57 protein-coding genes (1 of these 57 only partly in view) are annotated in these 56,556 nt (G+C 65.7%); 38 read left to right on the top strand and 19 right to left on the bottom strand.

Going from position 1 to position 56,556, the window contains the following annotated elements:
- Window positions 1-763, bottom strand: partial view of an acyl-CoA dehydrogenase family protein gene (locus AU188_RS03560; protein WP_059162350.1) — the 5' portion only. It extends 398 nt beyond the left edge of the window; the window shows 763 of its 1,161 coding nt (coding positions 1-763); its start codon is at window positions 761-763; its stop codon lies off the left edge, out of view.
- 100 nt (window positions 764-863) lie between these two features.
- On the opposite strand from AU188_RS03560, the gene AU188_RS03555 reads away from it, so the two are divergent.
- A complete protein-coding gene (locus AU188_RS03555) occupies window positions 864-1,871 on the top strand; it encodes an acyl-CoA dehydrogenase family protein (RefSeq protein ID WP_059162349.1) in 1,008 nt (335 codons plus the stop codon).
- A 91-nt stretch (window positions 1,872-1,962) separates the two neighbouring features.
- Here AU188_RS03555 and AU188_RS03550 read toward each other — a convergent pair whose 3' ends face one another.
- Window positions 1,963-2,871 (bottom strand): enoyl-CoA hydratase, encoded by a 909-nt coding sequence (locus tag AU188_RS03550; protein WP_059162469.1) that lies wholly within the window; start codon window positions 2,869-2,871, stop codon window positions 1,963-1,965.
- 95 nt (window positions 2,872-2,966) lie between these two features.
- On the opposite strand from AU188_RS03550, the gene AU188_RS03545 reads away from it, so the two are divergent.
- From AU188_RS03545 to AU188_RS03505, 9 genes are all read left to right on the top strand, one after another.
- Window positions 2,967-4,091: an NAD(P)H-dependent amine dehydrogenase family protein gene (locus AU188_RS03545; RefSeq protein WP_059162348.1), complete on the top strand. Its 1,125-nt coding sequence runs from the start codon at window positions 2,967-2,969 to the stop codon at window positions 4,089-4,091.
- Window positions 4,088-4,774 carry a nitroreductase family protein gene (locus AU188_RS03540; protein WP_059162347.1) on the top strand — a complete coding sequence of 229 codons (687 nt, stop codon included), beginning with the start codon at window positions 4,088-4,090 and terminating at the stop codon, window positions 4,772-4,774. Before AU188_RS03545 ends, AU188_RS03540 begins: the two co-directional genes overlap by 4 nt.
- Before the next feature lie 297 nt (window positions 4,775-5,071).
- Window positions 5,072-5,560 carry a hypothetical protein gene (locus tag AU188_RS03535; RefSeq protein ID WP_172799386.1) on the top strand — a complete coding sequence of 163 codons (489 nt, stop codon included), beginning with the start codon at window positions 5,072-5,074 and terminating at the stop codon, window positions 5,558-5,560.
- 2 nt (window positions 5,561-5,562) lie between these two features.
- Window positions 5,563-6,792 carry an NRAMP family divalent metal transporter gene (locus AU188_RS03530; RefSeq protein WP_059162468.1) on the top strand — a complete coding sequence of 410 codons (1,230 nt, stop codon included), beginning with the start codon at window positions 5,563-5,565 and terminating at the stop codon, window positions 6,790-6,792.
- An 11-nt stretch (window positions 6,793-6,803) separates the two neighbouring features.
- Window positions 6,804-7,193 carry a hypothetical protein gene (locus AU188_RS03525; protein ID WP_156426565.1) on the top strand — a complete coding sequence of 130 codons (390 nt, stop codon included), beginning with the start codon at window positions 6,804-6,806 and terminating at the stop codon, window positions 7,191-7,193.
- Window positions 7,194-7,944: 751 nt separating this feature from the next.
- Window positions 7,945-8,874, top strand: coding sequence for a metal-dependent hydrolase (locus AU188_RS03520; protein ID WP_059162344.1), 930 nt, complete (start codon window positions 7,945-7,947; stop codon window positions 8,872-8,874).
- Window positions 8,875-8,913: 39 nt separating this feature from the next.
- On the top strand, window positions 8,914-9,102 hold the full coding sequence (locus AU188_RS03515; RefSeq protein WP_059162343.1) for a ferredoxin: 189 nt from the start codon (window positions 8,914-8,916) through the stop codon (window positions 9,100-9,102).
- Window positions 9,103-9,106: 4 nt separating this feature from the next.
- The gene (locus tag AU188_RS03510; protein WP_082686467.1) at window positions 9,107-10,339 is read left to right on the top strand and encodes an NAD(P)/FAD-dependent oxidoreductase; all 1,233 of its coding nucleotides are present in this window, start codon (window positions 9,107-9,109) and stop codon (window positions 10,337-10,339) included.
- Window positions 10,340-10,437: 98 nt separating this feature from the next.
- Window positions 10,438-10,704 carry a YdeI/OmpD-associated family protein gene (locus AU188_RS03505; RefSeq protein WP_059162342.1) on the top strand — a complete coding sequence of 89 codons (267 nt, stop codon included), beginning with the start codon at window positions 10,438-10,440 and terminating at the stop codon, window positions 10,702-10,704.
- On the opposite strand, the gene AU188_RS03500 is transcribed toward AU188_RS03505, so the two are convergent.
- The 3 genes from AU188_RS03500 to AU188_RS25200 all read right to left on the bottom strand — a co-directional run bounded on the left by AU188_RS03500 (window position 10,705) and on the right by AU188_RS25200 (window position 13,629).
- Window positions 10,705-11,907, bottom strand: coding sequence for an NAD(P)/FAD-dependent oxidoreductase (locus tag AU188_RS03500; protein ID WP_059162341.1), 1,203 nt, complete (start codon window positions 11,905-11,907; stop codon window positions 10,705-10,707).
- A gap of 123 nt (window positions 11,908-12,030) precedes the next feature.
- A complete protein-coding gene (locus tag AU188_RS03495) occupies window positions 12,031-13,002 on the bottom strand; it encodes an enoyl-CoA hydratase/isomerase family protein (RefSeq protein ID WP_059162466.1) in 972 nt (323 codons plus the stop codon).
- 150 nt (window positions 13,003-13,152) lie between these two features.
- Window positions 13,153-13,629: a hypothetical protein gene (locus AU188_RS25200; RefSeq protein WP_156426564.1), complete on the bottom strand. Its 477-nt coding sequence runs from the start codon at window positions 13,627-13,629 to the stop codon at window positions 13,153-13,155.
- Window positions 13,630-13,804: 175 nt separating this feature from the next.
- Here AU188_RS25200 and AU188_RS03490 point away from each other — a divergent pair, with 175 nt between their 5' ends.
- Window positions 13,805-14,725, top strand: coding sequence for a hypothetical protein (locus AU188_RS03490; protein ID WP_172799385.1), 921 nt, complete (start codon window positions 13,805-13,807; stop codon window positions 14,723-14,725).
- On the opposite strand, the gene AU188_RS03485 is transcribed toward AU188_RS03490, so the two are convergent.
- On the bottom strand, window positions 14,722-15,636 hold the full coding sequence (locus AU188_RS03485) for an NAD(P)H-dependent flavin oxidoreductase (RefSeq protein WP_059162339.1): 915 nt from the start codon (window positions 15,634-15,636) through the stop codon (window positions 14,722-14,724). The two genes, AU188_RS03490 and AU188_RS03485, sit on opposite strands and share 4 nt — an antisense overlap.
- A gap of 118 nt (window positions 15,637-15,754) precedes the next feature.
- Between AU188_RS03485 and AU188_RS03480 the strand changes: the two genes are divergently transcribed.
- Genes AU188_RS03480 through AU188_RS03470 form a run of 3 tightly spaced genes read left to right on the top strand, consistent with a single transcriptional unit; the run spans window position 15,755 to window position 18,555 of the window.
- Window positions 15,755-16,831, top strand: coding sequence for a Rieske 2Fe-2S domain-containing protein (locus AU188_RS03480; RefSeq protein ID WP_059162338.1), 1,077 nt, complete (start codon window positions 15,755-15,757; stop codon window positions 16,829-16,831).
- Complete coding sequence (locus AU188_RS03475; RefSeq protein WP_059162337.1) at window positions 16,828-17,919, top strand: NAD(P)H-dependent amine dehydrogenase family protein; 1,092 nt, start codon at window positions 16,828-16,830, stop codon at window positions 17,917-17,919. The genes AU188_RS03480 and AU188_RS03475 overlap by 4 nt, the downstream gene beginning before the upstream one ends.
- A gap of 3 nt (window positions 17,920-17,922) precedes the next feature.
- Entirely contained in the window at window positions 17,923-18,555 is a 633-nt protein-coding gene (locus AU188_RS03470; RefSeq protein WP_059162336.1) for a TetR/AcrR family transcriptional regulator, read from the top strand.
- A 22-nt stretch (window positions 18,556-18,577) separates the two neighbouring features.
- On the opposite strand, the gene AU188_RS03465 is transcribed toward AU188_RS03470, so the two are convergent.
- The 3 genes from AU188_RS03465 to AU188_RS03455 form a co-directional block, all read right to left on the bottom strand.
- Window positions 18,578-19,450: a universal stress protein gene (locus tag AU188_RS03465; RefSeq protein WP_059162465.1), complete on the bottom strand. Its 873-nt coding sequence runs from the start codon at window positions 19,448-19,450 to the stop codon at window positions 18,578-18,580.
- Between the two features lie 139 nt (window positions 19,451-19,589).
- Window positions 19,590-20,714 carry an acyl-CoA dehydrogenase family protein gene (locus tag AU188_RS03460; RefSeq protein WP_059162335.1) on the bottom strand — a complete coding sequence of 375 codons (1,125 nt, stop codon included), beginning with the start codon at window positions 20,712-20,714 and terminating at the stop codon, window positions 19,590-19,592.
- 12 nt (window positions 20,715-20,726) lie between these two features.
- Window positions 20,727-21,959 carry an acyl-CoA dehydrogenase family protein gene (locus AU188_RS03455; protein ID WP_059162334.1) on the bottom strand — a complete coding sequence of 411 codons (1,233 nt, stop codon included), beginning with the start codon at window positions 21,957-21,959 and terminating at the stop codon, window positions 20,727-20,729.
- Between the two features lie 181 nt (window positions 21,960-22,140).
- Here AU188_RS03455 and purU point away from each other — a divergent pair, with 181 nt between their 5' ends.
- Both purU and AU188_RS03445 read left to right on the top strand, forming a co-directional pair.
- Complete coding sequence (gene purU, locus AU188_RS03450; RefSeq protein WP_082686466.1) at window positions 22,141-23,037, top strand: formyltetrahydrofolate deformylase; 897 nt, start codon at window positions 22,141-22,143, stop codon at window positions 23,035-23,037.
- A gap of 20 nt (window positions 23,038-23,057) precedes the next feature.
- The gene (locus AU188_RS03445) at window positions 23,058-23,510 is read left to right on the top strand and encodes a MaoC family dehydratase (RefSeq protein WP_059162332.1); all 453 of its coding nucleotides are present in this window, start codon (window positions 23,058-23,060) and stop codon (window positions 23,508-23,510) included.
- Between the two features lie 113 nt (window positions 23,511-23,623).
- On the opposite strand, the gene AU188_RS03440 is transcribed toward AU188_RS03445, so the two are convergent.
- Window positions 23,624-24,448, bottom strand: a complete 825-nt coding sequence (locus AU188_RS03440) for a mycofactocin-coupled SDR family oxidoreductase (protein WP_059162331.1) — start codon at window positions 24,446-24,448, stop codon at window positions 23,624-23,626.
- Window positions 24,445-25,617 carry an acyl-CoA dehydrogenase family protein gene (locus tag AU188_RS03435; RefSeq protein WP_059162330.1) on the bottom strand — a complete coding sequence of 391 codons (1,173 nt, stop codon included), beginning with the start codon at window positions 25,615-25,617 and terminating at the stop codon, window positions 24,445-24,447. Before AU188_RS03435 ends, AU188_RS03440 begins: the two co-directional genes overlap by 4 nt.
- 185 nt (window positions 25,618-25,802) lie before the next feature.
- Here AU188_RS03435 and fabG point away from each other — a divergent pair, with 185 nt between their 5' ends.
- From fabG to AU188_RS03415, 4 genes are read left to right on the top strand one after another with little or no spacing between them, the layout of a single operon-like run.
- The gene (gene fabG, locus AU188_RS03430) at window positions 25,803-26,552 is read left to right on the top strand and encodes a 3-oxoacyl-ACP reductase FabG (RefSeq protein ID WP_059162329.1); all 750 of its coding nucleotides are present in this window, start codon (window positions 25,803-25,805) and stop codon (window positions 26,550-26,552) included.
- A complete protein-coding gene (locus tag AU188_RS03425) occupies window positions 26,552-27,766 on the top strand; it encodes an acetyl-CoA C-acetyltransferase (RefSeq protein ID WP_059162328.1) in 1,215 nt (404 codons plus the stop codon). The genes fabG and AU188_RS03425 overlap by 1 nt, the downstream gene beginning before the upstream one ends.
- Window positions 27,763-28,956 carry an acyl-CoA dehydrogenase family protein gene (locus AU188_RS03420; RefSeq protein ID WP_059162327.1) on the top strand — a complete coding sequence of 398 codons (1,194 nt, stop codon included), beginning with the start codon at window positions 27,763-27,765 and terminating at the stop codon, window positions 28,954-28,956. The genes AU188_RS03425 and AU188_RS03420 overlap by 4 nt, the downstream gene beginning before the upstream one ends.
- A gap of 2 nt (window positions 28,957-28,958) precedes the next feature.
- Window positions 28,959-29,627, top strand: a complete 669-nt coding sequence (locus tag AU188_RS03415; RefSeq protein ID WP_059162464.1) for a GntR family transcriptional regulator — start codon at window positions 28,959-28,961, stop codon at window positions 29,625-29,627.
- A 118-nt stretch (window positions 29,628-29,745) separates the two neighbouring features.
- Here the strand turns inward: AU188_RS03415 and AU188_RS03410 are convergent, their stop codons facing one another.
- From AU188_RS03410 to AU188_RS03385, 6 genes are read right to left on the bottom strand one after another with little or no spacing between them, the layout of a single operon-like run.
- A complete protein-coding gene (locus tag AU188_RS03410; protein WP_059162326.1) occupies window positions 29,746-31,233 on the bottom strand; it encodes a class I adenylate-forming enzyme family protein in 1,488 nt (495 codons plus the stop codon).
- Window positions 31,226-32,734: a class I adenylate-forming enzyme family protein gene (locus AU188_RS03405; RefSeq protein ID WP_059162325.1), complete on the bottom strand. Its 1,509-nt coding sequence runs from the start codon at window positions 32,732-32,734 to the stop codon at window positions 31,226-31,228. The genes AU188_RS03410 and AU188_RS03405 overlap by 8 nt, the downstream gene beginning before the upstream one ends.
- Complete coding sequence (locus tag AU188_RS03400) at window positions 32,727-34,166, bottom strand: class I adenylate-forming enzyme family protein (RefSeq protein ID WP_059162324.1); 1,440 nt, start codon at window positions 34,164-34,166, stop codon at window positions 32,727-32,729. Before AU188_RS03400 ends, AU188_RS03405 begins: the two co-directional genes overlap by 8 nt.
- On the bottom strand, window positions 34,166-34,960 hold the full coding sequence (locus tag AU188_RS03395; protein ID WP_059162463.1) for an enoyl-CoA hydratase/isomerase family protein: 795 nt from the start codon (window positions 34,958-34,960) through the stop codon (window positions 34,166-34,168). The genes AU188_RS03400 and AU188_RS03395 overlap by 1 nt, the downstream gene beginning before the upstream one ends.
- Window positions 34,957-35,766: an enoyl-CoA hydratase/isomerase family protein gene (locus tag AU188_RS03390; RefSeq protein ID WP_059162323.1), complete on the bottom strand. Its 810-nt coding sequence runs from the start codon at window positions 35,764-35,766 to the stop codon at window positions 34,957-34,959. The genes AU188_RS03395 and AU188_RS03390 overlap by 4 nt, the downstream gene beginning before the upstream one ends.
- Window positions 35,767-35,781: 15 nt before the next feature.
- Entirely contained in the window at window positions 35,782-36,588 is an 807-nt protein-coding gene (locus tag AU188_RS03385) for an enoyl-CoA hydratase/isomerase family protein (protein ID WP_059162322.1), read from the bottom strand.
- A gap of 95 nt (window positions 36,589-36,683) precedes the next feature.
- Between AU188_RS03385 and AU188_RS03380 the strand changes: the two genes are divergently transcribed.
- The 4 genes from AU188_RS03380 to AU188_RS03365 all read left to right on the top strand — a co-directional run bounded on the left by AU188_RS03380 (window position 36,684) and on the right by AU188_RS03365 (window position 40,251).
- Entirely contained in the window at window positions 36,684-37,334 is a 651-nt protein-coding gene (locus AU188_RS03380; protein WP_059162321.1) for a hotdog family protein, read from the top strand.
- Entirely contained in the window at window positions 37,331-38,125 is a 795-nt protein-coding gene (locus AU188_RS03375; RefSeq protein WP_059162320.1) for a FadR/GntR family transcriptional regulator, read from the top strand. Before AU188_RS03380 ends, AU188_RS03375 begins: the two co-directional genes overlap by 4 nt.
- Before the next feature lie 9 nt (window positions 38,126-38,134).
- Complete coding sequence (locus tag AU188_RS03370; protein ID WP_059162319.1) at window positions 38,135-39,010, top strand: enoyl-CoA hydratase/isomerase family protein; 876 nt, start codon at window positions 38,135-38,137, stop codon at window positions 39,008-39,010.
- A gap of 65 nt (window positions 39,011-39,075) precedes the next feature.
- The gene (locus AU188_RS03365; RefSeq protein WP_059162462.1) at window positions 39,076-40,251 is read left to right on the top strand and encodes a thiolase family protein; all 1,176 of its coding nucleotides are present in this window, start codon (window positions 39,076-39,078) and stop codon (window positions 40,249-40,251) included.
- A gap of 86 nt (window positions 40,252-40,337) precedes the next feature.
- Here AU188_RS03365 and AU188_RS03360 read toward each other — a convergent pair whose 3' ends face one another.
- Window positions 40,338-41,093, bottom strand: coding sequence for a TetR/AcrR family transcriptional regulator (locus AU188_RS03360; protein WP_502687582.1), 756 nt, complete (start codon window positions 41,091-41,093; stop codon window positions 40,338-40,340).
- A gap of 139 nt (window positions 41,094-41,232) precedes the next feature.
- Here AU188_RS03360 and AU188_RS03355 point away from each other — a divergent pair, with 139 nt between their 5' ends.
- The 10 genes from AU188_RS03355 (at window position 41,233) to AU188_RS03310 (ending at window position 51,490) form a co-directional block, all read left to right on the top strand.
- Window positions 41,233-42,030 (top strand): SDR family NAD(P)-dependent oxidoreductase, encoded by a 798-nt coding sequence (locus AU188_RS03355; RefSeq protein ID WP_059162318.1) that lies wholly within the window; start codon window positions 41,233-41,235, stop codon window positions 42,028-42,030.
- A gap of 16 nt (window positions 42,031-42,046) precedes the next feature.
- Entirely contained in the window at window positions 42,047-43,054 is a 1,008-nt protein-coding gene (locus AU188_RS03350) for a dihydrodipicolinate synthase family protein (RefSeq protein WP_059162317.1), read from the top strand.
- A gap of 85 nt (window positions 43,055-43,139) precedes the next feature.
- A complete protein-coding gene (locus tag AU188_RS03345; RefSeq protein WP_059162316.1) occupies window positions 43,140-43,994 on the top strand; it encodes an enoyl-CoA hydratase in 855 nt (284 codons plus the stop codon).
- Window positions 43,991-45,211, top strand: coding sequence for an amidohydrolase family protein (locus tag AU188_RS03340; protein ID WP_059162315.1), 1,221 nt, complete (start codon window positions 43,991-43,993; stop codon window positions 45,209-45,211). The genes AU188_RS03345 and AU188_RS03340 overlap by 4 nt, the downstream gene beginning before the upstream one ends.
- Before the next feature lies 1 nt (window position 45,212).
- Entirely contained in the window at window positions 45,213-46,829 is a 1,617-nt protein-coding gene (locus AU188_RS03335; protein ID WP_059162314.1) for an acyl-CoA synthetase, read from the top strand.
- A complete protein-coding gene (locus AU188_RS03330; protein ID WP_059162313.1) occupies window positions 46,826-47,683 on the top strand; it encodes an amidohydrolase family protein in 858 nt (285 codons plus the stop codon). Before AU188_RS03335 ends, AU188_RS03330 begins: the two co-directional genes overlap by 4 nt.
- Entirely contained in the window at window positions 47,683-48,738 is a 1,056-nt protein-coding gene (locus tag AU188_RS03325; RefSeq protein WP_059162312.1) for an acyl-CoA dehydrogenase family protein, read from the top strand. Before AU188_RS03330 ends, AU188_RS03325 begins: the two co-directional genes overlap by 1 nt.
- Window positions 48,739-49,938, top strand: a complete 1,200-nt coding sequence (locus AU188_RS03320; RefSeq protein ID WP_059162311.1) for an acyl-CoA dehydrogenase family protein — start codon at window positions 48,739-48,741, stop codon at window positions 49,936-49,938.
- Between the two features lie 86 nt (window positions 49,939-50,024).
- Window positions 50,025-51,005 (top strand): NAD-dependent epimerase/dehydratase family protein, encoded by a 981-nt coding sequence (locus AU188_RS03315; protein WP_059162310.1) that lies wholly within the window; start codon window positions 50,025-50,027, stop codon window positions 51,003-51,005.
- Window positions 51,002-51,490, top strand: coding sequence for a nuclear transport factor 2 family protein (locus AU188_RS03310; RefSeq protein ID WP_059162309.1), 489 nt, complete (start codon window positions 51,002-51,004; stop codon window positions 51,488-51,490). The genes AU188_RS03315 and AU188_RS03310 overlap by 4 nt, the downstream gene beginning before the upstream one ends.
- Window positions 51,491-51,525: 35 nt before the next feature.
- On the opposite strand, the gene AU188_RS03305 is transcribed toward AU188_RS03310, so the two are convergent.
- A complete protein-coding gene (locus AU188_RS03305) occupies window positions 51,526-52,230 on the bottom strand; it encodes a TetR/AcrR family transcriptional regulator (RefSeq protein WP_216636162.1) in 705 nt (234 codons plus the stop codon).
- Between the two features lie 365 nt (window positions 52,231-52,595).
- On the opposite strand from AU188_RS03305, the gene AU188_RS03300 reads away from it, so the two are divergent.
- The 4 genes from AU188_RS03300 to AU188_RS03285 are packed head-to-tail and all read left to right on the top strand — an operon-like array spanning window position 52,596 to window position 56,456.
- A complete protein-coding gene (locus AU188_RS03300) occupies window positions 52,596-53,309 on the top strand; it encodes an MlaE family ABC transporter permease (protein ID WP_502687583.1) in 714 nt (237 codons plus the stop codon).
- Between the two features lies 1 nt (window position 53,310).
- Window positions 53,311-54,180 carry an MlaE family ABC transporter permease gene (locus AU188_RS03295; protein ID WP_059162307.1) on the top strand — a complete coding sequence of 290 codons (870 nt, stop codon included), beginning with the start codon at window positions 53,311-53,313 and terminating at the stop codon, window positions 54,178-54,180.
- Between the two features lie 6 nt (window positions 54,181-54,186).
- Entirely contained in the window at window positions 54,187-55,419 is a 1,233-nt protein-coding gene (locus AU188_RS03290; RefSeq protein WP_059162306.1) for an MCE family protein, read from the top strand.
- The gene (locus AU188_RS03285) at window positions 55,416-56,456 is read left to right on the top strand and encodes a virulence factor Mce family protein (protein ID WP_059162305.1); all 1,041 of its coding nucleotides are present in this window, start codon (window positions 55,416-55,418) and stop codon (window positions 56,454-56,456) included. Before AU188_RS03290 ends, AU188_RS03285 begins: the two co-directional genes overlap by 4 nt.
- The last annotated feature ends 100 nt before the right edge of the window (window positions 56,457-56,556 follow it).

Raw genomic sequence — 56,556 nt, 5'->3', positions numbered from 1 at the left:
GATGCAGTAGCCGAGCGATATGTGGTCCCCAACCGGACGCGTGCTCGTCCTGCAGCGACAGGCCCACCACCTGCCAACCGGCGTCGACATCGCCTATCCGCCATTCGTCGCCGATGCGCACATCGCTGTAGAACGTGATGTTCGTACGCTCGCCGGACAGGGTCCGCACCGCCTGCGCTTCGAACCCATCGGAGTCCGTGGGCACGAGAAACATCGTGAGCCCCTTGTGCTTCGGCTTGTCGGGACTCGTACGGGCCAGGAGGAAAACATAGTCGGCAATGTGGCCGTTGGTGGTGAACATCTTGGAGCCGTTGATGACCCACCCGTCACCGTCCCGCACGGCCCTCGTGGCGGCCGCGGCGACATCCGATCCGCATTCCGGTTCGGTGAAGCCGAGCGCAATCGTGATGTCGCCGGCCAGGGCGCCCGGCAGGATGCGCTCCTTCATCGGAGGTGCGCCGATCTCCCGGATGATCGATGCCACCATGCGGGTGGTCTCGGCCAGGTACACGGGCGCATCCGTCCGCATGAGTTCCTCGTTGAGCGCCTGCTCTTCCCACGAGTTGCGATCTTGTCCGCCGGACTCGGCGGGCCAACTCGGAGCGAAGTAACCCTTCTCGACGAGACCTTTGGTGAAGTCGTCGTCGTGCGCGACGCCGCTGCGGTATATACGTTCCTCGAAGTCTGGAGTCAGCACGTCCTCGAGATGCCTGCGCACGCCCTCCCGGAAGTTCTCCGTCGCGGTGTCGGACTGAAAGTGCATGAGCGGGAACCAATCTGTCTCGACGACCGTGCGGTGGCTGTTCGCGGTAATGCTACTCTCAAAACTGAGAGTCGACATATTCGCATGTGAGGTGCATCCCGTGGACCTGAGCCTGTCGGGCGAACAGCGACAGCTGCTCGATTCCTTCGCGTCGATGTACGCGCGTGAGTCGACATCCGAACGGGTGCGGGCCGCCGAGCCCCTGGGATTCGATCCGAAGTTGTGGGCGGCGCTGGTGGAGACCGGCGCCGTCGAGATGGCCGTCGGCGAGTTCGCCGGCGGCTGGGGAGCTTCCGAACTGGAACTGGCCCTGATCGCCGAGCAGTACGGCCGGGCGGTCGCATCGGCCCCGGTCATCGAGGCGCAGGTCGCCGCGAGGCTGCTGGCCGCCTGCGGTGTGGGCGAGCTGGCGCGGGACGCGATGGTGGGCGACAAGCTCGTCAGCTTCGCCCCACGGGTCTGCGACGGCGAGGTGTTGGGGCTCGTCCCCGGCGGGGCCGTGGCCGATGCGGTCGTGGCGCTGGTCGGAGGCCGTCTCGTCATGGTTGCGACCCGCCACCGCAATCGCGTCGAGAACCTCGGGTCGTTACCGCTGGCGGACGTGGTGATTCGCGATGCCACGGTTCTCGCAGATGGTGAGGCCGCTCGGCGGCTGTTCTCCGGCGCCATCGACCTGTGGCTCACCCTGACCGCCGCGGCGCTCGTGGGTGCCGCCGCGAAGGCCGTCGAAATGGGCGTCGACTACGCCAAACAGCGGCACGCGTTCGGCACCCCGATCGGCGCCTTCCAGGCTGTGTCACATCCGCTGGCGGACAGCGCCACGGCGGTCGACGGTGCGCGGCTGCTGGCCTTCGAGGCGGCGTGCGCCTTCGCCGACGAACCGCACCGCGTCACCGAACTGGCCGCTATGGCATTCGCATTCGCCTATGAGACTGCGCGCGATGCCACGCGTCGCAGTCTGCACATCCACGGTGGCTACGGCTTCGGGATGGAAGGTGACATCCAGCTGTACTACCGGCGGGTCCGAGGGTGGGCCATGGTGTACGGCGAGCCGGCAGTCGCGCTGGACCGCGTCGCGGATGCCCGCTACGGAGCGGTCACCGGCTGAACCGGCCGTCCTTCAGTGAGTGTGGGGGAATGCGCGCCTGCGCGGCCGAATGAGTGACGGTAGCCGACGTTCGGCGATGGGGTGGTGGTTGTCACGCCTCGGCACGCACCTGGTCTTTGACCGACAGCACGATCGGGGGAGCGGTTCGCCAGTTCGGCACGCCCTGATCCTCGCCGGCGGTGGCGCGCTTGTCGTCGCGCACCCCGACCCAGTGCGAGTGGTTCAGCTGGTGCAGCGTGAAGCAGGCCTGCAGCGCATTGTAGAAGCCCATGTTGTCCACGGACTGGTTGACCGATTCCTTGATCAGCAAGGCCGCCATCGTCGGGACGGTCGCGATGCGCCGCGCCATGTCGAGTGTGCGGTCGGCCAACTCGTCGCGCTTGAAGATCTTGCTCACCATGCCCAGGCGGTAGGCCTCCTCGATGTCGATGGCGTCGCCGGTCAGCATCAGCTCTTTGGTGCGTCGCGGGCCGAACTCCCACGGATGCCCGAAATACTCCATGCCGCACATGCCCAGCCGGGTCCCGACCACGTCGGCGAAGCGCACCTCCTCGCTGCCCACGATCAGGTCGCACGCCCAGATCAGCATCAGGCCCGCCGAGAACACATCGCCATGCACCTGAGCGATCGTGATCTTGCGCAGGTTGCGCCAGCGCAGGTTGTTCTGGAAGAAGTAGTGCCATTCCTGCAGCATGATCTTCTCCGCACCTTCGCGGGTGCCGCCGTTGATGGCCGCGGTCGGATGCTGGCCGGGTCCGGGGGTGAACTCTGCGCGGGCCTGTTTTGAGCCGATGTCGTGGCCGGAGGAGAACATCGGCCCCTCGCCGGCGAGGATGACGACGCGAACGGTGTCGTCGGCTTCGGCCCTGGCGAAGGCCTCGTCGAGTTCGACCAGCATTCCTCGGTTCTGGGCGTTGCGTTGCTCCGGGCGGTTCAGTGAGATCCGCACGATCTGGCCGTCGTCGAACGTCTCCCACTTCAAGAACTGGTAATCGGTCATCGGCTCCTCCATCGTCGTGCACTGTGGTAATGGTGTTATCGGTGAGTGAGAAGGTATGTTCTCACACTTCGGAGCTCTGCCTGGGAAGGGTGTGCATGACAGACGGTCAACATGACCCGAGGGTCATCCTCTGGGGTCCGGGTCAAGTCGGGGTGGGTGCGTTACGAGCGCTGATCGCGCACCCCGGACTCGACCTGGTGGGCGTCGTCGTGCACGCCGCGGCGAAGGAGGGCAAGGACGCGGGCGCACTCTGCGGGATGCCCGACACCGGCGTCGTGGCGAGCCGGGACATCGAGGCTGCATTGGCGCTCGACGCCGATGTGGTCGCGTACTTCGCTTCCGGCGACTACCGCTATCGCGAAGCGGCGCACGACATCGCACGGTGCCTGCGCGCCGGGAAGAACGTGGTCTGCACCTCGCTGGTGCCGATGTGCTATCCGCCCGCGGCCGACAAGGAGACGGCCGACCTCATTGCGTCGGCGTGCGAGGAAGGCGGCACCAGCTTCTTCAACAGCGGCGTCGACCCCGGCTGGGCGAACGACGTCATCGCGCTGACGATGACCGGATTCAGCAGCCGCGTCGACACCATCACCATGCTCGAGATCCTCGACTACGGTCCGATCAATCAACCCGACATCATGTTCGACTTCATGGGTTTCGGGCATCCGCCGGACCATCCCGCCCCGCTTTTCGACACCGAGCGGCTCGCGGCGTTGTGGGCGCCGACCGTGCATCTGGTGGCCGACGGCGTCGGCCTGCCGCTCGATCGCGTTGAGACGACCATCGAGAAGTGGCTGGCCACTGAGCGTTACGAGGTCGCGTCGGGATGGATCGAACCGGGCACCATGGGCGGGATGCGGTTCAAACTGGCGGGCATGGTGGAGAGCGAGGAACGCGTCGTACTCGAGCACATCACCAGGATGGGCGAAGGTTCGGCACCGGACTGGCCGCGACATCCGTCCCCACACGGGGGATACCGCGTCATCGTCGACGGTCTGCCCACCTACACGGTCGACATTGAGATGCACGGTCGCGGAAACAACATGCGAGGCTTGACTTATGCGACGGTGATGCGCGAACTGAATGCCATCCCCGCCGTGCTTGCCGCACCACCCGGGGTGCTGTCAACACTCGACCTGCCATTGGTCACCGGACCGGTGCGCGGCGGAACGTGGCAAGGCATGCTTCCGCGAACCGCCGACAAAGTAGCGCCGGCATGACGACATCCGACATCTGGACAGTGATGGCGAGCGCGTCGGCAGTACGCAGATACCGGCAGGACCCGGTGGACGACGCGGTGCTGCAGCGCTGTTTGACCGCGGCGACGTGGGCGCCTTCTGGCGCGAATCAGCAACCCTGGCGGTTCGTCGTCCTGAGATCACCCGAAACACGCGCGGCAGTATCCAAAGGCGCACGCCGGGCATGGGAGGCGATGGTCGCCTTCTACAAGCTCGAAGTCCCGTCCGAAGATGCTGCGGACCCCAAGTCGCGGGGCTTGCGAGCTGTATGGGAACACACACATGTCGGCGGCGACGCTCCGGTGTGCATCCTGTTCTGCATCAAGCCACAACGGGGGACGGGCGACCTTCAGCAGGGCGCCTCCATCTTTCCCGCGGTCCAGAATTTCTTACTTGCCGCCCGAGCGGTCGGCCTCGGTGCGGCAGTCACGTTGTGGCACGAGTCCTGTGAGTCGGAACTACGCGCGCTGGTCGGCATTCCCGAAGACTGGCGGATCGCCACGCTGGTAACCGCCGGGTGGCCGCGCGGGAGCCATCACAAAGTACGGCGAAAGCCGGTTGAAGATGTCGTTGTGGTGGACCAATGGGATCGCCACTGGGCGCCCGACATGAGAGTGCGTGCCGCGTCCACCAGCGTTGACGAGGCGGGTGCGCAGCGCTCATAACCGGGCGCCGGCTCCGTCCGTACCGGTAACTCCAGTGCCTGCTGCGCCTCGATCGCGGGGTTCACGGCCGACAACGTCGAAGGCGAATGCGGCGAGCACGGCGCGGATTCCAAGCGAGAGCACCGCCGCCGCGGCGCACCGCAGGTTTGCGGCTACGGCGGAGGGGTAGCCGACTTGCGACGTTTTGCCGCACGTGGAGCGCCGCAGTTTGCTGCGGCGATCTGCGTCGCTGTTGAAGCTTCCGGTGCCAAGGAGACGGATTCTGTTGCCGCGTCGCCAACGCTCACCCTCGCCGCTATGACGCTTGCTGATCACGACAAGCGGGGTGCCCGGTTGGCGGTAGGAGTCACCTGTGTGTTGCTCGTTTTGCTCCTGGCCGTGTGGTACGGCGTCTGGCCGCCACGGTCGCTTTCGAGCTACCGGCAGCAGGCGGCCTCCACCGTGCAAAGCTGGCGATCCCAGCTTGACTCCACCCGGTTGTGGGTCGGAGCAGTGGAGCAGGGGCGTGTCACGAAGACAGCGGCCGCCGTGGCGTTCCGCGAAGCTGAAGCAGATTCGGCCGCCACCCTCGACCGCTTCCGGTCCTATGAACCGCCCGAGCCGGTGTCAGAGGCGCTGGGCCTGCGGACCCGAGTGATGGCCGTGGGTCAGCAAGCGCTGTCGCTGCTGGGAAACCTTCGAATTAACGCGAATGCCGGCCGATGGAACGAAGTGACCCTCGCCGCACCGGCGATGGAAGACATCAGCGGTGCGTTGCAACGATTACAGACGGAATTGTCGACGTGAAGATGTCGCGCTTGTTCGGCTTCACGCTCGGGACACTCTCCGCCATCGGCGGTTTCATCGATATCGGTGACCTCGTCGCCGACGCCCAGGTCGGCGCCCGGTTCGGGTTGCGTTTGGCGTGGGTGACAGTCCTCGCAGTAATCGGCATCGCCTGTTTCTCCGAAATGTCAGCTCGGATTGCGATCGCTACCCGCCGCCCCGCGTTCTCGTTGATGCGTTCCCGGCTCGGACCGCGATACGCGCTAGGTGGGTTGATCGGGTCTTTTCTGGTCACCGCACTTCTCGTGATGGCCGAACTCAGCGGTGTGGCATTGGCACTCCAACTTGCCAGCGGCCTGCACTACCTTCTGTGGGTTCCTGTGGCCGCTGCCGGCGTCGCGGTCCTGATCTGGACCGTTTCTTTCCACGGCATGGAACGGGTCTACGGGCTGTTGGGACTGACGATGCTGGTGTACGTGGTCGCGGTGTGGCAGCTCGGTCCGGACTGGTCGGCCCTCCTGCAGTCGGCGGCGACCCCGTCCCCGGTGGCCGGCGAAACCTGGCCGGTTTACTTCTTCTTCGCCGTCTTGCTCATTGGTGCCCAGATGACACCTTACGAGATGTTCTTCTTCTCCTCCGGTGCGATCGAGAACCGTTGGCGCAGAGCAGATTTGCCGGAAATGCGATTCAACGTTCTGATGGGCTTCCCGCTCGGGGGACTGCTGGCAGTCGCGATACAGGCGGTTGCATTCCTGGTGTTCTTCCCGGCCGGTATCCACGTCGAACATCTGTCGCAGACCATCCTGCCCGTGGCCATCGCGATGGGCAAGGTGGGTCTGATCATCGCCCTGGTCGGAGTGTTCGCCGCCACGTTCGGCGCGACGCTGGAGACGCTGTTCGCGACCGGTTACGACATCGCCCAGTACTTCGGATGGTCGTACGGGAAGACTCAACCGCCAGTCCGGTCGGCTCGATTCACCACCACCATGCTGGTTCTGCTGTTGACCGCTGTGGCGCTCGCGTTGACGAGCATCAACCCGATCACGGTGACCATCTATGCCGTCACCTTCAGCGCGATCCTTCTGCCATTCGCGTTTCTACCGGTCTTTCTCGTCGGCAACGACCGCGCCGTGATGGGAGAACTGGCCAACGGCAGGATCTCCAACACCATCGGAGCCGTCACGCTCGTCGTCAGCACAGTCGTGGCGATTGCCGCCTTCCCATTACTCGTCCTCACCCGAGCCGGATCGTGAAAGGACACTTCGTGACCACCGATGAAAACCCTTATGTCAGTATGCGCTTCGATTTTCTCGATCTGCAGGTCATCGACCGTGACGGAATTCCCGTGGGACGGGTCGATGACCTCGCGTTGGAGGTTCGTCACGACGGCGCGTACGTCACTCACCTGCTCACCGGACAGCGCGCGCTGGGTGCGCGGATGACCGGTGTCTTGGGCACCGTGCTGAGGACCATCGCCGCGACCGCAGCCACCGACGTAAATCCGCGCGAAGCCCGGGCAGTGCCAGTTGACGAGATCGAAGAACTTCGCCCGCAGGTCAAGCTCCGCCGCCCGCTGCGCGAGCTGGAGATCGCCGGTCTCGAACGCTGGTTGGCCGATCGTCTGGTCAGCCGACTTCCTGGAAGCCGCAAATGAGAATGATCATGAGCGCTCTGCTGGGCACGTCCGTACACGACGACACGGGACGCCACCTTGGGTCCATACGAGATTTGTGGCTGCCGGCTGGCGATGACACCGCAACGGTTGGGCGTCGCGTGATGGCGATCGTCGTATCACCGCCGTCCCGTCGGGCCGCGCTCGCCTACCTGTGGGGATACTCTGCCGGCCGTGCCCGCGCGCCAAAAATGCTTCGCCGTCTTCTGAGTGCCGATGTTGTGTCAGCGGGTGTGATTCCGGCGGAGTCGGTGACGAGGTGGGGCAACCCCGTTATCGTCAAGGCCGGTACCGTTGTCCACCCTCTTCCGAGGAGCTGATGGCGTGACCTTCCCGGAAACACTGTTGGCGGCGTGGGCGGTATTCATAGCGCTGTTGATCGCGTTGGCCGTAGTGGCCTGGCGAGGAGCGCCGCCGGATTAGCGAGCGCTACGACGGCACCAGCTGGCAGGAATCCGCACTATCGCTGGCGGGCGCTGGGCGCGCCATCGGTTGCCATCCGAAGCTCCTCCGCGGGGCACCGGCAGTTTAGAGACAGATCGGTCTGTCTACAGATACTGCATGGGTGGCTCGTCACGGGCAAAACACGACGGCTGGACGATCAATGGTTCGGCGATCCCACATATCTTGGATCCGATCGGTGACGCGAACAGCTGCATTGCGGTTCTCCAAGCCCGGGCCTCCCACCTGTGTAGAGCACCTACATCACCCGAGATAAAGGTAGGAGCGGTCGATGCCTGAGGTGGAGCTGCACCACGACGGACACCCGGCGTTTCGCCGCCAGGTTCGCTTCGATTGGTCGAATTTGCCGGTGCACTGGGTGCCCGATGACCCGTTCTGTACGCACATGGTGAATGTGCTGCATCTGCTGCTGCCCGAAGGAGAGCGCCACTTCATCAAAGCGGTCCTCGAGGCGTCGTCGCTGGTCGACGACCCGGAGCTGGAGGCGGCCATCAAGCCGTTCATCCAACAGGAGTCCTGGCATGCGTGGGCACATCAGGTGGTGTTGGACCGATTGGCCGAGCAGGGGATTGACACCGCTGCCTACACAGATCGCCTAGGTCGGACGTTGTCGGTGACCCTCGGTGATCCGCCGAAATTCTTTCCGCGGTCGCTGAAGCGGTGGTGGCTGTATCGGCGGTTGGCGGATGTGGCGTCCCTGGAGCATTTCACCGCGGTCCTGGGACAGTGGATCCTGCGTAACAAGGGACTGGAAAACGCGGGCGCTGACCCCGTCATGCTGGACCTGCTGCGCTGGCACGGCGCCGAGGAGGTCGAGCACCGTTCGCTGGTATTCGACGTGTACCAGAACGTGAGCGGAAGCTATTGGATCAGAGCATTTTCGATGCTGATGACCGCGCCGCTTTTCGTCGGCTGGTGGATTGCGGGGGCTAAATACTTGATGGCCAACGACAACTCGATCGACGCCAAATGGCGCTGGCGGGACTGGCGGCGTGCTGCGCGCAAGGACCTGTTGCCCGACCCGTGGAACTTCCTTGTGGCGGTGCCGCTTCGGTATATGCGGCCCAGTCATCACCCCGGACCCGAGGCGGACACCCAGATGGCGCTGGACTACCTCGCGTACTCGCCGGCGGCCCGAGATGCCCGCGAGCGTGCAGAAGCCCACGAACGGTCATCGACGACACAGGCGGCCCACGGCTAGGTCAGCGAATCGGCAGCGGTGAGAGTCAGAGGAGCGACGATGGAAGTTGTAGTGGATCTGGATACCTGCGATGGCAACGGTGTATGCATGAGCATTTGCCGCGAGGTTTTCGACGTGCGGGAGGACGGTCTACATCTCGTGCAGGAGCAGCCGGGAGAAGACTTGCGCGACAAGCTTGTCGGCGCAGAAGTCTCGTGCCCCACCGGCGCGATCACGGTGAAGGACTGACCCCGTGTCCTCGAATGGTCCGCTCAGGCAGGTGGTGGTCGTTGGGGGCGGAGTGACCGGCCAGATGGCGGCGCAAACGTTGCGGACAGAGGGGTTCGACGGTGAGCTGACGATGGTCGGCGCCGAACGGCACGCCCCCTACCACCGACCGGCCTTGTCGAAAAAGCTGCTCACTGGCGAAGTGCACCGGGCGGGCATCGACATGGCACCGCAGAACGAATTCAACGCGCGGGTGCTGCGAGGGGCCAGCGCAGTCGGGCTGGACATGGCAACGCGCACCGTCGAGGTCCGCGACGGCGACCACGTCAAAACTCTGAATTTCGACGGTCTCGTCATCGCGAGCGGTGCCGACGTGCGGCAGTGGCCCGGCGGCCGGGTGCCCGGCGGCGTGCTGCCGCTCCGCACAGTCGAGGACTGCTTGGCCATCCGAACCAAGCTCGTCAAACGCTCTCGGGTCGTGGTGGTCGGCGGCGGGTTCATCGGCACCGAAGTCGCCGCGAGCATACGCTCGATGGGCCATAAGGTGACGTTACTTTCCCGAGCCAGCGCTTTGCTGCACTCCGCGTTGGGGCAGGAGATGGGAACCTGCTGGACCGACTTGCACCGCCAGCACGGCGTAGACGTGCGAGTCGAGGTCAAAGTCGACGGCTTCGTCGGCAACGGACATGTCACGGCCGTCGAGCTCAGCGACGGTTCAAAAGTGAAGGCTGACTTGGTTGTCATAGGGCTCGGCGTCGAGCCCGCCACCGGTTGGCTACAAGGCGCTGGGGTCAGGGTGGACAAGGGAGTGGTGTGCGATGCGACCGGCGCCGCAGAAGGCGCGACCCGCGTCGTCGCCGCGGGCGATGTCGCACGCTGGTGGCATCCGCTCTATCAGCAGCATCTACGAATCGAGCACTGGGACCAAGCCTCCCGCCAGGGCGTCACGGCGGCACACAATCTGTTGGCAGGGCCCGATGCCGCCGAGGAGTATGACGCAGTGCCGTATTTCTGGTCCGACCAATACGATGTGAAACTTCAATTGCTCGGCGTGCCCCTGGGATACGACACCGTAGAGATCATCGAGGGAAGTCTCACCGGCAGGGAGTTCGTCGCGGCGTACGGAAAGGATGGGCGAACGGTCGCGGTGCTCAGCACCATCCCCGGCCGGGTCAACGATTACCGCAGCGCTATCACTGGCCGAGCGATCTTCCCGCCGCGCGCACACGATGAAACCGGCGTGATCACTTCGGCATAGCGGCAAAAGCCAGCAGAGGCGCGAAGGATGCAACCGTGCCGGACGCAGGCACACTACCGCACGCCGCCAGTCAGCCACCCGCGGACTATCCTGCCCCCATGGGTAGCTCGCGAGTTTCCGGTGGCGTGGTGCACGATCTGCCGGCGGATCTGCGTAAGGCATTGCTCGCCAACGACACCGCGCTCGCCGCCTGGAACGACATCACGCCGCTTGCGCGCAACGAGTTCATCTGCTGGGTCGAGGATGCCAAGCAGGACAAGACACGGGAGCGGCGCATCCGTCGCACCCAGGAAGAACTCGAAGAAGGCAAGCGCCGCCCGTGCTGTTGGCCAGGCTGCAAGCACCGCGAGCGCACCGGCAAGTAGTCACTGCTCGTAGGCCGGCGCGGACTGCAACTCCGGCGCCGCCGCAGCAAGCAGCGCGTCACGGTCACCGGTCAGCGGTGGATAGATGCGCTCGCCGTTGATGATTCGCTTGGTCGCCTTCGCGGCCGCGCCGGTGCTGACCACCCGGCGGTCCCAGCCCTCCGTGTACACCGCACCCGCCGGCCCAAGATCGAGAACCGTGACATACCACGGAATTCGAAGCGCCAGCATCGGTTCGCCCAACAGGTCGCTGATTACGTTGTACCCCGCATAGCGACCCATCGGCCTGCCGTGCTGGCACGACATCACCGACATGTGCTCGTCGTCCATTCGCGCTGCGGCGACGTCGCCTGCAGCGAACACTCCGGCGACGCCCTCGACCCGCAGATGGTCGTCTACCGGCAGCCGCCCCAACCGGTCACACGCCACGCCCAATTGTCCGGTCAGCGGGTTGGCCCGCATCCCGGCGCACCAGACCACCGTGGCCGCATCGACCACATCACCCGTCGACAGCGTGACGCTTCGCGGTCCGACCCCCGAGACGCGAACTCCGGTTAGCGCTTCAACCCCGTTGTCCGCCAACGCTTTCTCGATCACCGGCCGGGCCGAGTCACCCATATCCGACCCGACGCGCGGGTTGTGATCGACGAGGACGACCCGCGGTCTCACCCCGGAGTCGAGGGCAGAGGTCAGCATCGCGGGCAACTCGCTGGCGGTTTCGATGCCGGTGAGGCCGGCGCCGACGACGACAGCGGTCGCCGCCGTCGCATCGTCCGATCGGAGACCGCGGATGTGGCTCTGCAGCCGCACCGCCGCGTCGTAGGTGTCGACGTCGAACCCGAACCGGGCCAACCCCGGAATGTCGGGCTTGACGACGCGGCTGCCGGTCGCCAACACCAGGCGGTCATAACCCAGGACCGCACCGTCGGCGGTGCTCACCGTCGCGGTCGATGCATCAATTCCGACCACCTCGGCCGTGAGGTGTCCGACTCCCACGGGATCCAACAATTCGGACAGCGGGAGCCGGCACTCGCTCAGGTCGGCCTCGTAGTTGCGTACCCGGATGTCGTGATACGGCTGCGGGCTGACGACGGTGACGTCGATCCCGGTGGCTTCGAGTTCGTCGAGTCGCCGCGCCGCTGCCAGCGCCGCCCACAGGCCCGCGAAGCCCGAACCCAGGACGAGGACACGGGCGCCGGGCATCGCATCATCGTCACGCCCCGCGGCGCCCTGAACAAGTGGCGAGTGTTGGGTTGTCTGACGCTTCGAGCGACAGGACCGTGCCGCAACCCGACACTCGACGGCCGGGACGACCGATAGCCGTGTTCAGGGCTTGTTGCGTCCCGACCGGCTCAGCCGCCAGTCCGGTGGGTAGTTCAAGTCGTTGTCCTTGACCACATTGTTGAGCCCCTTCTCGAAGGTGCCCTCGGTGAGGTCGACGTCGTTTTGCTGATCGTTTTGGATGAGCGGCAACATCCCCTCGACCATGCCGGTCAGCAGGCTGCCGAAGTACTCGCCTTTGTGCTGCTTGTAGAGCTCCAGGAAGGTCTTCTGCACCGCGACGGTGTCGGTCGGACGGGACTTCGAGCAGGCCAGCGCGTACTTCTCGGTCTCGGTTTCGAGCCTGTCCCTGGGCACGACACTGTTGAGAAAGCCGCAGTCATACATTTCCTGCGCGCTGAACGGCCGGCCCGTGAACAGCATCTCGGAGAACTTGCGCAAGCCCATCGTCTCGGCCCACCACCACAGCCGTGGTCCCCAGCCGACGTAGCGGAACGCCGGATGGCCGAACAGCGCGTCGTCGGAGGAGATCACCAGGTCAGCGTCGCCCGCCTGATAGAAGTGCCAGCCGTAGCAGTACCCCTTCGCCTCGATGATGCTGATCTTGCGGAGTTCCTGTAGCGGCCGGTTGCCCGCGCGTGCCTTGGCGTAGAAGTCGGTCACCGTCGACAGGTATCGGTAGGAGCCGCCGGGCGGGTACTTGACATCGTCATCGTTGATCGCGAGTTCGTGCAGCAGGGGCATGCCGGGGTTCTCCAACATGTCGCGTTGCTCGGGGAGGTCACCGCCGCTGCCGAAATCGTCGCCTTCGCCGCGAATCACGACGACCTTGACATCGTCGTCGACATTGCATTTGTGGATCATGTCGGCGTAGAGCTGGCGCATGCCCATCGTGGTCGAGTTCTGAGCCTCGGGGCGATTGAAGGTGATGTAGGCGATCCGGTTCTTTCGGTCCTTCTCGAACCGGATGTGCTGTTCGGCTTCCCGCTTCATCTCTTCGTAGTCGTGATCTGGCATGCTCGGCTCCTTCATCTTCACGTGAATATGCGGCCCGCATAACCGGGCTGCTGAATGCCTGGACCTGACACAGCGACGACGACAGGGCGTCATCGATTCGTCGACAGTCTGACAGCGCGCGACAGCGGTCGGGCTGTTTGTACTGTCCGCTTAGAACGAAGACAGTTCCGTGCGGTTCGCGCAACGGGCAAACTCGATCACCGAGCCGTTCCAGAGCTCAGCGTCATCTCTGTATTGCTGAGCCGCTTTTATGCGACAATCTCCTTCAAGACCCTCCGTAGACGAGGGTTCTTTTTGGACGGAGGCGACCATTCCTACGTCACCTTTGCGCATTACGGCGGGTGTCTGCGTGCTCGCTGCCGGACTGTTTTTCAGCGTCGGCGGCGCGATCGCCGCTGCGGACTCCGATTCCGGTGACGGCGCGGGCGGCGGTGGCGCGGGGTCCAGCCAGGGCTCGGCCGGCAGCAACCAGAGCACCGGCGCGTCCACCGGAAGCGCGGCAAGCGCTGCGAGCGCCGCGAGCACGGCGAGCACGGCAAGCGCGGCAAGCGCCGAGTCGAAGTCCGATCCGGGCGGAACGCTGAGCAACAAAAACTCGAGCACAAACTCCACCACGCGGCTTTCCACGACACGTCAGAGCCAATCTTCTGAGGATCAGACCACTACGTCCGCCGGCGTCGACGATGCGCAAGAAGGCACCGAGTCCGACGAAGACCTCGAGCCACTCTCGACCGATCCGGAGCCCACCACGTCCGTCGACGTGGAGGAGATCACTGAGACGGCGCCCAGTACCGAGGCTCCGGTGCCGACAGTGGCCGCGGACGCCTCGGCCGATGACTCGTCATCGGTTCCCGCCGCGGCGACGACACCGGCCGCGGATCCCCCGGTGGCCCCGATGGCGACGCAACCTCCGGCCCCGACGGTTAAACAGTCGGCGCCCCTTTCCCGGCAGTTGGGGCCGGTCACGAATATGGTCAACACGTTTGCCGACGTGCTGAACTCGGTGCCCGGAACGCTCAGCGCGCTACAGACGTCGAAGACGCCGATCACGGATGCCATCGCATCCATGCAGGAGATGCTGACGACGGTGGCCGGTGCGATCACCCGGGTGCCCAGTGATTTTGTGGCCATGCTGGGGATTCCCTCGTCCAATCTTCCGGATCGACCGCTGATCGGAAACAGCGGCGCGCTCAACCCGATCCGCACGCAGACCCCGGCCGACGCGCCGCTGTTCGGCCCGCGTCCGGGGCAGGTACCGCAAGCGGTGGCTCCCGCACAGAGCACCTCACTGTTCGGCACCATGGCCCCGCACCCGGCGCTGGGGACGGTGGCCGCCACCGGTCTCAGCGAACCGCTGTCGGTTTCGGGAACTGTGCCGCTGACGACCGGCGCCCCGTCGGGTGCGCAGTCGATCTTCGAGCACGTCATCGAAGCGGTCCTCGTTCCGGCGTCGCTGACGGCGCTGGCGGCAGTGGCGCTGCCGGGCGTCGGCGCCTTGCTCGTCATCGCCGCGGCGGGCGTACGCGTGGGCTACCGGCAAGCCAAAGCAGGTCTGGCGCTGCGCGCCTCGGGTATCGCGCGCTTCGCCGGGCCCGGTCCGCTCGGTGTCGTCCGCTCGGGGTCACTTGTCGCTCTGCGCCAGCGCGCCCGGGGGCCGCGAACCAGGCGTGCCGTGTGTCCGGACGCGTCGCGGTCGGCGCGCGCGCTCGAACCCGTCGCCTAGGCCCGCGAGCCCGCAGCCGCCAACGCGGCCTCGATCTCGGTCCACGTGCGCCGCACTATCTCCGCGACCGGCAACAGGTCGCGTATTCGCGATGAGACCTGACCGGTGTTGGCCACGCTTGCGTCCATGTCGCCGGCGAAGTACAACTCGGTGATCTTGCCCAACAGTCGGGCGTTCGCGTCGTTGGCCGCGACTCGCGCGGCCAGCCCGGTGCGTAACACCCGCATCGTCGGATTGCCCGGGAGGTCGAGCAGCACGGTGCCCGCGTCGTCGGCCGTGACGATCGCATCCTTGAAGTTCGCGTGCACGGCGGATTCGACACTGGCCAGCATCCGCGTCCCCATCTGGACGCCCTCGGCGCCGAGCACCAGCGCGGCCGCCGCCGACCGAGCGTCGCACATCCCGCCGGCCGCGATGATCGGCAGGTCGACGTTCTCGGCGACCAATGGAAGCAGCACCATGCTCGATGCGCCGAGCAGCGATTTGAATCCGCCGCCTTCGACACCCTCGACCACCAATGCGTCGACGCCGGCATCGGCGGCTTTCCGAGCGCCCTTGAGCGATCCGACGACATGCACGACCGTCATCCCGGCGTCATGCAGGCGTTCGGTGAACAAGGCCGGATCGCCCGCCGACGTGAAGACGTGGCTCACCTCGGCCGCGGCGAGCGTGTCGACGATCGACGGGTCGGCCTTCCAGCCCTGGATCATCAGGTTGGCGGCCACGGGCTTGTCGGTGAGGTCGCGCACCTTGAGCAGATCCGCGCGCCCTCCGTCGGTCAGCGTCTCGATCATGCCGAGGCCGCCGGCCTCCGAGACCGCCGCAGCGAGCTCAGCGCGTGCGATGTAGGTCATCGGCGCCTGCACGACGGGAAACTCGACGCCGAGAAGCGCCTGGATTCGGTTGGCCACGAAGCCATTCTGGGGTCGCGCAGACGCGCGGAGAAATCGCCCTGGCAATTTTTACATTGAGTGCTCTATGATTTGTCCCGATCGCACCCGACCGCCAACGCAGCCGGAGAGGACCTCGATGGCCAAGCCTCCCCTGTCGATGAAGCCGACCGGATGGTTCCAAGTGGCGTGGTCGGCCGATATCAAGCCCGGCGACGTCCGGCGGATGACCTATTTCGACCGCGAGATGGTCGGCTGGCGAACGGCATCCGGTGAAGCGGTCGTCATGGACGCGTACTGCGAACACCTCGGCGCCCACCTGGGTTACGGCGGACACGTGGAGGGCGAGGTCATCGAATGCCCGTTCCACGGCTGGCAGTGGAACAAGGACGGCCGCAACGTCTGCATCCCGTATCAGGACCGGCCGAACCGCGGCCGTCGCATCCGCAGCTATCCGGTCGCCGAACGCAACGACTCCATCTACATCTGGCACGACGTCGACGGTCGCGAGCCCTACTTCGACGCACCGGACGTCTTCGCCGGTTTCGACGACGGCAGCAGTGCCGCGGACTACTACCCTCCGATGACGCTGCACCGTGAGCGACTCGAACTGCATCCGCAGTACGTGCTCGAAAACGGCGTCGATTTCGCGCACTTCAAGTTCGTGCACAAGACGCCGATCATCCCGGTGTTCACCCGCCACGATTTCACCGGCTCCTGGTCGTATGTCGACTTCACGATCACGTTCGAAGGTGACGAAACCCAGTCGATCGAGGACGTGAGAAGCGGCGTGGAAGCGATCAACGGTGGGCTCGGCATCGCGGTGACGAAAAGTTGGGGCATGGTGGACAACCGCACGATCTCGGCGATCACGCCCGTCGACGACCGCACGTCCGACGTCCGCTTCATGGTGTACATCGGCCGTACCCCCGGCCGCGACGATCAACGGGCCGAGGCGAAGGCCGCCGACTTCGGTGCCGAAGTCATCCGCCAGTTCAACCAGGACGTGCACATCTGGTCGCACCAGCGTTACTCCGACCCGCCCGCGCTCGCGACCGCCGAGTACGAGGGTTTCACCGCGCTGCGCAAGTGGGCGGCCCAGTTCTATCCTGACGGCCGCGGTGGTAACGCCGCTGCGCTCGCGAGGAGCGTCAAAGATGCGACCCTCGAATTCTCCCGTCCGACAATGAAGTCCGAGAAAGGCCGAGCCGAATGACCGTACCGACCGCACGCCCGACACGTGTCTTTCAGGTCGCGACAGGAAATCTCGGGACCGAGATGATCAAGCGGATCGGCGAGCATCCGGATCTCGAGCTCGTCGGGCTGCACTGCTACACGCCCGAGAAAATCGGTCGTGACGCCGGCGAGATCGTGGGCATCGGCCCGGTCGGCGTGACCGCCACCGGCACGGTCGAGGAAATCGTCGCCGCCAAACCCGATGTGCTGACCTTTCACGGCGTCTTTCCCGACGAAGACCTCTACGTCAAGGTTCTCGAGGCGGGAATCAACATCGTCACGACGGCGGACTGGATCACCGGTTGGCACCGCGACACCAATCATCCGCATCCGTCGGGCAAGCCCGTGTCCCAGCTACTCGACGAGGCCTGCCGCAGAGGCGGTTCGACGTTCTACGGCACCGGCATGAACCCCGGGCTGAACCAGATTCTCGGCGTGGTGTGTTCGGCCGACGTGGCCGAGATCGAGAACGTCACGACCATCGAGTCGGTCGACGTGTCGTGTCACCATTCGAAGGACACCTGGATCGAGGTCGGCTACGGCCAACCCGTGGACGACCCCGAGATCCCGGCGAAGCTGGAGAAGTACACCCGCGTCTTCGCCGACAGCGTGCTGATGATGGCCGACTGCTTCGACCTACGCCTCGACGAGGTCAAGTTCAGCTACGAATTGGGAGCCTGCACAAAGGATGTCGACCTCGGCTGGTACCAGCTGCCGAAGGGGTCGCTGGGCGGCAACTACATCAAGTATCAGGGCATGGTCGACGGGGTGCCGAGGGTGGAGACCCATCTCGAATGGCAGATGACACCGCACACCGATCCGCACTGGGACATCAAGGGTTGCTACATCACCCAGATCAAGGGCGATCCGTGCGTGTACAACAAGCACATGATCTTCCCGAAGCCCGGTGTGGACCTGTCCAACCCCGAGGCCTTCGCCTCCATCGGCATGACGGTCACGGGGATGCCTGCGCTGCACGCGATCCGGTCGGTGGTCGCAGCACCGCCGGGGCTGATCACCAGCGCCGACCTGCCGCTGCGCGGGTTCGCCGGACGATTCAAGAGATAGCGCATGCCCCAGGGCGCCAACGTCGCGCCTCGCCGCCCGGCGAACGGAAAGCAGGTACGCGCGGATCGAACCCGCGCGATGGTCATCGACGAGACAGTCCGCTGCATCCTCGAAGAGGGCTTCGGCGCGGCGAGCGCCAAGCACATCACCGAACGCGCAGGCGTGACGTGGGGCGTGATCCAGTACCACTTCGGTGATCGCGACGGCTTGTTGATGGCCGTCGTCGACGAGGGTTTCGGCCAACTGACGACTTGTCTGCACGACGTCCAAACAAAACTCGGCGAGCACTCCGGGCGTGCGCGCACCGAACTGGTGATCAACGCCGTCGCCGAGGCATTCCTGAGCCCGACATCGATTGCGGCGCTGGAGATCCTGATCGCGACCCGGACCGGTCGCGCCGATGTGGACCAGCGTCATCTGGCCGAGCTGTTCTCCACGCTGACCCGGCTCGGCCGCTTCGTCGGCGAGGGGCTCGACAAGAGGCACGCCGACGCGGTGGGCAATCTCATCTGGACCACGTTGATGGGTGCGATGGTGGCCAAGATGGCGGTCGAGGAACCAGTCGACGTCGGCCGGGAGTTACGGGCATTGACCGACGTCGTCACCGCCTACGTCGAACTCCAGGTCAAGGTTTGACGCGAGGCCGTGAACCAGAGCGTCACCGCGGCCGGACCACGATCACCGGCGCGTTGGCGGACTGCGCCACCTTGGCTGCGACGGAGCCGAGCACGAGGCTCGCGAATCCGCCGCGGCCGCGGCTGCCGATGACGACGAGTTGCGCCTGCTCCGACGACTCGACGAGCCGGCGCGCGGGGTCATCGCTGACAATCCGTCGCTGTACCTGCACATCCGGATACCGTTCCTGCCAACCCGCAAGGCGTTCGGCGAGGATGCGGTGGCCTTCGCCCTCGTAGCGATCCCAGTCGCTTCCGATGGTGGGGAAGCCGGCATCGCTCCAAGCGTGCAGGGCGACGAGCCCGACACCGCGCCTTGATGCCTCGTCGAAGGCCAGCGCAGTGGCTTCCTCCGAGGCCGGCGATCCGTCGACCCCGAGCAACACGGGAGACGTGGCGTCGCCGGTCCGGGCGGTTGAGTCACCGAGGATCGCCACCGGGCCATGTCCGTGATGCAAGAGACCACTGCTGACCGATCCGAGCAAGGCCCGACCGATGGCGCCGAGGCCCCGGCTGCCCGACACGGTCATGTATGCGTCGCGCGAGGCGTCGACAAGTGCCGGTGGCGCCGCGGCATGCACCACCTGCGTTTCGATAAACGGCGCATTGTCACCGGCAGCCGCTTGCACGACCTTCTGCGCCTGGTCGAGAACGTCGCGGCCGTTCGCTTCCATCGAATCGACGTAACTCGCTTCCAGATACGCCACGGGCCACGTCACCACGACCGGGGCGATCGCATGTAACAGCCTGATCGGCTGGTCGCGCATCAGGGCTTCGTGGGTGGCCCATCGGATCGCGGCTTCCGAGTCGGGCGAGCCGTCGACACCAACGAGAATTCCGGTCGGACCGTCAGTCATGGTGGCCTCCTTCGCGACCCGGCGGTACTGATTCGACGTTACGTCGCGAACCACCCAGCCAACAGGGACTTTGGTCCCCGTCTCGCGGCGCATGGCTGAACGCGTAGCGCGCGCCTAGCCGGATCAATCCCCGCGAGGCCTATGAGCGGGTCAGTTGCGCGTAACGCGTGACGTGATAGTCGGTGGTGCCGAACTCGTACTGAAGCGCGGTGAGCCGTTTGAAGTAGTGGCCGATCGCGAGTTCCTCGGTCATGCCCATCCCGCCGTGCAGCTGAACGGACTGCTGCCCGATGAACCGTGCCGCCCGGCCGACGGTGGCCTTGGCCGCCGACACCGCACGTGCCCGCATATCGGGCTCGGCCTCGAGGTTGAGCACGGCCAGGTAAGTGGCCGACACAGCCTGCTCGAGCTCCATGAACATGTCGACCATGCGATGCTGCAGTGCCTGGAAGCGGCCGATCGGCTGGCCGAACTGCTGACGTTGCTTGGCGTATTCGACGGTGTCGGCCAACACTTTCCGCATACATCCGACCGCTTCTGAGCACACCGCGGCAGCGCCCTCGTCACGTGCCTGCTCCAGCGACGGCCACGCCTGTCCTTCCGCGCCGAGCAGCGCGTTGCCCGGAAGCCGCAGGCCGTCGAAGGTGAGGTCGGACGCCCGGCGATCGTCGATCGTCCGGTAATGGTGAGCCTCGAGCGCATTCCCTGCCGATTCGAGATCCACTGCGAACAGCGAGATTCCGTTGGCGGTGCGCGCGGTGATCAACAGGTGGGTGGCCAGGGGCGCACTGGCGGCGACGATCTTCGAGCCCCGCAGCACCCACTCGTCGCCGTCCCGTTCCGCGCTGGTTGCCACCTCTGACCAGTTGTGCCCGGAGGCCTCCTCGGTCGCCGCGAGCGCAACGATGGCCGTTCCGTCGACGATCCGCTTCAGCAGCGTCGAGGCCGGCTCACCGCCGGTGCGATGCAGCAGACCGCCGGCCACCACCGCCGTGTCGACGTACGGCTCGACCACCAACGCATGCCCGAGGGCTTCGGCGATGACCATCACCTCGACCGGGCCGCCCCCGATTCCGCCGACGTCCTCGGGCAACGCCGCGCCGAGGATGCCGAGCTCGTTGGCGAAGCCGGCCCAGATCTCGGGCTGCCAACCGGCACCCGACTTGGCCGCCGCGCGGCTGCTCTCGAGGTCGTATCGGCTCGCGAGGAACTTGCTCAAGCCGTCGCGCAGCAGTTCCTGTTCCTTGCTCAGGTTGAAGTCCACCTCATGCCCCCATCACAGTCCGAGAGCGGACTTGGCCAGAATGTTGCGCTGAATCTCGTTGCTGCCGGCGTAGATCGAGCCGGCCCGATCGTTGAAGTAACGCAACGGCGCGACGGCCTGCCAGGGCTCGCCGCTCAGATAACCGTCCGACGGCGGCTCGAACTCGGCGATCGGCCCGCCGGGGCAGGTGGCATGTGGCTGGTATACCCGGCCGCGAGGGCCCGCGGCCTCCATGGCGAGCTCGGTGATCGCCTGGCTCAACTCGGTCGCCAGCACCTTGAGCATCGACGAGGCCGCGCCTGGATTCTTGCCCTGCGCGACCGCCGCGAGCACGCGGTACTCGAGGATTTCGAGCACCTCGGTGCGTATCCGCGCATCGGCCAGCTTGCGGGTGAAGGCCGGGTCGTCGATCAGTCGGCCGCCGGCCGGGCCGGGCTCGCCGGCCGCCACGGTGGCGATCTCGTCGGCCATCACCTGCAGTGCCGGTGAGGACGCACCGCCGCCACGCTCGAATTCCAAAAGGTACTTGGCGACGGTCCACCCGTCGTCGATCTCGCCGAGTACGTTGGCCTTGGGCACCCGCACCGCGTCGAAGAAGACCTGGTTCTGCACTTCCTCGCCGGACGTCATCACCAGGGGGCGGATCTCGATGCCCGGGGTGGCCATGTCGATGAGCACGAACGTGATGCCCTGCTGCTTCTTCTGCGTTCTCGACGTCCGCACCAGCGCGAACATCCAGTTCGCTTCGCGGGCGTGCGTCGTCCAGATCTTGCTGCCGGTGCAGACCAGGTCGTCGCCGTCGTCGACCGCCGCCATCGACAGCGCCGCCAGATCGGAGCCCGCCTCCGGTTCGGAATAGCCCTGGCAGAAGAACACCTCACCGGTGAGGATGCGGGGCAGAAAGAAGTCCTTCTGGGCGTCCGTCCCGAACTTGATCAGGGCGTGGGCCACCATCCGGATGCCCATCGGCGACAGCGACGGCGCGCCCGCGAGCGTGGACTCCCGGCTGAAGATGTAGTGCTGGGTCAGGCTCCAGTCGCAGCCGCCGTACTCGACCGGCCAGGCCGGTGCGGCCCATCCGCGTTCGTGCAGGATCTGTTGCCACTGCATGCTCGCGTCGTGGTCGGCGTACACGCTGGTCATGAGGCGACCGGCGCGGCGCAGCTCCGGGGTCAACTTCTCGTCGAGGAAGCTGCGCACCTCGTCACGAAACGCCGTATCGGCCGCCGACCATTTGAGGTCCATCGTCGTCCCCTGTCTGTCTGACGCTCTACACAGTAAACCTAGTTGAATAAGTCGGCCGATGTGGGGGTGGATCAAGTGAATGGCGGTTCTGCTGAGCGTCCGGCTTCGCACGGGGATGCCGCGGTGGTGCCGACGTGGTGTTTCGCCACGCGCGCTGTCCTCAGATGACACCCTGTTACGGGTGGCGGGAGAGTATCCGAGTCCGGGGGCGGGCGCGGTATCGGTCAAGGATGTGGGGCGGCTGCTGCTGCGCTGCGCGGACCGACCCGGACTCGTCGCGGCAGTGAGCGCGTTCCTCGCCGGGGCTGGGGCCAACATCGTGTCCCTCGACCAACACGCGACCGAGCAATCGGGCGGAACCTTCATGCAGCGCACCATCTTTCACCTGCCCGGGCTGACCGCCGTCCGCGACGATCTCGAACGTGACTTCACCGCGCAGGTGGCCGAACCGTTCGGGATGGACTTTCGGCTCACGGAGGCGGCCAAACCGAAACGGGTGGCGATCATGGCCTCGAAAGAGGACCACTGCCTGTTGGACCTGCTGTGGCGCAACCGCCGCGGCGAACTCGATATGTCGGTGGCGATGGTGATCGCGAACCATCCGGACCTCGCCGAGCAGGTCCGGCCGTTCTCGGTGCCGTTCATTCATGTGCCCGCGACCAAGCACATCCGCGAGGAGGCCGAGAGCCGCCAACTCGACCTGTTGCGCGGCAATGTCGATCTCGTGGTGCTGGCGCGTTACATGCAGATCCTCACCCCGCGGTTCATCGCAGAAGTCGGGTGCCCGCTGATCAACATCCACCACTCCTTCCTGCCGGCCTTCATCGGCGCGGCGCCGTATCGGCGGGCCAAGGAGCGCGGGGTGAAGCTCGTCGGCGCGACGGCGCACTATGTGACCGAGGATCTCGACGAGGGACCGATCATCGAACAGGACGTGGTGCGGGTGGACCATCGGCACGGCGTCGACGATCTGGTGCGCCTGGGCTCGGATGTGGAACGCGTCGTGCTGTCCCGAGCGGTGCTGTGGCACTGTGAGGACCGGATCATCCGATACGGCAACCAGACGGTGGTCTTCTAGCCCGGTACGAAGGAGAACCAGTGAAGAATTTCAGCGACCTCGACGAGTTCATCGCGGCCGAGGGCACCCAGCTCGGCCCGACGGAGTGGCTGGAAGTCACCCAGGATCGCGTCAACCTGTTCGCCGATGCGACCGAGGACCACCAGTGGATCCACGTCGACCCGGAGAAGGCGGCGAACGGTCCGTTCGGCGGGACGATCGCACACGGCCTGCTGACGTTGTCACTGCTGCCGCACTTCTCGCACCAGCTGTACACCGTCGGCAACGTCGCGATGGCGATCAACTACGGCTACAACAAGGTTCGCTTCATCACGCCGGTGAAGGTCGGGGCCAAGATCCGCGCCAGGGCGGAGCTGACGAAGATCGACCAGCTCGACGGCGCGGTGCAGTCGACCATGACCACCACGGTGGAGATCGACGGGTCGGAGAAGCCCGCCGCCGTCGCGGAGTCGATCGTCCGCTTCATCCGCTGATCCCATTTCCCGCGAGTTTCCCGCGAGTTTCCCGCGAGTCTCCCGCGAGCAGACGTGAAGTGCCTCTTCCTGCCGGGGTGACGGGGCACTTTGCGTCTTTTCGGCAGCAGTGGTCAGTACTGCGTCATGCCCTGATCGATCGAGATCGCCGCAGCCGTCACATTCTTCGACTCGTCGCTGGCCAGCCAGCAGACCGCGTCGGCGATGTCTTCCGGCTCGGCCGCCCAGGTGGGCAGAAACGGCGTGATCATCTGCGCCAGCTGCGGATAGGTCTCGATCGCGCGACCCAGCGATCCGATCATGTCGCCGCTGCCCATCAGTGTGTTGACCGCTCCCGGGTGGACGCTGTTGACGCGCACCGAGTATCGGCCCAGCTCGGCGGCGAACGCCCGCGCCATTCCGGTGACGGCATGCTTGCTGGCGGTGTAGTGCACCATGAACGGCTGCATCTTGATGCCGGCCGCCGAACTGATCAGGATGATCGAGCCGCCCCTGCCCCCGTCGATGATCTTCTGCGCCCCGGCCATCACGGTGTTCCACGTGCCGGTCACGTTGATGTCCATGACATCTCGAAAGTCTTCCGGTGAAATGGCATCCCAGGTTTGCGGCGCTGACACCCCGGCATTGGCGACGATGACGTCGAGCCGCCCGAACCTTGCCACGCCGTCGTCGACCGCGTCGCGCAGACCGTCGACGTCGCGGACGTCGACCACCGAGGTCAGGATTTGGCGCCCGGTGGCCTCGACCAGTCGGGCGGTCTCGGCGAGGTCCTCCGGCGTCGCTGGGTCGTAAGGCACGCAGGCGGGTAGCTTCCCGGCGATGTCGACCGCGATGACGTCGGCGCCCTCACTGGCCATCCGCACGGCGTGCGCCCGCCCCTGGCCCCGCGCCGCACCGGTGATGAAAGCCACTCTGCCGGCGAGCCTTTGAGCGGTCATGTGTTCTCCCGCTGCGCGGACTTGACGAGGTTCGACCCGATGATCAGCCGTTGGATCTCGCTGGTGCCCTCGTAGAGCCGCAGCAGCCGGACGTCGCGATATATGCGCTCGACGGGAACCTCGCGCATGTAGCCGCTGCCACCGTGGATCTGGACGGCGAGATCGGCTACCTCGCCGACCATTTCGGTGCAGAACAGCTTCGCCGCCGACGGGGCCAATCGGCGGTCCTCGCCGGTGACCCACTTGCGGGCGGTGTCGCGGACAAGTGCGCGGCCGGCGAGTACGCCGGTCTGCTGGTCGGCGAGCATCGCCTGCACCAGTTGGAAGTCGCCGATCGGGATGCCGCCCTGCGTCGCGGTGGCGGCGTAGGCCACTGACTCGTCGAGTGCACGCTGTGCGGCCCCGACGGCCAGTGCGGCGATGTGCACCCGCCCGCGCGCCAACGAGATCATCGCGGCGCGGTAGCCGATGTCCTCGCTGCCACCGACGAGGGCCTCGACCGGCACGCGCACGTCGTCGAAGCTGACGTCGGCCGTCCACGCGCCTTCCTGACCCATCTTCGCGTCCTTGACGCCGACGTGGACGCCCGCGCTGTCGGCGGGTACCAGGAACACCGCGATACCGGCGCCGTCCGCATCGGCCGGGCGCGTACGCGCGAACACGACGAACAGGTCGGCCATCGGCGCGTTGGTGATGAACCGCTTCTGCCCGGTGATCACCCAATCAGCTTCGTGCTGAACGGCTTTGGTGCGCAGACCGGCCGGGTTGGAGCCGGCGCCGGGTTCGGTCAGCGCGAACGACGCGACGACATCGCCGGTCGCCATCGGCTCGAGCCAGCGCGCTTTCTGTTCATCGGTGCCGAACCCGACGAGGACCTGGCCGGCAATGCCGTTGTTGGTGCCGAACATCGACCGCAGGGCCAGTGACGTGTAACCGAGTTCCATCGCCAGTTCGACGTCCTGTGACAGGTTCAGCCCCAGGCCACCCCACTCCTGGGGGATCGCGTAGCCGAACAGTCCCATCTTCTTGACCTGCTCGCGCAGGTCGTCGGGCACCCGGTCGCTGGTCAGGATCTCCTGTTCCCGCGGGATCACCGCGGTCCGGATGAAATGACGAGTCTGCGCCAGGATCTCCTGGAAGTCCTCGTCGCTGACCTCGGGCGTCGTCATTCGACCCTTTCCTCCTCTTTTCTGGCGCGAGCAGACGGAGAGTGTCCTCTTTGTGGCGACGGAAGGGACATTTTGCGTCTGTTCGCACGGCGTGGTGGACCCTGGTTCCGCGCGATCATATAAGCAATATGATATTCGACCGATGGCGCCCTCATGGGCTCCGAGCGACGAGAAGGGTGAGCTAGGTGTCGTTGTTGACGGGACAGACGGCCGTCGTCACCGGGGGTGCGCAGGGCCTCGGCTATGCGATCGCGGAGCGGTTCATCGCCGAGGGCGCCCGCGTGGTGCTGGGCGATCTCGACTTGGGTGCGACGGAGGAGGCGGCCAAGCGGCTCGGCGGTCCCTCCAAAGATGCGGTGGCGTTGGCGGTGCGCAGTGATGTGACCAAGGCCGACGACGTCTCGGCACTCGTCGCCGCGGCGGTGGAGCGGTTCGGTGGTCTCGACATCATGGTGAACAACGCCGGAATCACCCGCGACGCGACACTTCGCAAGATGACCGAGGAGCAGTTCGATCAGGTCATCGCCGTGCACTTGAAGGGCACATGGAATGGGTTGAAGGCGGCCGCGGCGATCATGCGCGAGAACAAGCGTGGCGCGATCGTCAACATGTCGTCGATATCGGGCAAGGTCGGTCTCGTCGGGCAGACCAACTACTCGGCGGCCAAGGCGGGCATCGTCGGCATGACGAAAGCGGCCGCCAAGGAACTGGCCCATCTCGGCGTACGGGTCAATGCCATCCAGCCCGGCCTGATCCGGTCGGCGATGACAGAGGCCATGCCGCAACACATCTGGGATCAGAAGCTCGCGGAGGTGCCGATGGGCCGCGCTGGCGAGCCGGACGAGGTGGCGAAGGTCGCGCTGTTTCTGGCCAGCGACTTGTCGTCGTACATGACCGGCACCGTTCTCGAGGTCACCGGCGGGAGGCACATCTGATGCGCGACGCGGTCATCTGCGAGCCGGTCCGCACCCCGATCGGCCGCTACGGCGGCATGTTCAAATCGCTGACCGTTGTCGAACTCGGCGTCACCGCGCTGAAGGGTCTGCTCGACCGGACCGGAATCGACCCTGCCGCAGTCGAAGACGTCATTCTCGGACATTGCTACCCGAGCAGCGAGGCGCCCGCGATCGGGCGGGTGGTGGCCCTGGACGCGGGCCTGCCGGTGACTGTTCCCGGCATGCAGGTCGACCGGCGGTGCGGCTCGGGGCTGCAGGCCGTCATCCAGGCCTGCTTGCAGGTTGCGGTCGGCGACAACGACGTTGTGGTCGCCGGTGGCGCGGAGAGTATGAGCAATGTGACGTTCTACTCGACCGACATCCGCTGGGGCCCGGCACGCGGCGGCGTCATGCTGCACGACTCGCTGGCACGCGGGCGCACCACCGCCGGCGGCCGGCACTATCCGGTGCCCGGCGGCATGCTCGAGACCGCGGAGAACCTGCGCCGTCAGTACGACATCTCGCGACAGGAGCAGGACGAACTCGCGGTGACGTCTCATCAGCGCGCGGTGGCCGCCCAGAAGGACGGCATCCTGGCGGAGGAAATCGTGCCGGTCGCCGTGCGCACCCGTCAGGGGGAGGAGCTGATCGACACCGACGAGCACCCGCGTCCGGACACCTCGGCCGAGTCGCTGGCGAAGCTGAAACCCGTTCTGGGCCGTGATGATCCGGAGGCGACGGTCACCGCAGGCAATGCGAGCGGCCAAAACGACGCCGCGTCGATGTGCGTGGTGACCACCCCGGAGAAAGCCGACCAACTGGGGCTTGTCCCGCTGGTCCGCCTGGTGTCGTGGGCGTCGGCCGGGGTGGCCCCGAACGTGATGGGCATCGGACCGGTGCCCGCCACGGAGGTGGCGCTGACCAAGGCCGGGCTGAGGCTCGCTGACATGGACCTGATCGAGTTGAACGAGGCGTTCGCCGCACAGGCGCTCGCTGTGATGCGGGAGTGGAACTTCGGCGCGGCCGACCGGGACCGCACCAACGTCCACGGCTCGGGCATCTCGCTCGGGCACCCGGTCGGCGCGACGGGCGGGCGAATGCTGGCGACGCTGGCGCGCGAGTTGACCAGGCGCGGGGCCCGCTACGGGTTGGAAACCATGTGCACCGGTGGGGGTCAGGGATTGGCCGCGGTGTTCGAAAGGGTTGGCGCATGACGAAACTCGCTCAGACCGTGGGGCTCACCGAAATGCAGACCGAGATCCTCGCTACGGTGCGCCAGTTCGTCGAGAAGGAGATCATCCCGAACGCGCCGGAGTTCGAGAAGACCGACACCTATCCGCAGGCGATCGTCGATAAGATGCGAGAGATGGGTCTGTTCGGCTTGATGATTCCCGAGGAGTACGGCGGGCTCGGCGAATCGCTACTGACCTATGCGCTCTGTGTGGAGGAGCTTGCCCGCGGCTGGATGAGCATCTCCGGGGTGCTCAACACGCATTTCATCGTTGCCTACATGCTGCGCCAGCACGGCACCGACGCACAGAAGCAGCGCTACCTGCCGCGGATGGCGACCGGGGAGACCCGTGGGGCGTTCTCGATGTCGGAACCCGAGCTGGGTTCCGATGTCGCCGCGATTCGCACGCGGGCGATCCGCAACGCCGACGGCACCTACCGCATCGACGGGCAGAAGATGTGGCTGACCAACGGCGGCACGTCGACGTTGATCGCGGTGCTGGTGCGCACCGACGAGGGCGCCGACAAACCACATCGAAACCTGACCGCTTTCCTCGTCGAAAAGCCGGTCGGTTACGGGGAAGTCGTTCCCGGGTTGACGATCCCCGGAAAGCTCGACAAGCTCGGCTACAAGGGCATCGACACCACCGAGTTGCTCTTCGACGGCTATGTGGCCCGAGGCGACGACGTTCTCGGTGAGGCGCCCGGCCAGGGGTTCTTCCAGATGATGGACGGTATCGAAGTGGGCCGGGTCAACGTGTCGGCGCGGGCTTGCGGCGTGGGTATCCGCGCCTTCGAGCTCGCCGTGCGCTACGCTCAGCAACGGCAGACATTCGGCAAGCCGATCGCCGAGCATCAGGCCATCGCGTTCCAATTGGCGGAGATGGCAACCAAAGTCGAAGCAGCCCATCTGATGATGGTCAATGCCGCGCGGCTGAAGGACTCCGGTGAACGCAACGACGTCGCGGCCGGAATGGCGAAGTACCTGGCGAGCGAGTTCTGCACGGAGGTCACCCAGCAGAGCTTTCGCATCCACGGTGGCTACGGCTACTCCAAGGAATACGAGATCGAGCGGTTGATGCGCGATGCGCCGTTCCTGTTGATCGGCGAGGGCACCAGCGAGATTCAGAAGAACATCATCAGCAAGCGGCTGCTCGCGGACTACCAGGTGTGACGGTGTCAGCCCCCGATTTCGCGTTTCGGCCCCACCTGGCCGAGGATGTCGCGCGGTTCGTGCGTAAGCGCATCTTCGACGGCACCTATGCTGCCGGTGAATACGTCCGACTCGATCAGCTGGCGGCGGAACTTGGCATCAGCGTCACGCCGGTGCGCGAGGCGCTGTTCGAGCTGAAGGCCGAAGGTCTGCTCGCGCAGCAGCCGCGCCGCGGGTTCGTCGTGCTGCCGGTGACGGGTCGCGATCTCACCGACGTGTCGAATGTGCAGGCGCACATCGGAGGTGAACTCGCCGCGCGGGCCGCGATCAATATCACCGACGAGCAGTTGCGCGAGCTCGAGCGGATTCAGTCAGACCTGGAACGGGCCTATGCCGCCGGCGACGACGAGCAGGCCGTGCGGCTCAACCACGAGTTCCACCGCGCGATCAACGTCGCCGCCGATTCACCGAAGCTCGCGCAGCTGATGTCCCAGATCACCCGGTACGCACCCGAATCGGTGTTTCCGGTGATAACCGGTTGGCCGGAGAAGTCGAACGAGCATCACCGGCGTCTGCTGGCCGCGCTGAAGCAACACGATGAAAACCTGGCTCGCTCCGAGATGTCGGAACACCTGGCCGCCGGCGCGCAGCCGTTGATCGAGCACCTCACCGAGCGCGGCGTGGTCACCTAGTTTCGCGTGTCACTCAACCCGCCGAGCTGAGCCCACACCGCAGGTTGGGGAACGCAAACTGACCCAAATGCGCCGAGCAGACGCAAATTGGCCCCAAACGCACCGTTTTCAGGGCATTTCACGACTGCTCGGCAAGTAACGTCCGCAGCGCGCGGACGTCGACCTTGCCCGTCGCCTTGCGTGGGACGTCGTCGTCGGAGTTGGTGACATGCCACACCGTCGGGACCTTGAAGGCGCTCAACCGCTTTCGGGCCTCTGCCCGCAACTCGTCGACGGGACGCCCGGAGATCACAACGGCACCGACGGCGCCGCCGACGTCGGTGACGAACGCCTGCTGCACGCCGTCGACGGTGCGCAGCGCCTGTTCGACCTCGCTGGGGTACACGGTGGCGCCGCTGACCTTGAACATGTCGTCGCATCGGCCGTGATAGAACAGGAAGCCGTCGTCGTCCAGACGGCCGAGGTCGCCGGTGGGGTAGTAACCGTCGGGAGTGAAGACCTCTTCTCTGCTGCGTCGGCAGATTCCGCGCATGACGTGCGGGCCCCGGATCTGGATCATGCCGATTTTGCCGGCCGGGACCGGTTCACCGCTGTCGGGGTCGACGATCCGAACCTCCATGCCGTCGAACGGTTTCCCGCAACTGCCCCAAGCCGACCTGGGCATGTCGGTGTCGGCCGGATAGCCGCAGTACGGGCCGAAGGACTCGGTCATGCCGAACAGGTTTGCCCGTGCGCCCGGTTCACCACGCTGCTCGGGCGGTAGCAGCGCCGGCAGGCTACCGGGCCGCAGCGAGGACAGATCTGCTCCGACAGAGGCGGATTGGCGTGCCAGCGCCTCCGCCTGGTCGGGCCAGCCGCGAAACAGCGTGACGCGTTCGCGTTCGACGAGGCGCAGCGTGGTCTCCGGCCGTGGGATCTTCTCGGTGACCAGTGTGGCGCCCGCCAGCAACGCCGAGAGGATTCCGCTGCCGAATCCGCCGACCCAGAAGAACGGCATCGGCAGATACAGCCGGGTGTCGGCGTTAATGCACCGCGCCGTCAATCCCGACCGCACCGCGCCCAAAGCGTTTCCGTGCGAATGGATAACGCCCTTGGGCGGGCCGCTGCTGCCCGAGGTGAACATGATCGCCAGCGTGTCGCTGGCGGTGACGGCGGCGGCCATCTCGTCGACCGGTGCCGAGCCGCCTGACGGGAGCCGGTCAGCGGGCCAAACATCGTGCAGCGCAGGAAGTTCGCCCCGCTCGGCGGACAGGTCGTCGAGGTAGCGGTGGCCGCGGAACTCCTCGACGGTCACGAGGAACTGCACCGATGCCATACGAAGCTGCGCGACGAGTTCCGGGGCTTGCAGCAGCGTGCTCAGCGGCACCAGAACCGCACCGACGCGGGTCAGCGCGACCGCGATCCGCACCCATTCGGCACAGTTGGGCATGATCAAGCCGACCCGGTTGCCCTTGCCCACACCGGCGGCTACGAACGCGGCCGCCAATTGCCTGCTACTCGAATCCAATTCGGAGTAGGTGATGCGCGTCGAAGGATCGATCACCATCGGCTTTGCGCCGGCCCCGGCGGCGCGTAGACGCACCAACGCGTCGACGGTCTCACACATCGAACACCTCGATCAGCTTCGGCAGGTTTACCTTTCCGCTGGACAGAACGGGAATGCGGGAGGACGGCACGGCGGCGAACCGCCGGGGAATCTTGTACGCCGACAACTCGCTCCTCAGGCGCTCACGACAAGTTGTCTCGTCGAACGTTGCACCGTCTTCCAGTGCGATGACGGCGGCGACGAGCTGGCCGCGTTCCGCGTCGGGCAGACCGACCACGTGTGCGACGGTGCCCCCGGTGACCTTCGCGATCGCCCGCTCCACCTCCGCGGGCGCGACGTTGGCGCCCGCCGTCTTGATCATCGTGCCGCGCCGTCCGACGAAGTAGAAGAAGCCGTCGATGTCCGTGCGGACGAGGTCGCCGGTGTGAAACCACCCGTCGGCGTCGAAACACTCCTCGCGGCTGCGCTTGTAGTACCGCTGCATCATGAACGGTCCGCGGGCGCAGAGTTCGCCGACCTCGCCGACGCCGAGGGGTCGACCCGTGTCCGGATGGATGACCTTGACGTCGAATCCGGGCACCGGCCGGCCAAAGGACCCGCGGCGATGCTCGGGCTGGTCGGATTCGTCGGCGCTGGCCAGGATGACGCTACCGGCTTCTGTCATGCCGAGCATGGTGTGGCGCAACTCGGGGTCGGCGGGACGCACGTCGGGGGCCATGATCGGGTACAGGTTGCCACGCCGCATCGACGACAGGTCGCGGCTCGGCAGGCTCGGATGCCGGGCCAGGTGGGTGATACCGGCGACGAAGCCGTTGGTCATGGTCGGCTTCTCGGCCTCCAGCAGGTCGAGTGTCTCGCCCGCGTCGACGGCGTTGGAACACAACATCGTTGCACCGGCCAGCAACGTGGCGAGCACCGAGAACGCGAAACCGCCGATCCAGAAGAACGGAGAATTGCTGAACAGCTTCTCGTCGGCGGTCAATCCGCGGATCTCGTTGAGGACCACCTGGTGGACGAGCAGACCGGCGTGCGTATGCACCGCGCCCTTCGGCACGCTGGTCGATCCCGACGTGTACACGATCGCCAACACGTCAGAGGGTTCGACGTCGGCCTCGAGAGCGATCAGTAGTTCGACATCGGCCAACGCCGTCGGTTCCCAGTCGATGAGCACGTGGCGCAGCAGCGGAAGCCGTATACCGGCCAGCCGCCGACGGTAGTCGTGTGAGCGGTAAGACGAAGCGGCCAAGAGGATTTCGACGTCGGCGTGGCCGAGTTGCTGCTGCATTTCGGTCGCGGTCGCCAATGTCGAGACGGGGATCACCACGGCGCCGATACGCGCGGCGGCCAGCATCGCGACAAGGAACGCCGAGCCGTTCGGGTACAGCACGCCGATGTGTGTGCCCTTGCTTGCGCCGAGCGCGATCAGGCCGCGCGCCAGCCGGGCCGAGCGCCGTTCGGCGTCGGCGTAGCTCAATCGGTCCGCGTCACAGATCAGCAAGGGATGATCGCCGCGCGCACTCGTCTGGGCGCTCAGCGCCGCTCCGACGGTGTGCTCACGCATGGTCGACGGAATCGGCGAAGTGTCGGCGCACCTCGCTGAGGTCGGGCTTGCCCGACGGTGTACGCGGCATCTGCTCGACGATTGCAATACCCGTCGGAATTTCGTAGCGCGCCAGCCGTGTTCGCAGGAACTCCTCGAGCATCGTGGCATCGACCGGCTCGCGCAGTTCCACCATCGCCACCGGTGTTTCACCGAGACGATCATCGGGCCTGCCCACCACGGCGGCGCTGTGCACCGCGGGATGGCTCTCCAACGCGGCGCGCACGTCGTCAGGCATGATCTTGAAGCCGCCTCGGATGATCGCCTGGTCGGCACGCCCCAGAATCCACAGGAAGCCGTCGGAATCGATGCGCGCCATGTCCGTGGTGCGCATCCAGTTCGCGTCCGGCCCCAACTGCCCGGGTTTGACCTCCAGCAAACCTGGCTCATCCGGGCCGAGCGGATCTCCGCGTTCGTCGACGACCCGCAGTTGTGCGCCTTGGCTGGCCCGGCCGACGCTGCCCCGCTTGGCCTGCCAGTACCGCTGGTGATCCGGCAACGTCCAGCCGGCGACTCCGCCACCGAATTCGGTTGCGGCGTATGACGTCAGGACCGGTATGCCGTACTTCTCGGTGAACGCGTCGGCGTCCTCGGCGGACAGCGGCGCGGTTCCGGATGTGACCGCGCGGATGCTGGCGAGGTCGTCGCGGGTCAGATCCGAATGCAGCACGGTGCGTAGCGCCGCGGGCACCAGGGACACCGTCCGCGGCCGGTGCCGGCGCACCGCATCGGCCCAGCGGTCCAGTTCGAAGCGGTCGAGTAGCGCGAAGGGCCGGCCCTCACAGACACACTGGAGGACGCGGAACACGCCGCCGATGTGGACCAGCGGCGCATTGACTATCGCCACGCCGCGCCGCAGTTCGGTCGGCGGCGGCGAATCGCCGATCACGCTGTGCGCCAACATGCCATAGGTGAGGTCGACCCGCTTCGGTGGCCCGGTGGTGCCGCTGGTGAGCATCCGGACTGCGACGTCGGAGCGGCCCGGCGAGGATATGACGGCATCGGGCCTCTCGGTCGGTTCGGTGACTGAGGAGATCGCCACGGTGCCGGTGCCGGCGGGCACCAACCGGGCCAGGTCATCGCGTTCGCCGATCATCAGCGGCAGCTTCAACTCCTCGATGTCGGCCTTGATGCGGTCGTCACCGCGCGACGGGTTGACGACGACGACGGTTCCGCCGGCCAGTAGCACGCCGAGGAAGCTCGCGACGTGGGCAGGGCTGTTGCGCAACAGCATCCCGATCGGACCGCCGCGTACGCCGACCGTCTCGATCTGACCGGCAAGACTGCCCACTTGGCCCCAGCTGATCCACTCGCCGTCGTATTCGATCGCCGATGCCTGCGGACGGATGCCGATGACGTCGCGGATACGCGTGCTGAGCCGGTGTTCGCTCATCAGCGGATTCTCGGCGCGGGTCGAGGGGGCGCTGGTTGGGCGGCGAGTTCGGCTTGCCCCAACGGGTTTCCCAGCCTGGTGTAGATCAGATTCTGCTCCATCGCGGTGCGGTAGGGCTTGTCCAGCGACTCCCAGATCGCCTTCACCGTGCCCTGCGTCGCCGACGGCGGTTTGGCGGCGATGGCCGCGGCGATCTCGTGCGCGCGCGCCCACAACCGGTCGCCAGGCACCACTTCGGTCACCAACCCGATCTGCTGCGCGGTCCGCGCGCTCACGCGCTCGTCGTTGCCCATCAACGCGATCCGCAACGTCTCGGCCAGACCGACCCGGCGCATCAGCCCGATCGGCTCCAGCGCGCAGACCAGGCCGGCGCTGACGTGAGAGTCGAAGAAGGTGGCATCCTCCGAGCAGATCACCACGTCGGCCTCGTTGACGAAGTAGAACGCGCCGGCCGTGCACATGCCCTGCACCGCGCACACCACCGGCTTCCACATCTTCTGCCATTTGGGGCTGAGGTGCTCGCCGGGATCCTCGTGGTTCCAGACGTTGTCGGGCTGGCCGTACGGCGTCTTGATGTCGAGCCCTACGCTGAACGCCCGCTCCCCGGCAGCGCGAAGCACCACCGCGTTGACGGATTCGTCGGCCTTGACCAGGGCCCACGCCCGCGACATCTCTTCGCACATCGTTCGATTGAACGCGTTGAGTGAATCCGGCCGGTTCAGCGTGATGGTCGCGACCCGGTCGGTGGCGTCGACATCGAGCAGAAGCGTTGCGAACGTCGTCGGCTTCGTCATCGGCACCGCCAGTTCGGGGGACGTTTCTCCATGAAGGCTTTCGGTCCCTCGAGTGCGTCCTCGGTGCGCACGACGCGCTCGCGGAACGTCTCGGCGAGGATCTCGGCCTCGTGCAGCGGCAGGTCCAGTGTCTTGTGGATGGTCAAGCGGGTGCCACGAACGGCCAGCGGAGCATTCGAGTTCACGATGTCGGCGATCTCGTGTGCGCGATCGAGCAGCCGCTCGTGCTCCACCACTTCGCTGATCATGCCCAGCTCGTAGGCCCGCTGCGCGCTCATCCGTTCGTGTTTGCCCATCAGCGCCATTCTCAGCGCGATGTTGCGGGGCAGCACACGGGCCAGCCGGACCATCTCGCGGGCGGCCACCAGCCCGATGCTCACGTGTGGGTCGAAGAACGTCGCCCGGTCCGAGGCGATCGCGATGTCTCCGGTGGTGATCCAGTCCAGCCCTGCGCCGCAACACAATCCGTTGACCGCGGTGATGACCGGCTTGGCCATCCGCCGGAACGGCGGCGTGCCCTCCTGCGGCGCCTCCCACTGGTCGTAAGTCGACAGATACGGACGTTCGTAGATCACCCGGCCGTCCTCGGGGATCTCGCCGACGTCGGCGCCCGTGCAGAACGCCCTGCCGGTGCCCGTCACGATGACGATCCAGATGTCGTCGTCGTTCTCGGCGTCCTCGTAGGCGGCGCGCAGCTCCGTGATCATGTGGGGACTCAGCGCGTTGAGCGCGTCGGGGCGGTTCAGCGTGATCGTGGCCTTGTGCCCGTCGACCTCATAGGTGATGTCAGCGAAATTGGTGGACAATTGCGATTCCTATCGTCAGCGCCCTCGGAATTCCGGCGGGCGCTTGTCACGGAACGCCGCCAGGCCTTCTTTGAAATCCGCGGTGCGGCAGGACAACTCCACGCCGTACAGCTCCTGGTTCATGGCCTGCGGCAGTGTCGCGTGCTGGCCGTACTGTATTGCCTGCTTGGCCAGCCCGATGGCCACGGTCGGGCCGGACGCCAGCCGGTCGAGGAGTTCGTCGCTCGCGGCATCCACTTCCGGTTCGGCGACCGCGCGGTGGATCAGCCCCCACTCGAATGCCTCGGTGCCGTCGATCTTCTCGCCGAGCAACAGCATCCGTCGTGCCCGCGCCAATCCGGCGAGCCGCGGCAGTAGCCAGGTCGAACCCGAGTCGGGACTGAAGCCGCGGCCGATGAACGGCTCCCAGAACACCGCATCGTCCGCCGCGACGGCGAAGTCGGCCGCCAGAGCGAGGTTGCAGCCGAGGCCAACCGCCCAGCCGCGCACCGTGCACACCACCGGCAACTGGATGGTGTGCACAAGCTCGACCACCCGGTTCGCGGAGTGAGGGATGCGTCGGGTGAGATCGCCGCTGCGTGGGCGTCGGCCAGCGGAATTGGCGCCCAACAGGTCCGCACCGGAGCAGAAGTCCGATCCGCCGCCGCGAATGTGCACCGCGCGCAGGGAGTCGTCGCTGGTTGCCGAGGTCAAGATGGTCACGAGCTCGTCGATCATGGTGTGGCTCAGCGAATTACGCCGAGCCGGCCGATCGAGCGTGATGCGCAGGATCGCGCCGTCGCGCGATGTCGCCACCGCCCCGTCGTCGGCCGTACCGGTCACCGTGGAATCCGCCCATCTCAAGCTATATGGTTAGACATACAGTAATGCTATCTTGTACAAGTTAGCAAGGACAGCTCCCGCGATGGAAGGTAGGGATGGCGCACACGACGCCCAGCTTCGGTGAGCAGCCGCTGGCCCAGACCGTCGCCGCGGCGGGCGCGATCCGTCGGCTCAGCGGCCTACTGCTGTCGATGGAGCACAACCACCCGACCGTCGATGCCATGCTCGGGCAAATCGGCGAGTGGGAGCGCGAACTGGCCACCGCGGCACCGGCGGATCTCACACCACGGATCGGGCCCGCGGCCACCGACGCCCAGCGCATCTACCTCGATCACGCATTCGACATCGGCGCGTACAACCCGGCCTTTCCCGAGTACACCTTTGACGAACTCGGCGATCATACGGCGAAGGGGCGGGTTACCTTCCCTGTGCTGTTCGAAGGTCCGCCCGGGTTGGTCAACGGCGGGTTCCTGGCGGTGTTCTTCGACTGCGTGACACAGCATCAGAGTTGCGCGACGGGGCGAACCGGCAAGACCCGCTCGCTGACCGTCACATTCCGCAAGCCGACGCCGATCCTCGTCGAGCTCAGCTTCGACGTGACCCGCGTGGAGACCGACGGCCGGGTGACCTCGACCGCCCGCTTGCTCCGCGGCGACGACGTGCTGTGCATCGGGGAGTTCCACACCGCGGCGTCCCCGCCTGACCGGCTTTCGGTGTTCGAGTTCGGGAAACGCCGCGACAGATGACCAGGTCGCCGCGGATACGTCCACCGAGGGTGGCAGAGATCGTCGCCGCGAGGCTGCGCGACGACATCCTTTCGGGGCACCTCAAAGAGGGCGACGTGTTGCCGTCTCAGGACGGCCTGCTCGCCGAATTCGGGGTCAGCCCACCGGCGTTGCGCGAGGCCATCCACCTTCTCGAGGTGGACGGGCTGATCTCGGTGCGGCGAGGCAACATGGGCGGCGCGGTGGTGCATCTGCCGTCGGCCGACCGAACCGCGCACATGATCAGCATGGTGCTGCAGGCCCGGTCGGCGACACCGGCCGACGTCAGCGGTGCGCTACTGCATCTGGAGCCGATCTGTGCGGGCATGTGCGCCGCCCGGAAAGACCGCATGACCGAGGTGGTGCCGTACCTGGAAACGGAAATAGGCAGGCAGACAACCGAGTTCGACGATCCTGCACAGTTTGTCGCGAACGCTCGGCGCTTTCACGAGGCGATCGTCGCTCGATGCGGCAACGAGCCGATGATCCTGCTGATCGGCTCGCTGGAGTTGATCTGGTCGGCACACGAATCGTCGGTGTGGGGCGACGAGACGGGCACCGCCGGCCCCAACGGCCCGGCGGGGGAGATCAACCAGAAGACCATGCGGGCGGCGCTGCGAGACCACCAGCGGCTGCTCGACGCAATCCGCGACGGCAACGAAGCCCGGGCGGTGCGGTTGGCCACCGATCATCTGGCCGCTGCGCGGCGCAACACGCTCGCCGTCGGGGCGGACAAAACCATTGAGGCCAAGCTCATTTCCAGCGTTCAGTGAGGACACCCGATGACCACTACCGCCGATGACCGCGTCCTGTTCGACGTCGACCGCGAAAAGCGGATCGCGACGATCACTTTCAACAATCCGGCGCAGCGCAACTCCTATGACGCGGCGATGCGGGATGCCGTCGGCCGGCACCTCGACCACGTCGCCGACGACGACGACATCACGGTGGTGTTGTTGCGCGGCGCCGACGGTGTGTTCAGTACCGGAGCCGACATGAACAACGCCTACGGCTGGTATGGCGACAAGGACTCGGTACAAGCCAAGCGGCGCCCCAGCCAACGCCGACGGCTGACGGTCGACCGCAAGTCGTTCGGCTTCTACCACAACTTCATGGGCTTCCCGAAGGTCACGGTCGGAGAGATCAGCGGGTACGCGCTGGGCGGCGGCTTCGAAATGGCCTTGATGACCGACATCTCCGTGATCGCCCGCACGACCAAGATCGGGATGCCGGCGACCCGCTTCCTCGGCCCCGCGCTCGGCAGCCTGCACATGTTCTTCCACCGGTTGGGTCCGGTGCTCGCGCGGCGACTGCTGCTCACCGGCGACATCATCGAGGCCGGCGCGGTCGAGCAGCTCGGCGTCTTCACCGATACCTGCGATCCCGACAAGGTCTCGGCAAGGGCGCGGTACTGGGCCGAGAAGGCGGCCAAGATGCCGGCCGACGGCGTCGTGATCGCCAAGGAGGCGTTCCGCCTCGTCGAGCAGAGCCAGGCCTACCAGGGTGAGGAAGTGGCGAGCTATCTGTTCCATGCCTACGGGACGAACCTGCAGTTCGCCGACGGCGAGTTCAACTTCGTCAAGACCCGGGCGCAGCACGGCACCAAGGAAGCGTTCCGGCTGCGTGACGAGCATTTCCACGTGCCCGACCCCGAATGACGGGGTCCGCTACACTATCTGCTAGTTTTGTAACGTCGCTTACGTCGAACCCCGAGGTGGAGAACATGCGCACACCCGTCATCGTCGGTGCCGCCAGGACGGCGATCGGCCGGTCCTTCAAGGGCACGTTGGTCAACACTCCACCCGAAACGCTGATCACCACCGTGCTGCCCGAGGTGATCAGGCGGTCGGGGATCGACCCAAAGGCCATCGACGACCTCATCTTCGCCGAATCCCATTATGGCGGCGGCGATCTCGCCCGCTATGCGGCCGACGCCATCGGCCTGCAGGACGTGCCCGGGCAGTCGGTGAACCGGCACTGCGCGGGCAGCCTCACCGCGATCGGCAACGCGTCGGCGCAGATCGGCTCGGGTATGGAGCGTGCGCTGATCGCCGGTGGCGTTCAGTCGCTGTCCATGACGCCGCTGGTCAACTGGCGCATCCCCGGGCCGGAGTTGAAGTTCGAAGAGAAGTGGATGCCGCCGACGCACGTCGAGACGCCCGACGCCCCGTGCAAGGACATGTCGATCACCGTCGGCTGGAACACCGCCCAGGCGGTCGGCATCACCCGCGAAGAGATGGACGCGTGGGCGGCGCGGTCGCATCAACGCGCCATCGCCGCGATCGACGCCGGCAAGTTCGTCGACGAGATCGTGCCGCTGAAGGTGCAGCAATTGGACGGCTCGGTGGTCGAGTTCAGCGTCGACGAGCATCCGCGCCGCGACACCACCGTCGAGAAGTTGGCCGGCCTCAAGCCGCTGCATCCGGAGATCGAGGGTTTCTCGATCACCGCGGGCAACAGCAGCGGCACCAACGACGCCGCGGCCGCGGTGGCGCTGGTGGACAGTGAGTACGCCGACGCCGAGAACTTGTCCAAGATGGCAACCGTGCGGGCCTGGGCCGCGGCGGGCGTGCCACCGCGCGATTGCGGGCTCGGTGCGGTGAGGGCCATCGGCAAGGTGCTCGATCGTGCGGGGCTCAAGCCCTCCGATGTCGCGCTGTGGGAGATCAACGAAGCGTTCGCCTCGGTGCCGATCGCGGCCTGCCGAGAGTTCGGCATCGACGAGGAGTTGGTGAACTTCTCCGGAAGTGGTTGCAGCCTCGGCCATCCCATCGCCGCATCCGGAGCGCGGATGGTCACCACGCTGGTCTACGAGTTGCAGCGGCGCGGCGGTGGCATCGGCGTCGCCGGGATGTGCGCCGGCGGCGGCCAGGGCGGCGCGGTCGTCATCGAGGTCTAGCCGACCACCGCTCGATTGTGCATCTGGCGACGTTTTTCGCCGGGAAACGTCGTCAGATTCACAAACGAAGGCTAATCACCGGCCAACTACCGCTTATGGGCTGTCGGCTTCTTCGCGGGCTTGCTCTTGGCCTCGTCGATCAACCGGCCCGCGTGATCGAGAATGCACTCGAGGCCGAACTCGAAGTTCTTGTCGTCGGCCGCACCGATGTGGTGGCCCTTCTCGGTGACCAAGGCCAGCAGCGGGGTGCTCTCCGCGTCGATGGTCATCGTCTCCTCAATGTCGCTCGGACCTTCGGCGGCCTCGCGGTTCTTCTCGCGAAGGCGGTGCAGCACCACCGATCCGCGAACGTGCACCGACACCGCGGAGTAGGTGTCGAACGCGTCCTCGGCCGACAGGCCCGCCTCCACCAGGCCGGCGATCGCCTTCTCGACCTCCTGCACGCCGACCTTGGCCGTCCGCGGGCTCAGCGCTGACCGGATGAGGATCAGGTCGCACAGAATCGGGTTGCCCATGAACGTCTTTCGCATCGTGCGCGCGTGGTTGCGCAACGTCTCGCGCCAGTCCTTGGCCTCCACATACGGTGTCGCGAAGACGTACTGGCGCAGCGCGCGGTCGGTCATCGCGTTGAGCAGGTCGTCCTTCTTGCGGAAGTACCAGTAGATGCTCGTCACGCCGACGCCGAGGTGCTTGCCGAGCAGTGGCATGGACAAGTTGTCGATGCCCACCTGTTCGGCGAGTTCGAAGGCGCCGTTGATGATGTCGTCGGGATTGATGGATCCGCGCTCACGTCGCTGACGCTTCTCGGCGGTCGGTTGCCTTGCCACGTAGGGCACCTCCATCGAATCAGCTGTGCGTTGCGCCCCGCGAACGGGGTTGGTGGACCTGAATGTACCGTCAGCGGCTTCCGACGGTGATTTCACCGTTCTACTGTAAGTCCTATAGTAAGGTTCTCTACCGAATCGGGTAGCGAAAGGCCGTATGGATCTCGGGCTGAAGGACGCCACGGCCGTCGTGGTCGGCGGCGGGCGCGGAATGGGTTTCGCGACCGCGCGCTGCCTGGCCGAAGACGGTGCCCGGGTCGCGGTCGTCGGCCGCACACCGGACGTCCTCGATGAGGCGGCGACCGCCCTCGCCGAACTCGGCAGCCCCGACGCGGTGGCGCTGACCGCCGACACCACCGATGCCGACCAGGTTCAGCAGGTCTTCGACGAGGTCGGGAAGCGCTGGGACGGCGGTCTCAATATCCTCATCAACGCCGTTGGACCCGACGCCGTCGGCACTTTCGAGGACCTGACCGACGAGCAGTGGCGCAACGCCTTCGACGGCGGAGTGATGGGAATGGTGCACTGTGTGCGTTCGGCGCTTCCGTTGCTGCGCACCGCGGATTGGGCGCGCATCGTCAACTTCTCCGCGCATTCGACACAACGGCAGAGCGTGATCCTGCCCGCTTACACCGCGGCCAAAGCCGCGCTGACCAGTGTTTCGAAGAATCTGTCGTTGTTGCTGGCCAAGGACGAGATTCTGGTCAACGTGGTCTCACCGGGCAGCATCGCGTCGGAAGCATTGATCGGCTGGGCCGAATCCGTCGGAGTCGACGGCACCGATCCGTACGCGTTGATGGCGGCCATCGGCGAGCACTTCGGCCATCCGGCTCACCTGCCGCGGGCGGGACTACCGCACGAAATCGCGCCCGTGGTCGCGTTTCTCGCGTCTCGGCGCAACTCGTACATGACGGGTGCCAACGTCAACGTCGACGGGGGCTCAGACTTCACCTGAGACTGAGGAGATCATCGTGGCGACGGCGAAAGACGCTCGGGAGTGGGCCCGCGATCATCTGCGGGGTATCGGCGACTCGCTCTACACGCCCTTCTGCGGTGTCGACGGCGACGACATCGACTGGGACGCGTATCGGGCGCTGGTGCGACACTGCGTCGGCGTTTTGAATCACCCGCTGCTGTGGTGCACGAGCGGCATAGCCGAATTCTGGGCGCTGACGATCGACGAACGAAAACGATTGCTGGAGGTCGCAATCGAAGAGGGTCGGGCCGCCAATCCCGACGTCGTCGTCCAGGCGTGCACGGCCGCGACGGCGGCCAAGGACTGCCTCGAGCTGACGCGCCATGCGCAGGACGCCGGCGCGGACATCGTCTACATCCAGACCCCGATGATGGAAGCGCACGGCGGGGTCGGGGTGCTGCGCTTTTTCCGATACATCGCCGACCGCACCGACATCGCGCTCGGAATGTTCAACTCGCCGTCGTCGGGTTACGTGTTGACGCCGGCCGAAAGCGCCGAGATATTCCACGAGATTCCGGCGGTCTGCGCGACGAAGGAGGGCGCGTTTCGGCCCGCGGCCAGCCGGCTGCTGCACAAGTTGGCGCCCGGACTTGCGGTGTGGGAGTGCGACAAGACCGTGTACCGCGCGGGGTGGCTGCGCGAGGGCGTCGTCTGCCCCGCGCAACTCGGCACCGCCGGATACCTGTTCGAGACCGCGGCGCACCGGCCGTTCTCGGAGTACTGGGAACTCATCCTCGCCGACAAGCTCGTCGAGGCCATCGACCATGCGCGGGAATCGGGGCTGGATCAGTTCGACCTCGACATGGGGTCGTGGTTCACCTGCTATCCGGGTCGGCCGGACTACTTCACACATTGGGGCGGCGCGTTCAAGTACGCGGCCTCGGTGCTCGGGCTGCCCATCGGCGCCTATCCGCACTCGCGGCCGCCGCAGGCGGAGCTGCCGGCCGAGGCCCGAGCCCAGATCGACGCTGCATATCGGCGGTTCGGGCTGGTTGGCAGCTGAGTGGCCGACGGTTGCGGAAGACACTACCGATAGGTGTACAGTATGAGCATTCACAAGCCTCGGACCGCCGGAGGAGGACTGCCGGGTGAGCGCTCCTGACCACGTCGCCGAACCGGTCACCACCCCGGTGCGCTACGAGGTGCGTGACACCGGCGTCGCGCTGATCACGCTCAATCGGCCCGACCGGATGAACGGTTGGGGCGGCGGGCTCGCCACCATGTTCTACGAGCGGCTGGACTGTGCCGAGGCGGACCCCGACGTGCGGGCGATCGTGGTCACCGGCAGCGGTCGCGCATTCTGTGCCGGCGCGGACATGGGGGATCTGACCACGATCAGCGCCGCCACCGTCGACGGCGCCGCCGACACCGACGTGGGGAAGCTGGTCGGCGCGCGCCATCCACACTTCGTGATGAGCATGCGCAAACCCGTCGTCGCCGCGATCAACGGAGCCTGCGCGGGAATGGGTTTGACGCTGGCGCTGATGTGCGACGTGCGCTTCGCGGCCGACGGCGCCAAGTTCACCACCTCGTTCGCGCGACGTGGGCTGATCGCCGAGTACGGCATCTCCTGGATCCTGCCGCGGATCGTGGGCACCGGGGTGGCGATGGACCTGCTGCTGTCCGGCCGGATGTTCTTCGCCGACGAGGCCGCGCGGCTCGGCGTGGTCAACGAGGTGCTGGCGCCGGACGAGTTGCTGTCCCGTGCGATCGGCTATGCCGAGGACATCGCCGCCAACTGCGCGCCCAGTTCGCTGGCGGTGATCAAGCAACAGGTGTACGCAGACACCATGCGCAATGTCTTCGAAGCCAGCGACCATGCCGAGAAGCTGATGCACGAATCGATGACGCGGCCCGACTTCCTCGAGGGCATCACGAGCTTCTTCGAGAAGCGCCCACCGAACTTTCCGCCGTTGACACCGCAGCAGGAGGACACCCCATGACTTCCCCGAAACCGCTGGACTACATGGCGATCGACGTCGACAACCACTACTACGAGCCGCTGGACTCCTTCACCCGGCACCTGCCCAAGGAATACAAACGCCGTGGGGTGCAGATGCTTTCCGACGGCAAGCGCACCTTCGCGGTGATCGGCGAGCGGGTCAACCACTTCATTCCGAACCCGACGTTCGACCCGATCATCGAACCGGGGTGCCTGGATCTGCTGTTCCGTGGCGAGATTCCCGACGGTGTCGACCCGGCGTCGCTGATGAAGGTCGACCGGTTGGCCGACCACCCCGAGTACCAGAACCGTGACGCCCGGGTGAAGATCCTCGACAAGCAGAACCTCCAGACGGTGTTCATGCTGCCGACGTTCGCGTGCGGCGTCGAGGAGGCGCTCAAGCACGACATCGAGGCGACGATGGCGTCGGCGCACGCATTCAACCTGTGGCTGGACGAGGATTGGGGCTTCGACCGGCCCGACCACCGGTTCATCTCGGCGCCGATCATCTCGCTGGCCGACCCCGACAAGGCGGTCGAGGAGGTCGAGTTCGTCCTAGGTCGCGGCGCCAAGACGGTGTGCGTGCGGCCCGCGCCCGTGCCAGGCGTGGTGAAACCGCGGTCGCTGGGCGATCCGCTGCACGATCCGGTCTGGGCGCGCCTCGCCGAAGCCGGCGTGCCGGTGATCTTCCACCTGTCCGACAGCGGGTATCTCGCGATTGCGGCGCTGTGGGGCGGCAAGTCGACGTTCGAGGGCTTCGGCAAGAAGGATCCGCTCGACCAGGTCCTGCTCGACGACCGCGCCATCCACGACTCGATGGCCTCGATGATCGTGCACCAGGTGTTCACCCGGCACCCCAAGCTGAAGGTGGCCAGCATCGAGAACGGTTCCTACTTCGTCTACCGGCTGATCAAGCGGCTGAAGAAGGCGGCCAACACGGCGCCGTACCACTTCAAGGAGGACCCGGTCGAGCAGTTGCGCAACAACGTCTGGATCGCGCCGTACTACGAGGACGACGTCAAACTGCTGGCCGAGACCATCGGCGTGGACAAGATCCTGTTCGGTTCGGACTGGCCGCACGGCGAAGGCCTGGCCGACCCGATGGCGTTCACCGCCGACATCCCGCAGTTCCCCGAGTTCAGTGCCGAAGACACCCGGAAGGTGATGCGCGACAACGCTCTCGAGCTGCTCGGTGCGAGCGTGCGGGTCGGCGCCTAGCATGCCCGAGTGGACCATCGGGGCGGTCCTCGACGCGATCGCTCAGGCGGTGCCCGATCGGCTGATGACGGTCTGCGGGGCCCGCCGCAGCACGTTCGGCGAGTCGGCCGAGCGCACCCGTCGGCTCGCCAACTACCTTGCCGGGCACGGGTTCGGCGCGCACCGCGAACGCGCCGAACTGCAGAACTGGGAGTGCGGGCAGGACCGCGTCGCGCTGCTCATGCACAACGACCTGTACCCCGACATGGTGATCGGATGCCTGAAGGCGCGCACCGTCCCGGTCAACGTGAACTACAACTACACGCCCCGCGAGGTCACCGAACTCCTCGACTACCTGCGTCCCCGCGCCGTCATCTACCACCGGTCCTTCGGACCCGAGTTCGCGGACGTGCTTCCACCCGCCAGCGCCGACCTGATGATCTCGGTCGATGACGACATCTCGGCTCCGCAGCTGCCGGGCGCCATCGCCTTGGAAGATGCGCTGGCGCACGGCGATGCCGACCACCACATCGTGCCCTCGCCCGACGACGTGATGATGGTGTGCACCGGCGGCACCACCGGCCGGCCCAAGGGCGTGATGTGGCGCCAGAGCGATACCTATGTGATCTCGATGAACGGGGCCGACCACGACTCCGTCGACGAGATTCACGCCAAGGTCGCGCACGGCGGACAACCGTGGTTCGCGGTGTCGCCGCTGATGCATGCCGCGGGAATGTGGACGGCGTTCGCCGCGCTGCTCAACGGACTGCCGGTGATTCTCTATGACAGGACGAGATTCGACCCGCGCGCGGTACTGGAAACCGCGCAACGGGAGAAGGTCGGCCTGATGACGATGGTCGGGGATGCCTACGCCGCACCGCTGGTCGACGAGTTGCGGCGCGGCTCCTATGACCTGTCGTCGTTGTTCGCGATCGGCACCGGGGGAGCGGCGACCAACCCGAAACACCAACGCGCGCTGCTTGATCTGCTGCCGCAGATCACCTTGATCAACGGGTACGGATCCTCCGAAACCGGCAACGTCGGGTTCGGCCGCAGCCAGCGCGGCGAGGAGAAGGACACCTTCGAATTGCGTGAAGGTGCACTGGTGCTGTCCGAGGACTACCGACGCTTCGTGGCGCCCGGCGAAGGCGAGGTGGGCTTCGTCGCCCGCGGCGGGCGCATTCCGCTGGGCTACTTCGACGACGAAGCAGCGACACGGCGGACTTTCCCGGTGGTCGACGGACGGCGTGTGGTGATCTCCGGTGACCGCGGATCGCTGTCGGCCGACGGCACGCTGCGGTTGTTCGGCCGCGACTCGCTGATCGTCAACACCGGGGGAGAGAAGGTTTTCGTCGAGGAGGTCGAGGAAGTGCTGCGCGCCCACCCGGGCATCGCCGACGCGCTTGTCGTGGGCCGGCCGAGCGAGCGGTGGGGCCAGGAAGTCGTGGCACTTGTCGCCCTGCGGGACGGCGCACATGCCACCCACGAAGCACTGCGCACACATTGCACGTCGAGCCTCGCACGCTTCAAGGCACCGAAGGAGTTCATCTTTGTCGATCACGTTCGTCGCCTCGGCAACGGCAAGCCCGATTACCGCTGGGCGAAAAGCACTGCGAAACAACAGGTGTCGCTGACATGAGCGCCCAAGCCTCCCCGAAGGCCAATCGGGCCATCGACTGCCTGGTCAACGTCCACTTCGGCGAGACCGAGCGGCAGCCGACGTGGATGCTCAAGGTCCGCGACGACTATTTCAAGGGCCCGCAGTCGATGTTCGCCCCCGTCGATCTGAGCGAATTGCTCGACGAGATGGACGAACAGGGCGTCGTCAAGGCGATCCTGATGGACAGCATCGCCAAACCCTCGACCACCGCGCGCAAGTTCGTCGATGCCAGGCCCGACAGGTTCGCGTTGGCGATGGGCGGTGTCAACCTGTTGCGGCCCATCCCGCCGCTGCGGGAGCTGACGGCGGTCGTGAAGGACCTGCCGGTGGCGTATACGGCCGTGGGGCCGAGCTTCTGGGGCGACGGTCAGTATCCGCCCAGCGACGCCGTGTACTACCCGCTATACACCAAGTGCGCCGAACTCGGGTTGCCGCTGTGCGTCAACACCGGTCTGCCGGGGCCACCGATTCCGGGCGAGGTGCAGAACCCGATCCACCTCGACCGGGTCTGCGTGCGGTTCCCCGAGCTCAAACTCTGCATGATCCACGGTGCCGATCCGTGGTGGGACGTCGCGATCCGGCTGCTGATCAAGTATCAGAACCTTCGCCTGATGACGTCGGCGTGGTCGCCGAAACGGTTGCCCGACAGCCTGCTTCACTACATGCGCACCCGAGGACCGAACAAGGTGATCTATGCGTCGGACTGGCCGGTGCTCAAGATGCGCCGCGTCGTTCCCGAGGCAATCGCCCTCGACCTGCCGACCGAGGTGCTGGACAACTACCTGTACAACAACGCGCAGGAATTCTTCTTCGGCGCCGACAAGGAGCAGTGATGGACCGTTACGAACTGCGCAGGCTCGATTACAGCCTGTCCGAGGACCACAAGGCACTGCAGGCGGCGTACAAGGACTTCTTCAGGACACACTGTTCGATCGAAACCGTCCGCGCCGCAGAGGCATCCGGCTTCGACAAGAGCCTGTGGGAACGTCTGTGCACGATGGGCGCGACCACGATGGCGCTGCCCGAAGCTCTGGGCGGCGACGGCGCGACGCTGGTCGACCTGTCGTTGGTGGCCGAGGAGATCGGCCGGTCGCTGGCCCCGGTGCCGTGGATCGACCACGTCTGCGCCGCGCGCCTGCTCGGCCGACTGGGCGCGGTCGATCCCGATATCGTCAGCGGCAAGCAGATCGTCGGGCTCGACCCGCAGCAGAACGGCGCTCCCGGAATGCGACTGCTGCCGAGTGCAGCGGTCGCCGACCATCTCGTCGTCCGCGACGGCCCCGCTCTTCAAGACATCGTCAAGCTGACCTTCGCCACCCGGCCCGTCAAGGTCGACAACATCGGCCGGTTACCGATGGCCTGGATCGACCCGTCGGCCGCCGACAGCCGGACGGTCTTGGCCAGCGGGGCGGAGACGGTGGCGGAATATCAACGGGCACTGGATGAATGGCGCGTCCTGACCGCCGCGGCGCTGGTCGGGCTCGTCGAGGAGACGATGACCATCGCCGCCGAGTTCGCCAAGACCCGCTACACCCTTGGCGTGCCGATCTCGACCCTGCAGGCGATCTCGCATCCGCTGGCCAATATCGCGATCACGGTCCAGGGCGGGCGCAACCTGGCGCGCCGCGCGGCGTGGTTCCTCGACAACGAGCCCGACGAGCGGCCTGAACTGGCGCCGTCGGCATTCGTGTTCATGGCCGAAGAGGCGTCCAAAGCCGCCACCATGGCGGTGCACGTGCAGGGCGGGCTCGGGGTTTCGGCCGAGGCCGCCGCCAGTGCATACCTGTTGCGCGCCAGAGGATGGGCGCTGGCCGGAGGAGACCCCGCCGCCAGCGCCAAGTACATCGCCGAGGTCGTCGCGGCGCGGGAGAGCGGAGAGGCCGAGTAAATGGATTTCTCACGGGTCGAACTCTCCGAAGAAGACCGGGCCTTCCGGGACGAGGCGCGCGCATTCCTGCGTGAGATCGTCACCGAGGACGTCCTGCGCCACGATCGTGAGACCGGCGACAACTTCGACGAAGGCGTCCACCTGGCGCTCGGAAAGGCCGGTTACCTCGCGCGCGAATGGAAGCCGGAATCCGAGGGCGGATTCAACCGGGTGCGGCGTCGGATCTGGGAACTGGAGAAGCGCCGCGCGCACGTGCCGTGGGTGACGTTCGGCACCACCGCGATGATCGCGCGGTCGGTGGACAAGTTCGGCTCCCCGGAACTCAAGGCCGAGGTGATGCCGCGGGTGTACACCGGCGAGGTCCGGCTCTGCCTGGGCTACACCGAACCCGAAGGCGGATCCGACGTCGCGACCTGCAAGACCAGGGCGGTGCGGGAAGCCGATGGATCGAGCTGGGTCATCAACGGCTCGAAGATGTTCACCACCGGTGCGCACAACTGTCAATACGTCTTCTTGATCACCAACACCGATCCCGATGCACCGAAGCACAAGAGCCTCACCATGTTCCTGGTACCGCTCGATTCGCCGGGCATCGAGATTCAGGGCATCCGCACCGTCGACGGTGATCGGACGAACATCGTGTACTACAGCGATGTCCGCGTCGACGACAAGTATCGTCTCGGTGAGGTGAACGACGGCTGGACGGTGGTGCGCGAACCGCTCAACGTCGAGCACGGTGCGGTCGAAGCGGCGGCCGACGGTCTTCAGGACGTCTCGATCATGATGCATCAGGCCAACACCATGGCCGCCGCGGTCGACAAGGCCGCGGCGAAGCTCACGGAGCCAGACCCCAACGGCCGCAGGTTGATCGATGACGGCTCGGTGACGTACCGGTTGGGGCGCAGCGTCGCCCGTATGGAGGCGGCGTTCTCGGCCACCAGCATCTTCGGTCGGGTGGCGCTGGCGCAGACGATGCGGGACATCTCGCCGGATTTGATGGACATCCTCGGCACTGCGTCGTCGCTGCCGCTCGGTGCCGATGGTGCCGCCGACGACGGCGCCGCGGAGTACGTGTATCGCTTCGCGCCGCTGGTCGGCATCTACGGTGGCACGCTGGAGGTGTTCCGCAACATGATCGCGCAGTACGTACTCGGCCTCGGTAAGCCGGCATACGCCGCCGTCGCCAAGAAAGCGTCCTAGACTCCTGCGCGAGCGTGCGTGCTTGGCCCGCTCGTGACCCACGGAAGGTGACAACATTGCCGCCCGCCAACCGTCGAGCACTGGTCATGGGCCCCAGCGGCTTCGTCGGCTCCCACGTCACCCGCAAACTCATCGAGCGCGGCGACGACGTCCGGGTGTACCTGCGCAAGACCAGTTCGACCGTGGCCATCGACGACCTCGATGTCGAGCGCCGCTACGGCGATCTCTACGACGACGAGGCGCTGCGCGCGGCGATGTCCGACCGCGACGTCGTCTACTACTGCATCGTGGACACCCGCTTCCACCTGCGCGATCCGGCGCCGTTGTTCGAGACGAACGTGAACTGCCTGCGGCGGGTGCTCGACGTCGCCGCCGAGGCCGACCTTCATCGGTTCGTGTTCTGCAGCACCATCGGCACGATAGCGCTGGGCGACGGACGCGGCCCCGTCACCGAGGACATGCCGTTCGACTGGGGCGACAAGGGGGGCGCATACATCCAATCACGTCGCCAGGCTGAGGATCTCGTGCTGCGCTACGTGCGCGAGCGCGGGCTTCCCGCGGTGGCGATGTGCGTGTCGAACCCGTACGGCCCGGGCGATTGGCAACCGCATCAGGGTTTGATGGTGCAGTATGCCGCGTTCGGCAAGATTCCTGCCTACATCACAGGCGTGCACACCGAGGTCGTCGGCATCGAGGATGTCGCGCAGGCTTTTCTGCTCGCCGGCGAGAACGGCGCGATAGGCGAGCGGTACATCATCTCGGAGTCATACATGTCGATGCGAGACATGTTGCAGACAGCGGCAACCGAGGTCGGGGCGACGCCACCGCGATTCGGCGTCCCGCTCGCCCTGGTGTACGCCGCGGTCGGAATGGCCACCGCGGCCGGGTGGCTGCTGCGACGCGAGATGCCGATCAACATCACCGGTGTCCGGCTTCTGCACATCATGCCGCCCGCGGACCACAGTAAGGCCACCCGAGAACTGGGCTGGCGACCACGGCCGACCGCCGAGTCGATCAGACGGGCGGCACGGTTCTATGTCGAACGCGCGAAAGAGATGGCCAAGTGACCGAAGCCGACCTCGTGGAGATCGAAGCGATCAAACAGTTGAAGGCGCGCTACTGTAGGCTTCTCGACACCAAGCAGTGGGCGGCCTGGCGTACCATCTTCACCGACGACTTCCTCAGCGACACAACCGAAGCGGGCGGCAAGGTGATCGACGGTGCCGACGAGTTCGTCGCGTTCACCCGCAAGAGCCTGCGCAACCAGGCGACCGTGCATCAGGTGCACGCACCGGAGATCGAGATCACCTCGTCGACGACGGCGCGCGGCGTGTGGGCGCTCGAGGACGTCGTGCGATTCGGTCCCGGCATCAACCTGCGCGGGTACGGGCACTACACCGAGACCTACGAGAAAGCCGACGGGCGCTGGCTCATCAAGAGCTCGAAGCTGACGCGCTTACGCGAGGACGTCGGCAACGGTCTTGTCGCCGTGTTCATCTCGGATCCGATGCGCCGCGCGATCGGCCGGCTGTCGCGTCGGGTGATGAAGTAGTGCTCAGCACCGCGCGACAACCTCACCCCGTGTGTTCACGCGGAACGCGACTTCGCGGGTGCCCGGTGTCCGTTGGCTAGAATGTCACGCACAGTGGCGACGATTGCGCCGTCTGGATCGGCCAGTCGCGCCAACCGACGACGTGACACCAGAAGTGAACCGAGCATCAGATCGACGATTTCTGCGCCGATCTGGTCGACCGATTTCGGCCCCTCCGGTCGAAACCAAGTCCACGCCCAATGCACAGAACCGAAGATGAGCAGGCTTCGCGTCTTCGTATCACCAGCACGGAATTCACCAGTTGCGACGCCCGCGTCCAGCACGTCGCGCACGAGCTCGGTGTACTCGGCTCGCAGCTTGCGGCCTTCGGAACCTTCGTCTTCCTTCGCGAGCCGGGCGACCTCGCGCTGGAACGCCACCGTCGCATCCCGATCGAATGTCTGAACCAGGATGGCCGCGTACAAGAACCCAGCGAGTTGCTCGGCCGGCGTGGGCAGTTCGTCGAGGATCCGAACCGCCTCGTCGATTCGCCGTCGCATATAGGAAGAGTGCGAAGTCGCGAAGAGCAGCTCCTTGGTGCCGAAGTGATGCGCTATCAAACCCCGGGAGATGCCGAGTTCGGTCGCGATGATGGAGAAGCTGGTTCCGTCGTAGCCTTCGCGGGCAACGCTGCGCGTGAAGGCGTCCAGAATCTCGGTTGATTTTCCCCGCAATTCTGCATCCTCGCGCACTGGTGCCACGCTGCCTCCTCACCTGCTGCGGCAACTATAGCACCGTACTGACTGCTTGCGCAGTCAGTCGTTGACTGCTCATGCAGCCAGTGCTACGGTGAGCGCGGTCACAATAGCCCTCCGAAAGCACGAAGGGGGCTGAATCAGAGCGTGTTTGGGATAGGTGCACATGGTCTTGCCGGTGCTCGAAGCCGACGCTGAGTGGATGACGGGGGGCCTCTATTGAGCTCGACCGAACCGCTAGATGCGAACTACAGCAAAACGACATCGGTAGGCGGAAGCGGAGAGCGCCAGTGACGGCCCCGCCAGCTTTGAAGGGCTATGTCCGTGAGCAGGCCGGACCGAGCCTGGAGGCGGTCGGCGGCTTCGCGCAGATGTGTGTGGACACAGCCAAGGCGTTGACTCGGCCGTTTCAATGGCGCGAATTCAAACTGCAGAGCTGGTTCTTGTTTCGGGTCTCGTTTCTGCCCACGGTGGCGGTCGCTATCCCGCTGACCGTGCTGATCATCTTCACGCTCAACATCCTGCTGAGCGAGTTTGGCGCCGCTGACATTTCGGGCGCAGGCGCGGCGCTCGGCGCGGTGACGCAGCTGGGCCCGCTGGTGACTGTGTTGGTGGTCGCCGGCGCGGGCTCCACGGCGATCTGCGCGGACCTCGGTGCCCGCACCATCCGTGAGGAGATCGATGCGCTCGAGGTGCTCGGAATCGACCCGATCCACCGACTGGTGGTGCCACGCGTCGTCGCATCGACCTATGTAGCCGCGCTGCTCAATGGCGCGGTGATCACCATCGGGCTCGTCGGTGGATTTCTCTTCGGCGTGTACATCCAAAACGTTTCCGCGGGCGCTTACGTCTCGACGCTGACATTCATCACCGGCTTGCCCGAAGTCGTCATCTCGATCGTCAAAGCCACACTGTTCGGGATGATCGCCGGTCTCGTCGGCTGTTACCGCGGGCTGACGGTCGGCGGCGGCGCGAAGGGCGTGGGCACCGCAGTGAACGAGACGCTCGTGTTGTGTGTGCTTGCGCTGTTCGCCGTCAACGTTGTCCTCACCGCGATCGGCGTCCGGTTCGGGACCGGAAACTGACATGAGTACCGCGACCGTTCTGCGCGCGCGGTATCCGCGCACGTACCAATACGTGACTGGGGCCACGGCTGCGTTGCCGCGCGTACTCGACAGCATCGGCGACGTTACCTTGTTCGTCCTCACGGCCGTGCGCCAGATTCCGCACGCCACGCGGCATTACCGCAAGGAGACCCTGCGGTTGGTCGCCGAGATGGGCATGGGCACCGGAGCGATGGCCGTGATCGGCGGCACCGTGTCGATCATCGGTTTCGTCACGTTGTCAGCCGGTTCGCTGATCGCAATCCAGGGCTTCGCCTCGCTTGGCAACATCGGTGTGGAGGCTTTCACCGGATTCTTCGCTGCGTTGGCCAACGTGCGAATCGTCGCCCCCGTAACGACGGGTATGGCACTCGCCTCGACCGTGGGTGCCGGCGCCACCGCCGAGCTTGGCGCGATGCGCATCAGCGAGGAGATCGACGCGCTGGAAGTGATGGGCATCAAATCGATCTCATTCTTGGTGGCCACCCGGATCGGTGCTGGGACCGTCGTCATCATTCCGCTCTACACGATCGCAATCATTTTGTCGTTCCTCGCCGCCCGGCTCGTCACCACGCTCTTTTACGGACAGTCCGTCGGAACGTATGAGCACTACTTCACGACGTTCCTGCGGCCTGACGACATCGTCTGGTCATTCACCATCACGATCCTCATCGCACTGTGCGTCCTGCTGAATCATTGCTATTTCGGCTTCAACGCCAGCGGCGGCCCGGTGGGTGTCGGCGAGGCGGTGGGCAAGTCGATGCGTGCATCCCTGATTTTGATCGTGGTGATCGTGCTGGTGGCCTCGCTGGCACTGTACGGCACCGACCCCAACTTCAACCTCACGGTGTGACTCGCGATGACCACGCCCCTTCCCGAGCCCCCAGTCAAGGAGAACAAGTTCCCCAAACCTCGCAGGAAACTGGCCGCACTTTTCGCGCTGATCCTGCTCTCGGCGGTTTTTACCTTGGCGTACATGCAGTTTCGCGGCGATCTGACGCCTAAGACGACGCTGACGATGTTCGCCGAGCGCGCGGGTTTGGTGATGGACCCCGGCTCGAAGGTCACCTACAACGGGGTGGCGATCGGCCGCGTGCAAGCCGTCGATGAGGTGGAACACGATGGCCGCCCGATGGCGAAGATCACCCTGACCGTGGAGCCGAAATACGTACCCACGATCCCGGCGAACGTCCTCGCCGACATTACGGCAAGCACTGTATTCGGCAACAAATACGTGACCTTCACAACTCCGAAAGCCCCTTCTCCGCAATCGATCACACCGACGGATGTGATTGACGTAACCTCGGTGACCACCGAATTCAACACGCTCTTCGAGACGATCACATCGATCGCCGAGAAGGTAGATCCGGTCAAGTTGAACATGACGCTATCGGCCGCGGCCGAAGCGTTGACCGGATTGGGTGACAGATTCGGCGCCTCAATTGTCAACGGCAACGCCATTCTCGACGAGCTCAATCCGCAGATGCCGCAGCTTCGCCACGACGTCCGGCAACTGGCGAATCTCGCCGACATCTACGCCGACGCGTCACCGGATCTATGGGAAGCTCTGAACAACGCCGTGACCACGGCGCACACATTCAACGCGCAGCGCGACAACATCGATACAGCGTTGTTGGCGGCGATCGGGTTCGGCAACACCGGCGCCGACATCTTCGAACGAGGTGGGCCGTACCTGGAGCGCGGGATCGCCGATCTGGTGCCCACCGCCGAGCTGCTCGATGAACACAGCCCCGCCCTGTATTGCACCATCCGCAACTTTCACGATCTCCAACCCAAAGTGGCAAAGATACTGGGCGGCAACGGATACTCCGGCAACGCGAACGCCATAATACTGGGTGCCGCAAACCCATACGTCTATCCCGACAACCTCCCGCGGGTAAACGCCAAGGGTGGGCCCGGCGGCAAACCGGGTTGCTGGCAGAAGATCACCCGCGAACTGTGGCCGGCCCCGTGGCTGGTGACGGACACAGGCTTCAACATGGCCCCCTACAACCATTTCGAAATCGGCCAGCCGATGCTCACCGAGTATGTCTGGGGCCGCCAATTCGGGGAGAACACGATCAACCCATGAAAACCACCGGCCTCAACATCAAGCTCGGCGCGCTGTCGGTGGTGCTGCTGATACTCACGATCAGCATCGTCGTGGTGTTCGGCCAACTCCGCTTCGACCGAACCAACAGCTATTCCGCGGTGTTCAGCACCGCAAGCGGCTTGCGGGCGGGCCAGTTCGTCCGCGCATCCGGCGTCGAGGTCGGCAAGGTCAAGAAGATCGAGTTGGTGGACGGTGGGCGACGCGTGCAGGTGCACTTCACAGTGAGCCGGTCGTTACCGCTGTACCAGTCGACCACCGCTTCGATTCGCTACCAAGACCTGATCGGCAACCGCTACGTGGAACTCAAGCGCGGCGCGGGCGACGGCGCGGCGCAAGTCCTGCCGCCGGGCGGGGTCATTCCACTGTCCCGCACCCAGCCGGCCCTCGACCTCGACGCGCTCATCGGTGGTTTCAAGCCACTTTTCCGGGCGCTGAACCCGGAAAAGGTCAACACCATCGCCCAGTCCATCATCACCGTGTTCCAGGGCCAGGGCGGCACCATCAACGACATCCTGGACCAGACCGCGCAGTTGACCGCCCACATCGCCGAGCGTGACAAGGCCATCGGTGCGGTGGTCGACAATCTGAACGCCGTGCTGGACACCACGGTTCGGCAGCTACCGGAGTTCGACCAGACCATCGACAATCTCGAAGTGCTCATCACCGGCCTGAAGGACAAGGGCGACCCGCTCGCCGAGCGAACCGTGGACATCAGCAACGCCGCGGGGACTCTGGCCGACCTGCTCGCCGACAACCGCCCCTTGCTGCACGACACCGTGCAACGCCTTGACGCCATTGCCACGCCGCTCGTCGATCAGCAGGCGCAGCTCGACGATCTTCTCCAAAAGGTTCCGGATGCCTTCGAGATGATCGGACGCGCCGGAGGCATCTACGGCGACTTTTTCAACCTGTACCTATGTGATATCGGCCTGAAGGTGAACGGTTTACAACCCGGCGGGCCGGTTCGCACGGTCAAGCTCCTGTCCCAGCCGACGGGTCGGTGTACGCCGCAATGAGATCACTACAGCGTTCCAACCGATGTCTTGAGTCAAGAAATTGGCAGGTTTTCGTGGGTAATGGCGTGGAGGTAGGCCTGCCGTGGGGTGCGGTCGTCAA

Origin of the sequence: Mycobacterium sp. IS-3022 (genome assembly GCF_001500065.1) — a bacterium.
In the GTDB taxonomy this organism is placed as follows: domain Bacteria; phylum Actinomycetota; class Actinomycetes; order Mycobacteriales; family Mycobacteriaceae; genus Mycobacterium.
This window is presented reverse-complemented; position numbering and strand designations above follow the sequence as displayed.

Coding starts and splice junctions, on each gene's coding strand:
- AU188_RS03360 (WP_502687582.1), bottom strand. CDS start 41,093: ATGGAGGTGCCCTACGTGGCAAGGCAACCGACCGCCGAGAAGCGTCAG.
- AU188_RS03335 (WP_059162314.1), top strand. CDS start 45,213: ATGCCCGAGTGGACCATCGGGGCGGTCCTCGACGCGATCGCTCAGGCG.
- AU188_RS03300 (WP_502687583.1), top strand. CDS start 52,596: ATGTGTGTGGACACAGCCAAGGCGTTGACTCGGCCGTTTCAATGGCGC.
- AU188_RS03520 (WP_059162344.1), top strand. CDS start 7,945: ATGCCTGAGGTGGAGCTGCACCACGACGGACACCCGGCGTTTCGCCGC.
- AU188_RS03405 (WP_059162325.1), bottom strand. CDS start 32,734: ATGCGTGAGCACACCGTCGGAGCGGCGCTGAGCGCCCAGACGAGTGCG.
- AU188_RS03455 (WP_059162334.1), bottom strand. CDS start 21,959: ATGGACCTCAAATGGTCGGCGGCCGATACGGCGTTTCGTGACGAGGTG.
- AU188_RS03475 (WP_059162337.1), top strand. CDS start 16,828: ATGACCGTACCGACCGCACGCCCGACACGTGTCTTTCAGGTCGCGACA.
- AU188_RS03535 (WP_172799386.1), top strand. CDS start 5,072: ATGACGCTTGCTGATCACGACAAGCGGGGTGCCCGGTTGGCGGTAGGA.
- AU188_RS03315 (WP_059162310.1), top strand. CDS start 50,025: ATGGGCCCCAGCGGCTTCGTCGGCTCCCACGTCACCCGCAAACTCATC.
- AU188_RS03515 (WP_059162343.1), top strand. CDS start 8,914: ATGGAAGTTGTAGTGGATCTGGATACCTGCGATGGCAACGGTGTATGC.
- AU188_RS03540 (WP_059162347.1), top strand. CDS start 4,088: ATGACGACATCCGACATCTGGACAGTGATGGCGAGCGCGTCGGCAGTA.
- AU188_RS03340 (WP_059162315.1), top strand. CDS start 43,991: ATGACTTCCCCGAAACCGCTGGACTACATGGCGATCGACGTCGACAAC.
- AU188_RS03355 (WP_059162318.1), top strand. CDS start 41,233: ATGGATCTCGGGCTGAAGGACGCCACGGCCGTCGTGGTCGGCGGCGGG.
- AU188_RS03295 (WP_059162307.1), top strand. CDS start 53,311: ATGAGTACCGCGACCGTTCTGCGCGCGCGGTATCCGCGCACGTACCAA.
- AU188_RS03495 (WP_059162466.1), bottom strand. CDS start 13,002: ATGCCAGATCACGACTACGAAGAGATGAAGCGGGAAGCCGAACAGCAC.
- AU188_RS03465 (WP_059162465.1), bottom strand. CDS start 19,450: ATGACTGACGGTCCGACCGGAATTCTCGTTGGTGTCGACGGCTCGCCC.
- AU188_RS03375 (WP_059162320.1), top strand. CDS start 37,331: ATGACCAGGTCGCCGCGGATACGTCCACCGAGGGTGGCAGAGATCGTC.
- AU188_RS03425 (WP_059162328.1), top strand. CDS start 26,552: ATGCGCGACGCGGTCATCTGCGAGCCGGTCCGCACCCCGATCGGCCGC.
- AU188_RS03320 (WP_059162311.1), top strand. CDS start 48,739: ATGGATTTCTCACGGGTCGAACTCTCCGAAGAAGACCGGGCCTTCCGG.
- AU188_RS03380 (WP_059162321.1), top strand. CDS start 36,684: ATGGCGCACACGACGCCCAGCTTCGGTGAGCAGCCGCTGGCCCAGACC.
- AU188_RS03400 (WP_059162324.1), bottom strand. CDS start 34,166: ATGAGCGAACACCGGCTCAGCACGCGTATCCGCGACGTCATCGGCATC.
- AU188_RS03420 (WP_059162327.1), top strand. CDS start 27,763: ATGACGAAACTCGCTCAGACCGTGGGGCTCACCGAAATGCAGACCGAG.
- AU188_RS03435 (WP_059162330.1), bottom strand. CDS start 25,617: ATGACGACGCCCGAGGTCAGCGACGAGGACTTCCAGGAGATCCTGGCG.
- AU188_RS03545 (WP_059162348.1), top strand. CDS start 2,967: ATGACAGACGGTCAACATGACCCGAGGGTCATCCTCTGGGGTCCGGGT.
- AU188_RS03330 (WP_059162313.1), top strand. CDS start 46,826: ATGAGCGCCCAAGCCTCCCCGAAGGCCAATCGGGCCATCGACTGCCTG.
- AU188_RS03550 (WP_059162469.1), bottom strand. CDS start 2,871: ATGACCGATTACCAGTTCTTGAAGTGGGAGACGTTCGACGACGGCCAG.
- AU188_RS03410 (WP_059162326.1), bottom strand. CDS start 31,233: ATGTGTGAGACCGTCGACGCGTTGGTGCGTCTACGCGCCGCCGGGGCC.
- AU188_RS03285 (WP_059162305.1), top strand. CDS start 55,416: ATGAAAACCACCGGCCTCAACATCAAGCTCGGCGCGCTGTCGGTGGTG.
- AU188_RS03480 (WP_059162338.1), top strand. CDS start 15,755: ATGGCCAAGCCTCCCCTGTCGATGAAGCCGACCGGATGGTTCCAAGTG.
- AU188_RS03395 (WP_059162463.1), bottom strand. CDS start 34,960: ATGACGAAGCCGACGACGTTCGCAACGCTTCTGCTCGATGTCGACGCC.
- AU188_RS03370 (WP_059162319.1), top strand. CDS start 38,135: ATGACCACTACCGCCGATGACCGCGTCCTGTTCGACGTCGACCGCGAA.
- AU188_RS03470 (WP_059162336.1), top strand. CDS start 17,923: ATGCCCCAGGGCGCCAACGTCGCGCCTCGCCGCCCGGCGAACGGAAAG.
- AU188_RS03290 (WP_059162306.1), top strand. CDS start 54,187: ATGACCACGCCCCTTCCCGAGCCCCCAGTCAAGGAGAACAAGTTCCCC.
- AU188_RS03500 (WP_059162341.1), bottom strand. CDS start 11,907: ATGCCCGGCGCCCGTGTCCTCGTCCTGGGTTCGGGCTTCGCGGGCCTG.
- AU188_RS03325 (WP_059162312.1), top strand. CDS start 47,683: ATGGACCGTTACGAACTGCGCAGGCTCGATTACAGCCTGTCCGAGGAC.
- AU188_RS03365 (WP_059162462.1), top strand. CDS start 39,076: ATGCGCACACCCGTCATCGTCGGTGCCGCCAGGACGGCGATCGGCCGG.
- AU188_RS03530 (WP_059162468.1), top strand. CDS start 5,563: ATGTCGCGCTTGTTCGGCTTCACGCTCGGGACACTCTCCGCCATCGGC.
- AU188_RS03440 (WP_059162331.1), bottom strand. CDS start 24,448: ATGACCGCTCAAAGGCTCGCCGGCAGAGTGGCTTTCATCACCGGTGCG.
- AU188_RS03505 (WP_059162342.1), top strand. CDS start 10,438: ATGGGTAGCTCGCGAGTTTCCGGTGGCGTGGTGCACGATCTGCCGGCG.